Raw genomic sequence first — 56,287 nt, 5'->3', positions numbered from 1 at the left:
ACGAGGCGGCCCGGGCCCGGCTGGCGCGGCGCGCGGACCTGGTCGACATGGAGGGGTACGCCATCGCCTGGGCCGCCGCCCAGGCCGGGGTGCCGTGCCGGCTGGTGAAGCGGGTCAGCGACGAGGCGGGCGAGGGCGCGGACCGGGCCTGGCGCGACACGGTCGACGACTGCGCGCGGGACCTCGCCGACTGGGTGCGGGCCGAACTCGGGTGAGCGCCGGGCGACTGCTCGCGGTCAGCGACCTGCACGTCGGGTACGCGGAGAACCGGGCGGTCGTGGACGGGCTGCGCCCCGGCTCCGAGGAGGACTGGCTGATCGTCGCCGGGGACGTGGCCGAGCGCTTCGCCGACATCCGGTCCACCCTGGCCCTGCTGCGTGCCCGGTTCGCCACGGTGGTCTGGGCGCCCGGCAACCACGAGTTGTGGACGATGCGCGACGATCCGGTCCAGCTGCGCGGTGACGCGCGCTACCGGGAGCTGGTCGCGATGTGCCGGGAGTTGGGGGTGCTCACCCCCGAGGACGACTATCCCGTCTGGTCCGGCCCGGGCGGTCCGGTGACCGTGGCCCCGCTCTTCCTGCTCTACGACTACTCGTTCCACGCTCCCGGCACCAGCAGCAAGGAGGAGTCGCTGCGTCGGGCGTACGACGTGGGGGTGGTCTGCACCGACGAGGCGCTGCTGCACCCCGACCCGTACCCGAGCCGGGACGCCTGGTGCGCGGCCCGGGTGACGGCGACCGAGCGCCGGCTGGCCGCCACCGATCCGACCCGGCCGACCGTGCTGGTCAACCACTTCCCGCTGGTCCGTGAGCCGACCCTGGTGCTGCGTCATCCCGAGTTCGCGCAGTGGTGCGGCACGGTGCGGACGGCCGACTGGCACCGGCGGTTCCGGGCCGCGGCGGTGGTCTACGGGCACCTGCACATCCCGCGCACCACCTCCTACGACGGGGTCCGGTTCGAGGAGGTGTCGCTGGGCTACCCGCGGGAGTGGCGGCGACGCGGCGCCCCGGCCGTGCCCCGGGTGATCCTGCCGGGGTCTTGAATGCGCGGTGGGACCGGCGGATGCTGAGGGAGTACATCGACATCTGCCGATCAATCGGAGGTCCGGATGCGCCGTCTCCCGCTCGTCGTCCTCGTCCTCGCCGCGCTGGTGCTCGGCACCCCGGCCGCCGCCCAGGCCCGACCCGACCCGGCAGGCGCGGCAGCGGTGCTCGCCGAGGTGCGCACCACCGGCACCGCCTGGGGGCTCGACCCGGCCACCGGCCGGATGACCGTCACCGTCGACGACACCGTCACCGGGCGGGAACTGGCCGCGCTGCGGGAGACCGCCGCCCGGGCCGGCGCGCAGCTGCGCCGGGAACCCGGACGGCTGAGCACCCTCATCGCCGGCGGTCAGGCGATCTACGGCGGTGGCGGGCGCTGCTCGCTCGGCGCGAACGTCCGCAGCGGCAGCACCTACTACTTCGTCACGGCCGGGCACTGCACCACCCTCGGCGCCACCTGGTACGCCAACAGCGCCCAGACCACCGTGCTCGGCTCCCGTACCGGCAGCAGCTTCCCCGGCAACGACTACGGTCTGGTCCGCTACACCGGCACGGTCGCCCACCCCAGCGCCGTCTACACCTACCCGGGGCTGCTCACCATCAACGGCGTCACCGGCGCCTACGTCGGTCTGGCGGTCTGCCGCAGCGGCTCGACCACCGGCGTACGCTGCGGCACGATCACCGGCCTGAACCAGACCGTCAACTACTCGCAGGGCTCGGTCGCCGGGCTGATCCGCACCAACATCTGCGCCGAGCCGGGCGACAGCGGCGGCCCGCTCTACGTCGCGTCGACCGGGCGGATCGTCGGCATCCTCTCCGGCGGCAGCGGCAACTGCACCTCCGGCGGCACCACCTACTACCAGCCGATCCAGGAGGTTCTGGCGGCGTACGGGCTGACCATCCCCTGACCCGCGGCGGTGGTCCGCACGAGCGTGATACCTCTGCGGCATATTGATGCCGCAGAGGTATCACCCTCACCGGAGGCACGGCGGCGGCTCGCCGCCCCCGCGCGGTGCGGCGGTCAGTCCTCCGCTCGCGCCTCGATGAGCTGGTCCCAGTCGGTGGTCACGGGCAGCAGCTCGCCGGCCAGCCAGGCCGGCGTCTGGTCGTGGTGGTGCGGGTCGCCGGGCACCCCGGACGCGCCGTGCGGCACCACCCAGCGGCTGCGCGCCCGGTCGGCGAGGTCCCAGACGTAGCGGGCCGCCGGGCCACGCACGCTGTGGTGGGTGAGCCCGGGGACGCTGGAGGTCGAGAGCACGCAGTCGTGGTCGCCGGCCAGCCGCGGGCCCGGGCCGGCGTCCGGGTCCGGCAGCGCCTGCCACGGGGTGAGCCGGTGCAGCTCACCCCAGGCCGGCAGCCCGACCCCGGCCGCCGCCACCTCCTCGACGGCCGCGCGGAGCAGCGCGTCCGCATCGACATCGGGCAGCAGTGGCGTCTCCAAGAGCGTCGCCAGCGCGAGCGCGACCCGCGGGGTCAGCGCCAGCCAGGGCTGGAACACCTCCGGGTACGGCGGCGGGTCGGCCAGCGTGGCGAGCGCCGGGTGTGCGGCGAGTCGGCGTACCAGGGCCGCCCGCACCAGGGCGAACCCGGCGGCATCGGTGCTCTCGGCGGCCATCCGGCCGTCCCAGCGCAGCAGTCGGTCGCGCAGCGCCGCGGCGGCCGGGCCGAGCCCGGTGAGGCCGGCCAGCCGGGCGAGCAGCGGGCCGGCGGCGGCGAGATGCGTGTCGGTGTGCACCGCCGCCATCTCCTCGGCCGTCCAGTCCCGGCCGCCGTCGAGCAGCTCGCGGATCCGGTCGGCCCGGTACGGCGGGGCGAACTCGACGCCGAGCGAGGTGGCCAGCCCGCGGGCGTTGGCCATCACCGCGCAGCCGTCGACGTCGGCCCGCGGCATCGGCGCGTACCAGCCCTGCCAGGCGTGCTCCACCGCCCAGGCCGGCACCACCCGCAGCCGGTTGGCCGGGTGCCGCACCGGCACCGCGCCGGCCACCCGGTGCAGCAGACCACCCCGGGTGTCGGCCGCCTGGAGCACGTTGACCGGCTCGACCCAGTGGTCGACCGCCGCGTCCACGTCGGCGACGGTACGCGCGCGCAGCAGCGCCGGCAGCGCGGCGAAGCCGAGCTGCGCCAGCACCCGGGGCGGGTAGCGGAGGCTGATCGCCGACTCCTCGTCCGGCCCGCCGGCGATCACCGGTCCGCGCGGAGTCTCGACCACCTCGACGTCGACCGGGTCCCCTCCGGCGACCTCCACGGTCTCCGTGTGCGCCGCGGCCGTCTCCCAGCCGTCCGGGCCGTACGCCTGCACCACCCCGTCCCGGCGGCGCAGCCGCTCGGCGTAGAGGTCCTGGTAGTCGGCCATCGCGTTGGTGATCGACCAGGCCACCTCGCCGGCGTGTCCGAAGTGGGCGATGCCCGGCACGCCCGGCACGGCCAGGCCGATCACGTCGTACTCCGGGCAGGCGAGCCGGATCTGCTGGTACACCCCGGGGGCCTCGATGATCCGGTGCGGGTCGCCGGCGAGCAGCGCCGCGCCGGTCGCCGTCCGGTCGCCAGCCAGCAGCCAACCGTTGCTGCCGGCGGTCGCCGGGTGGTCGGCGGCGAAGAGGGTCGTCGCCGCCTCACCCAACTGGCGGGCGACCTGCTCGCGCCAGAACTTGTTCGGGAAGCCGGCGAAGAGGATGTGGTGGGTCAGCCACACCGCCAGCGGTGTCCACGGCTCCCACCGGCCGGGGCTGAGCCCGACGGCGGCGAACTCGGGCGCCCGGGCCGCACCGGCGGCCAGGCCGGCGTTGACCCCGTCCACGTAGTCGCGTACCCACTCGGCGGTCGCCGGGTCCAGGGCGGCGTGGCACCGCCGGGCGGTGTCGTCCAGCCGGGCCTGCCGGGCGAACCGGTCCCAGCCGACCGCGTCGACGCCGAGGAAGGACGCGGTGCTGCCCAGGGACCGGTGCCGCTCCACCTCCAACTGCCAGGCCCGGTCGTACGCGGTGACCCGGCCCTGGGCGACGGCGAGCGCCCGCGGGTCGGCCGCGCGCAGATGCGGCACACCCCAGGAGTCCCGGAACACCCGCGCGTCGCTGTGCCCGATGCTCATGCCGGCTCCGGGGCGAGCACGGCGGCCCGGCGGCGGCCCGCCGGGACGACCAGCGGCGTGCCGGTCTCCGGATCCTCGATCACCCGGCAGGGCAGCCCGAAGACCTCCGCCACCAGCTCGGCGGTGACCACCTCGCCGGGCTCGCCCGCGGCGACGACCCGCCCGTCGCGCATCGCGATCAGGTGGGTGGCGTAGCGGGCGGCGTGGTTCAGGTCGTGCAGCACCGCGACCAGGGTCCGGCCCTGCTCCTCGTGCAGCCGGGCACAGAGGTCGAGGATCTCGATCTGATGGGCGATGTCCAGGTACGTGGTCGGCTCGTCCAACAGCAGCAGCGGAGTCTGCTGGGCCAGCGCCATCGCGATCCACACCCGCTGCCGCTGCCCGCCGGAGAGCTCGTCCACCGCCCGGTCGGCCAGGTCGGCCACCCCGGTCGCGGTCATCGACTCGTCGACCACCCGCTCGTCCTCGCGCGACCACTGCCGCAACAGGCCCTGGTGCGGGTAGCGTCCGCGGGCCACCAGTTCGGCGACGGTGATGCCGTCCGGGGCGATCGAGGACTGCGGTAGCAGGCCGAGGGTGCGGGCCACCTGGCGGGCGGGCCGGCGGTGGATGTCCTCCCCGTCGAGCAGCACCGCACCGGCGGTCGGCTTGAGCATGCGGGACAGCGCCCGCAGCACCGTGGACTTGCCGCACGCGTTGGGCCCGATGACCACCGTGAACGACCGGTCGGGCACGGCGACACTCAGCCCCTCGGCGACGACGCGCCGGTCGTAGGCGAGGGTCATCCCGGTGCCGCTCAGCCGTGTCGTGCCGGTCTCCATCGAAGCTCCGTTCTCGTCGCGGGCCCTCACGGCGCCGCCTTTGTTCGCGGCTGCGGGGCTCGCAAGCTCACTCCTCGCGCTCACAGTCGCCCCGCCCTTCGTTCCATCGCCAGCAGCCAGACCAGGTAGGCCCCGCCGAGCGCGCCGGTGACCGCCCCGACCGGGAGCTGGTGATCGGTGAACGCCCGCTGGGCCAGCAGGTCGGCTCCGACCAGCAGTGTCGCGCCCACGCACATCGAGGGCAGCAGGTTCGGCCCCGGCGCGCGGGTGAGTCGCCGGGCCAGGTGCGGCGCGGTCAGCGCCACGAACGACACCGGCCCGGCGGCGGCCGCGGCGAAGGAGACCAACAGCACCGCCGCGGCGAGCAGCACCAGGCGCAGCCGCCGCACCGGAACGCCGAGGGCGCTGGCGGTGTCGTCGCCCAATTCCATCATCCGCAACGCCGGGCCGCAGCCGAGCAGCACCACCGGCGTCAGCACCGACAGCACGGTGAGCAGCGGCAGCGCGTCGGACCAGCCGCGCCCGTCCAGGCTGCCGGTGAGCCAGAGCATCGCCCGCGCCGCGTCCATCAGCGGCGCGCGGGTGAGCAGATAGCCGTTGATCCCGGTGAGGATGGCCGACATCCCGATGCCGACCAGCACCAGCCGGTAGCCGTGCACACCGTTGCGCCACGCGATCGCGTAGATCAGCAGGCCGGTGGCGAGGCCGCTGGCCACCGCCGCGCCGGAAAGCGCCAGGCTGCTGCCGCCGAGCACGACCACCACCAGCGCGCCGGTCGCCGCGCCCTGGGTGAAGCCGAGCACGTCCGGGCTGCCCAGTGGGTTGCGGACCAGGGCCTGGAACACCGCGCCGGCCAGTGCCAGCGCCGCGCCGACCAACAGGGCGGTGACCAGCCGGGGCAGCCGCAGCTCGGTGACGATGAACTCCTCCGCCGGGGTGCCCCCGCCGGTGAGGGTGCGCAGCACGTCGGCGGGGGTCATCGGGTAGTCACCGCCGGCGATGGCCAGTACGCCCAGCCCGGCGGCGAGCACCGCGAAGCCGGCGCCGACGGCGAGCGCGCGGGGGCGGAAGCGCAGCGAGAAGCCGCCCGGGGTACGCAGCACGGTCATGGCGTGCCCACCCTGCGCCGGGTGACCAGCCAGAGGAAGAGCGGCCCGCCGAACACCGCGGTGACCATCCCGACCTGGAGCTCGCCGGGTCGGCCGAGCACCCGGCCCAGCACGTCGGCGCCGAGCAGCAGCACCGGCGCGAGCAGCGCGCAGTAGGGGAGCAGCCAGCGCAGATCCGGTCCGGTCAGGGCGCGGACCAGGTGCGGCACGAGCAGCCCGACGAAGACGATCGGCCCGCAGGCGGCGGTGGCCGCGCCGCAGAGCAGGGTGACAGCCACGATGACGGCCGCCCGGATCAGCGCGGGCCGCGCGCCGAGCGCCCGGGCCGCGTCGTCGCCCAGCGCGAGGGCGTTGAGCGGCCGCGCGGTGGCCAGCGCGACCAGCAGGCCGACGAGCAGGAACGGCAGCACCCGGTTGACCGTCGCCGAGTCGGCGGTGGCCAGCGAACCGACCGTCCAGAACCGGAGCCGGTCCAGCGAGGCGGAGTCGAGCAGCATCACCGCGCTGACGTACGAGAAGAGGGTGGCGTTGAGCGCCGCGCCGGCCAGCGCGAGCCGGGCCGGGGTGGCCCCGCGCCCGCCGCCGACCGCGTAGACCAGCGCGGTGACCACCGCCGCGCCGAGCAGCGCGAACCACACGTATCCGTTGAGGGCGGTCACGCCGAGCAACGCGGAGGTGGCGACGGCGGCGGAGGCGCCGGCGTTGATGCCGAGCAGCCCGGGATCGGCCAGCGGGTTGCGGGTCAGCGCCTGCATCACCGCGCCCGCCACCCCGAGCGCCGCGCCGGCGAGCAGGCCGAGCAGGGTACGGGGCAGCCGCATCCGGTGCACCACCGCGTACTCGGCGGAGTCGGAGTGCAGCAGGCCCGACCAGACGTCGGCGAGCGGGAGCTGTTTCGCGCCCACCGCGATGCTGAGTACGGCGACGGCGACGAGCAGCAGCACGGCGGCGACCAGGCCCGCGCTGCGGGTGGCGACGCGCCCCCGCCGAGATGGGGTCGGTGGCGGCGACAGCGCGGGACGGCCACCCTCGGGTGGTGACTCGATGACGGACAGTGTGAACTCCGGGGTGGGGAAACGCCGAACAGGACTTGACAGCGAATTAGGTTAGGTTAACCTAACCCCGCTGTCCATGGTCACCCCCCGACCCTGATCGAAAGTCGACCCCATGCCTGATTCCGTATCTTCCCGTCGCCTGACCCGCCGTGGCCTGCTGGCCGGCGGTGCCGCCACCTTCGCCGTCCTGATGACCGGCTGCGGAGGCGGGGAGAAATCGCCCGAAGCGGCGGCGGGCAACAGTGCGGGCCCCTGGTCGTTCACGGACGACCGGAGCGAGAAGGTGACCGCCAACAGCCGGCCGGCCAGGGTGGTGGCCTTCACCGGCACCGCCGCCGCGCTGGTCGATTTCGGACTCGACAAGCAGATCGTTGGCGTGTTCGGCGAGACCAAGCGGGCCGACGGCACCGTCGACCCGCAGGCCGGCGAGCTGAACGTGGAGAACGTGGAGATCCTCGGCAATGTGTGGGGGGAGTTCAGCGTCGAGAAGTACGCCGCCCTGCGCCCGGAACTGCTGGTCACCCACATGTACGACCCGGGCGCCTTCTGGTACGTGCCGGACGAGAGCAAGAGCAAGATCCTCCCGCTGGCGCCGAGCGTGACGATCACCACCGCCCGGGTGCCGATGACCAAGCCGATCGAGCGCTACGCCCAGCTCGCCGAGTCGCTCGGCGCCGACCTGTCGGCGAAGAAGGTCACCGACGCCAAGGCCCGCTTCGAGGCGGCGGCCGAGTCGGTCCGCCAGGCGGTCAAGGCCAACCCCGGCATCAAGGTGATGGCGGCCTCCGGCAGCCCCGACCTGTTCTACGTCTCCAACCCGAAGGTCAGCACGGACCTGATGTACTTCGCCGAGCTGGGCGTCGACATCGTGGTGCCCACCAAGCTCGAGAGCGGCGACTACTTCGAGGCCCTCAGCTGGGAGAACGCCGGCAAGTTCCCGGCCGATCTGATCCTGCTCGACAACCGCAACACCGCGTTGCAGCCCAAGGACCTCGGCGCCAAGCCCACCTGGGCGCAACTGCCGGCGGTCAAGGCCAACCAGGTCACCCCCTGGGACGCAGTGCCCCGCTTCTCGTACGCCGGCGCGGCGCCGCTGCTGGAGAACCTCGCGAACGCCATCCGCGCCGCGAAGAAGGTGAGCTGATGGCCCTCGGCGGTGCGCTCGCCGTGCAGTACCGCCTCTACGCCGCGCAGGTCGCCGGCGTGCGCCGGATCGGCGCCAGCACCATCCGGGTCACTTTCGGCGGCCCGGAGCTGGCCGGTTTCGACGGCGGCGGGCGCGACCAGAGCGTCTCGCTCTTCCTGCCGCACCCCGGGCAGGACGCTCCGGTGCTCCCGGCCGAGGAGGGCGACGACTGGTTCGGCGCCTACCGGGCGCTCGACCCGCAGACCCGGGCGGTGATGCGGTCGTACACCATCCGGGCGCAACGCCCGGAACGCGCCGAGGTGGACATCGACTTCGTCAGCCACGGCGATGTCGGTCCCGCCTCACGCTGGGCCGGGCGGGCCCGGCCCGGCGACCGGGTGGTGCTGCTCGGCCCGGCGGTCGCCGACAACCGCAGCGTCTGCTTCCGGCCGCCCGCGGAGACCGACCTGATCGTGCTCGTCGCCGACGAGACCGCGCTGCCCGCCGTCGGCGGGATCCTCGACTGGCTGCCCGCCGACACCCCGGTGCGGGCCTGGATCGAGGTGCCCGACGCGGCCGACATCCAGCAGCTGCCCGTGGGGGCGCGGGCCGAGGTGCGCTGGATCGTGCGGGGCAGCACCCCGCCCGGCAGCGGCCTGCTGGTCGACGCGGTCCGCGCCGCCCGCCTGCCGGCCGGCACCCCGTACGCCTGGGTGGCCGGCGAGTCCTCGATGGTCCGTGCCGTGCGCCGGCACCTGGTCGGCGAGCGGGGCCTGGACCGCCGCCGGGTCACCTTCTCCGGCTACTGGCGACAGGGCGTCAGCGAGGACGCCCTGCGGGCGGAGGCACTGGCCGACGCCGCCGCCTGAGCCAGCCGATCCACCGCAGCCCCGATCCACCGCAGCCCCGTGCCTCCGGCGCCCCACCGGAGGCGGGTTCCGGCTGCCCTCATCCACTCCGTCCGCAACCGAGCGTGGAGGACCTGCCCATGACTCTGCCGGCACACACCGTGGAGGCCGTCCCGGCCTCGCCGGGATCAACCGCCCGCGCCCACCTGCTCAACGGCGACTCGGTCGCCCGCTACCGCGCGGCGCTCGCCGACGGCGTCGACCGGGTCGCCCGCCGGGTGGCCGGCGCGGAGCGTCCGTTCACCGGGGTCACCCCCGACGCGTTGGCCCCGCAGATCGCCGGGATCGACCTGGACCGGCCGCTCGGCGACGCCGGCGCCGCCCTCGACGAGCTGGACGACGTCTACCTGCGCGACGCCGTCTGGTTCCACCACCCCCGCTACCTGGCGCACCTGAACTGTCCCGTGGTGATCCCGGCCCTGCTCGGCGAGGCGGTGCTGAGCGCGGTGAACTCCTCCCTGGACACCTGGGACCAGAGCGCCGGGGCGACCCTGATCGAGCGCCGGCTGATCGACTGGACCGCGACCCGGATCGGGTTCGGCCCGACCGCCGACGGGATCTTCACCAGCGGCGGGAGCCAATCGAACCTGCAGGCGCTGCTGCTGGCCCGGGAGGAGGCCTGCCGGTCCGCGTCCACCTGGGACGCCCGGCGCGAGCTGCTGCCCCGGCTGCGCGTCATCACCTCCGCGGCCGGGCACTTCAGCGTGCAGAAATCCGCCAAGCTGCTCGGGCTCGCCCCGGACGCGGTGATCACCGTCGAGACCGACCCACAGCGGCGGATGGTGCCCGCCGCCGTGCAGCGGGAGATCGCCCGCTGCCGGCGCGACGACCTGGTGGTGATGGCGGTGGTGGCCACCGCCGGCACCACCGACTTCGGCTCCATCGACCCGCTCGCCGACATCGCCGCGATCTGCGCCACCGCCGGGGCCTGGCTGCACGTCGACGCCGCGTACGGCTGTGGGCTGCTGGTCTCGCCGACCCGCCGGCACCTGCTCGACGGCATCGAACGGGCCGACTCGGTGACCGTCGACTACCACAAGTCCTTCTTCCAGCCGGTCAGCTCCAGCGCCCTGCTGGTCCGCGACGGCGCGGTGCTGCGCCACGCCACCTACCACGCCGACTACCTCAACCCGGCGCGGATGGTCGAGCAGCGCATCCCCAACCAGGTGGACAAGAGCCTGCAGACCACCCGCCGCTTCGACGCGCTCAAGCTCTGGCTCACCCTGCGGGTGATGGGTCCGGACGCGCTCGGCGCCCTCTTCGACGAGGTGGTCGACCGGGCGGCCGGCGCCTGGGAGCTGGTCAGCGAGGACCCGCGGTTCGAGGTGGTGACCCGCTCGTCGCTGAGCACCGTGGTGTTCCGCTACCTGCCCACCGGGCCGGGCCGTGAGCTGGCCGACGCGGCGAACCTTCACGCGCGGGAGGCGCTGGCCGCCTCCGGGGCCGCACTGGTCGCCGGCACCACCGTGGACGGCCGGCACTTCCTCAAGTTCACCCTGCTCAACCCCGAGACCACCCTCGACGACGTCGGGCACGTACTGGAACTCATCGCGCAGCACGCGAGCCGGTACGTGCACGAGCGGACCACCGCCGCCGACCTCACCTGCCAGGTCGGCTGACCGCGTCAGCCCCGAACCCGCGCCTGGAGGGCCGGATGTCCACACACGACTTCATCGCCATCGGGCTCGGCCCGTACAACCTGGGCCTGGCCTGCCTCACCGCGCCGATCTCCGAACTGGACGGGGTGTTCCTGGAATCCCGGCCGGGCGTCGACTGGCATCCCGGCATGCTGCTGGAGTCGGCCCGGTTGCAGACCCCGTTCATGGCCGACCTGGTCAGCCTCGCCGACCCGACCTCGCCGTTCTCGTTCCTCAACTACCTCAAGGAGATCGGCCGGCTCTACCCGTTCTACATCCGGGAGAGCTTCTACCCGCTGCGCAGCGAGTACGACGGCTACTGCCGCTGGGCCGCGGCGAAGCTGCCCAACCTGCGCTTCGGGCACCGCGTCACCACGGTGGAGTACGACGAGGCCGACGGCTGCTACACCGTGCGCGCCGAGACCTCGGACGGGACGAGCACCTACCGGGCCCGGCACCTGGTGCTCGGCACCGGCACCCCGCCGTACGTCCCGGAGGCCTGCGCGGGCCTCGGCGGCGGCCTGATCCACAACTCCCGGTACCTCGAGCACCGCGACGCGCTGCGGCTCAAGCGGAGCATCACCGTGCTCGGCAGCGGGCAGAGCGCGGCGGAGATCTACCACGACCTGCTCGGCGACATCGACACCTACGGCTACCGGCTGAACTGGGTCACCCGCTCGCCGCGGTTCTTCCCGCTGGAATACACCAAGCTCACCCTGGAGATGACCTCGCCGGACTACGTGGACTACTTCCACGCGCTGCCGGAACCGACCCGCTACCGGCTGGAGGCCGAGCAGAAGGGCTTGTTCAAGGGGATCAGCGCCGACCTGGTCGACGCCATCTTCGACCTGCTCTACGAGCGCAGCGTGCCCGGCCCGGTGAACACCCGGCTGCTCACCAACACCGAGCTGACCACCGCCGAGTACGACGAGGCCGGCGACGTGTACACGCTGGGGCTGCGCCAGGTGGAGCAGGAGCGCGACTTCACCCTGCGTACCGAGGGGCTGGTGCTGGCCACCGGCTACCGCTACCGCATCCCGGCGTTCCTGGAACCCGTCCGGGATCGGATCCGCTGGGACGCGCACGGCCGCTTCGACGTGGCCCGCAACTACAGCATCGACCACACCGGCCGGGGCATCTTCCTGCAGAACGCCGGCACCCACACGCACAGCATCACCTCGCCGGACCTCGGCATGGGTCCCTACCGCAACTCCTGGATCATCCGGGAGCTGCTCGGCCGGGAGCACTACCCGATCGAGAAGAGCATCACCTTCCAGGAGTTCGGCGCTCCGGCGGGGGTGTCATGACCGACGTCTTCACCCGGGTCGACCCGGGGCTGGGCGAGTTCACGCTGCGGCCCGTCGACCCGGACACCGACGCCCCGCTGCTGCACCGCTGGGTCACCCACCCCAAGGCCGTGTTCTGGCTGATGCAGGACGCCGACGAGGCCGGGGTCGCCGCCGAGTACCGGCGGATCGCCGAGCACCCGCACCACGAGGCGTACCTCGGATCCTGGCGTGGCCGCCCGGCCTTCCTCGCCGAACGGTACGACCCCGCGCACGTCGAACTCGTCGGACTGCACGAAGCGCGCCCCGGCGACGTCGGCATGCACTTCCTCTGCGCACCCACCGACGACCCGACGCACGGCTTCACCCGCGCGGTGATCACCACGGTGCTGGCCTGGATCTTCGCCGATCCGGCCACGCACCGGGTGGTGGTCGAACCGGACGTGCGCAACACCGCGGTGCACGCGTTGAACGCCGCCGTCGGCTTCGAGGTCGTCGGCACCGTCGCCAAGCCCGAGAAGGACGCCCTTTTGAGCATCTGCACCCGTACCCGATTCCTGGCCGCCACCGGCGCGCCCATCCCGTCGGGGACCCCGGCGTGAGCGCCGCCGACCCGGTCGCCCACCTCACCCCGGCGCACTGGGCGCGGGCCAACCGGCTGCTGGTCCGCAAGGCGCTCGCCGAGTTCGCCCACGAACGGCTGCTCACCCCCGAGCCGACCGAGCCGCCCGCCGGCGCGCCGGCCGGCGAGGGCCGCCGGTGGTACGCGGTGCGCAGCGACGACGGCGCGGTCACCTACCGGTTCGCCGCCCGGGTGCTCACCCTGGAGCACTGGCAGATCGACGCCGACAGCATCACCCGGTGGCGCGGCGACGAGGAGCTGCCGCCGGACGCCGTCGAGCTGGTCATCGAGCTGCGCACGGCGCTCGGCCTCTCCGCCCGGGTCCTGCCGGTCTACCTGGAGGAGATCACCTCCACGCTCGCCGGCATCGCGTACAAGCTGGACCGGCCGCCGGTGCCCGCCGCGCAGCTCGCCGGGGCCGACTTCCAGACCATCGAGACCTCGATGACCGAGGGTCACCCGTGCTTCGTGGCCAACAACGGCCGGCTCGGCTTCGGGATCGACGAATACCACCGGTACGCCCCGGAAGCGGCCCAGCCGGTCCGGCTGATCTGGCTGGCCGCGCACCGCGACCACGCCGCGTTCAGCTGCGCCGAGGACCTCGACTACGACACTCTGATCCGCGGCGAGCTCGGCGCGGAGACGCTGGCCGCATTCGCGCAGAGCATGGCCGGGCTCGGCCTCGACCTCGCCGACTACCTGCTGATCCCGGTGCACCCCTGGCAGTGGTGGAACAAGCTGGCGGTCACCTTCGCCGGCGAGGTGGCCCAGCGCCGGTTGGTCCACCTCGGTCCCGGCCCGGACGAACACCTCGCCCAGCAGTCCATCCGCACCTTCTTCAACCGCTCCGAGCCGGGCCGGCACTACGTCAAGACCGCGCTCTCGGTGCTGAACATGGGCTTCATGCGGGGCCTGTCGGCCGCGTACATGGCGGCAACCCCGGCGATCAACGACTGGCTCGCCGAGCTGATCGCGGCGGACGAGGTCTTCAAGGCCACCGGGCTCACGATCATCCGGGAGCGGGCCGCCGTCGGCTACCGGCACCGGCAGTACGAGGCTGCCACCGACCGGTACTCGCCGTACCGCAAGATGCTCGCCGCCCTGTGGCGGGAGAGCCCGGTGCCCGGCCTGGAACCGGGCCGCCGGTTGGCCACCATGGCCTCGCTGCTGCACGTCGACAGGGACGGCAACTCGCTCGCCGCCGCGCTCGTCGAGCGGTCCGGGCTCGCCCCCGAGACGTGGCTGCGACGCTACCTGGACGCCTACCTGACCCCGCTGCTGCACGCCTTCTACGCGCACGACCTGGCGTTCATGCCGCACGGGGAGAACGTCATCCTGGTCCTCGACGAGCGGGACACGGTCGAGCGGGTGATCTTCAAGGACATCGCCGAGGAGATCGTGGTCATGAGCGCCGACCGGCCGCTGCCGCCGGCGGTCGAGCGGATCCGGGCCGACGTGCCGGAGGAGATGAAGCTGCTCTCCATCTTCACCGACGTGGTGGACTGCTTCCTGCGGTACCTGAACGCCGTCCTGGTCGAGGCCGGGGTGCTCACCGAGGAGACGTTCTGGCGCACGGTCGCCGCCTGCGGGGCCGACTACCTGGGGAGCGTGCCGCAGCTGGCCGAGCGGGCCCGCCGCTACGACCTCTTCGCCGACGAGTTCGCGCTCTCCTGCCTCAACCGGCTCCAACTGCGCGACAACCAGCAGATGGTCGACCTCGCCGACCCGTCGGCCGCGCTGCAGCTCGTCGGCACGCTGGCCAACCCACTGGCGCCCCACGCCCCGGGGCGCTGAGCCGGGGCAAGCGCTCGCGGCGTCGACGACCGGACGCCGGCCCCGACCACGCGGCGAACCGGGCGGTCCACCTGGACCGTCGGTTCCCCGGGTGCCTCGGGGCCGGCGCGCCCGCTCAGAACTCCTGATACATCACGTGCAGGCCGACCCGGCCGAGGCTCGGGTGGCGGAACGCCCCTGGCACCGTGCCGATCACCGTGAAGCCCTCTCGCCGGTACAGCTCGACGGCCGACCGGTTCGTCTCGACCACCGCGTTGAACTGCATGCCCGCGTAGCCGTTGCGGCGGGCCCAGTCCACCGCGTCCCGGCACAACGCGGTGCCGACGCCCCGCCCGCGCCCGTCCGCGGCGACCATGAAGCTCGCCGTGGCGACGTGCGATCCGGGGCCGGGTCGGTTGGCGCCCATCTTCGCCGTGCCCAGCACCCGTGCGCCGTCGGCCGCGACCACGGTGCGGCCCGGCGCGGCCTCCACCCAGATGCGGTACGCCTCGTCGGCGCTCAGCGCGGGGTCGTAGGGGAAGGTGTCCCCGGCGCGGACGACCTCCTCGACGATCGGCCACACCTGGTCCCAGTCCTGCGTCGCGAACTCCCGGATCTGCACGGTGGGCATGCTAGGAGCGCCACCGCTGCCCGGCAACGGGTTTGCCGACGCCGCCGGCCGCTCACCGGGCCCGGCTCAGTCGCCGCCGAGCGCGTCGAGTTCGGCGTCGAGCAGGTCGGCGAGACCGGCGTGCCGCTCCGGGTGGGTCTGCGGGGTCATGCCCCGGCTGGGCATCTCCACCGTCATCAGCAGGTAGAGGTGCAGCCGGTAGAGGCTGAGCCGGCGGCGGGCGCCGGCGTCGAGGTCGAACGGCTCGGCGCTGGCGCTGCGGTAGCCGCGCAGCACCGGATGGTCGGGCTCGTCCTCGGCCCGGCGCAGCAGCAGCGGAGAGACCAGGTCCAACAGCGGGTCGCCGTAGAGGAAGCGCTCCCCGTCGACCAGGCCGGTCATCCGCAGCCGGCCGTCCGGGCCGGGCGCGGCGAGGACGTTGCCGTCCCAGCAGTCGAAGTGCAGCAGCGCCGGCCGGCGTACCGCGTCCAGCGCCGCGGCGTGCCGCCGGAGCAGCGCGCGGACCCGATCGGGCCCACCCGGCAGCCGGACGTCCCAGTCGGCGGCGTCGGCGAGCAGCGCGTCGACCATGGACACGAAGGCCGCCCGCCACGTCGACCCGGACGGCCGCGCGTCGTCGTAGCCGAATCGGGCGCCGCTGACCCGGTGCAGCGCGGCCAGCGCCACCCCGAGATCGTGCCGGGCCGGCGCGTCGTCGGCTCCGCCGTCGGCCGCCAGCTCGGCCAGTGACCGGCCGGGCAGCAGGCCGGTGACCAGCCACTCGCCGTACGCCGGGTCGATGCCGTGGTGCAGCACGGGCGGCACCGCCACCCGCGGGACGCGTTCGGCCACCAGCCGGAAGTAGCGGGCCTCCGCGGCGCAGAGGCCGCGCTCGTAGCGCAGCAGCCGCACCCCGCCCGGCGGCGCGACCTTCAGCACCACCCGGCGGCCGTCGTCGAGGCGTACCGCCCAGACCGCGGCGAACCCGCCGCCGGCGAGCGGGCCGCACTGCGCGACCGTCGAGCTCGGGCCGAACGAGGCGCGGATCAGCCGGGACACGTCGTCCGGGGTGAGGGGACGCTGGGTGGGGCTCGGCGCGCTCATCCGGCACCGTCCGGCCGCACCGTGACCAGCCGGTGCGCCGTCGAAACCCGCGGCATGGGGGCCAGGGTAGTAGGGCTGCCGCCTTCCGCGCCGCCCCGCGACCCCGGGCCGCGCCGCCCCGCGACCCCGGGCCGCAGCGACCGCGCCCGCTCGGCCGGAGCGCCGTTCAGACCAGCGGCACCTGGGCCGGGGGCTCGGTCACGGTCCGCCCGTCGCCCGGCACGGCGGCGCCGGCGCGGATGGTCCGGCTCGGTACGACCGGCGCGTCCCGGCCGGTGCCGTGCCGCCCGGGACGGTTCGTGGCCTGCTCGTGGTAGTCCTGCTCCACGTTGACCGACCAGACGTCGTGCGCCGCGCCGTCCGCGATGTTCTCGACGGTCAGCATCGCGGTCAACATCGAGTGGTCCTGGTTGTTGTACCGGTGCATGCCGTTGCGCCCGACCGGGTGCACGTTGGGCACCTCGCGGGCCAGCCAGGTCCGGATCACGTCGATGTTGTGCTGGTAACGCTCGTCGTACACCGGGTAGGCCTTGGGCATTCGCACCACGTAGCCGGCCTCGACGGCGCCCGACCGGGCCAGGCCGAGCCGTTTCAGCTCGGCGGTCGCCATGGCCACCAGGTCGGCGTCCGGGGTACGCCACATCTCGTCGTCCTCGAACACGAAGTACTCCAACCCGAGGCAGGTACGCCCGTCCTTCACCAGGTGCGGTGACCATGAGCCGAAGTTCTGGATCCGGCCGACCCGGACGGCCGGGTCGTGCACGTAGATCCAGTTGTCCGGGAACGAGAACTTCGCCGGCACCACCAGCGCCACCGTCAGGAAGTCGCGGTAGCGCAGGTCGGCGGCGCAGGCGAGCACCTCTGCCGGCGCCGCCGGGCGCAGCGCGGCCACCAGCTCGGAGATCGGCATCGAGGAGATCACGTGCTCGGCCGGCTCGGACCGCTGGCCGCCCCCGCCGTTGACGGTGACCGCGACGGCCCGCCGCCGGGCGGGATCCCGGTGCACCGCGGTCACCCAGGTCCCGGTGTCGATCCGCCCGCCACGGCCGCGCACCTGTTCGGCGCAGCGCTCCCACATCATGCCCGGGCCGTACTTCGGGTACTGGAACTCCTCGATCAGACTTGTCACGTCCTCGCGGCCGCGCCCCAGCGGCAGCGCGTTGCGGACGGCCTTGGCCAGCGACAGGTTCTTGATCCGCTGCGCGGCCCAGTCCGCCTGGAGCTGGTCCGCGGGCATGCCCCAGACCTTCTCGGTGTACGTCTTGAAGAACATCGAGTACAGCCGCCAGCCGAAGCGCGCCGACACCCAGCCTTCGAAGTGCGACTGGTCCCGTGGTGGGCGCAGCCGGGCCCGGGCGTACGAGCCCATGCAGAGCGCCGCCTCCCACAGGCCCAGGTTGCGCAGGGCGTTGAGGGCGCTCAGCGGGTAGTTGAACAGCGCCCCCCGGTAGAAGATCCGGCTCATCCGGGGCCGGAGCAGGAAGTCCTCGTCGGGCAGGATCTCGTGCCAGAACGCTTCCACCCGTGGCACCTTCGTGAAGAACCGATGCCCGCCGATGTCGAAGCGCCAGCCGTCGCGCTCCACCGTCCGGCTGATGCCGCCCACCACCTCGTCGGCCTCGAACACGCGTACCGGCTCGCCCCGCCGGAGCAGCTCGTACGCCGCCGTGAGGCCTGCCGGCCCCGCGCCGATGACCACCGTGCCGTGCTGCTCGCCCATTCGCCGCGCTCCCTGTAGCCGGGCCGCTGTCCAGGCGCGCCGCCTACCCGCTATCAGGGCGATGTCACCCGCCGGAGCGGATGAACCCCACCCGGCGCCGGTGTTCACCGGGGTGCCGGGGGTGTCAACGGCGCGGCAAAGGGGATTCGGCGGGGCGTTCGCGGCCTCACGGATCGGCCGCGGGCCGCGGGGGACACCATGGCCGAGCGGTGGCGGAACACCACGTGCGCGCGGCGTCGCGTGGCGGGCCAGCGCGCCCGGCTGGCGGAGCTCTCCGCCCGGGCGGTCCGGGTCGGCCGCCGGGTGCCGGCGCCGTGGCCCTTCGTCCTGGGGCTCTTCGTCGGGTCCAAGGTCGTGCTCACCCTGGTCGGGCTGGTCGTCCTGCATGCCTGGGACGGCATCCCCGGCGCCCCGCCGGCCGACGAGACGCTGATGTGGGCCCAGCAGCGGGACATCTCCGGACACCGCTGGATCTCGCTCTGGTTCGCCTGGGACTCGTTTCTCTACCTGCGGCTCACCGAACTTCCGCTGACCGAACCCTGGCGCGACTTCGGCTTCCCGCTGCTCTACCCGTTCCTGGCCCGGCCGGTCGGGGCCGTGCTGGGCGGAGACAACGCCCTGGCGCTGCTGTTGATCAGCAACGTCGCGTTCCTGTTCCTGCTGTACTTCGGCTACCGACTGGGGGAGCGGCTGCTCGGCGACGATGCCGCGGCCCGGCGATTTCTCCGCTATCTGCTGCTCATGCCGGCGGCCTTCCTCTTCCACGCGGCGCTGACCGAGTCGCTCTTCCTCTGCCTCGCCCTGGCCGCGTTCCACTACGCGGAACGACGGCGATGGCTGGTTGTCGGCGTGGTGGGCTTCTTCCTCGCGCTCAGCCGTTCGGTCGGGTTCTTCGTGCTGCTGCCACTGGCCCTGTTGCTGCTGCGACAGCACGGCTGGCGGTTCGACCCGCGGGCCCTGCGGGAATACGTCCGGACCGGCTGGCCGCTACTGCTGCTCCCCGCCGGCTGGCTCACCTTCATGGCGTTCTGCCGGTGGCAGAGCGGCGACTGGTTCGCCTACCAGCACGCCCAGCAGACCGGCTGGGGAATCAGGGTGCAGAACCCGTTCGGGGTACTGGCCGGCGGGCTCGTCGCGGGGCCGCTCGACGCCGTCCGGGTGTGCTTCGCGATCGCCGTGCTGGCGGTCCTGGTCGTCGGGCTGCGCCGGCGCGAGCTGCCCTACCTCGTCTACGGGCTGCTCATGGTGCTGGTGCCGCTCTCGATGGGCCCACCCGTGTACAAAAGCCTGCTGCGATACCTGCTCGCCGCGTTCCCGGTGTGCCTGGTGCTGGCCCGGTGGGCCCGCAACGCCACGCTCGACGTGTGGCTGACCGCCGTCCTGGCGCTCGTCCAGGGCGCCCTGTTCGTGCTGTGGCTGACCTACTGGACGCACGTCATCATCTGAGTGGCCAGCGGTGACGCCCTCCTGTCGGTGCCCGTCCCTAGACTCCGCGGCCATGGTGATGGTGAGGTTCGTCGACGAGACCACCGCCGGCTCCCGGGCCGACGCGTGGCATCTGGAGATCTTCGAGGAGCGGCTCGCGCTGCGGGAGCTGATCCGCCGCCGGGTCTTCCAGGAGGTGGCCGAGTACAACGCCCGGCAGCCCGAGCTCTTCCGCGGACTGGTGCAGCCCGGCGGCGCCGAGCAGACCCTCAACGGCTACCGGCTGCGCCAGCCCCGTCGGGTCGACGCCGAGGAGCAGTTCACCCGCGCCGTCGAGGCGTTCGGTCGCAACGGCTTCGTGGTGCTCGTCGACGACCGGCAGGTCGACCAGCTCGACGCCGAGGTGCAGCTCAGCGCCGGCACCGAGGTCTGCTTCCTCAAGCTCGTCCCGCTGGTCGGTGGCTGATGACCACCACCTCCTTCTACCCGGAGCGCGTCGAGGCCGTGCGCCGGCACGCCGCCGACGACGACACCGCCGCGCTGGTCGCGGAGCTGGCCGAGATCGCCCGCCTCAACGGCGGCCACTGGGGCTACGACGGCCGGGCGGTCACCGACGTGCTCGACGGGCTCCCCGGCGACCGGCGGATCCGGCTCGCGACCGCGCTGGTCGACCGGCTCGAGGCCGGCGACCCCGACGACGGCACGTCGCTGGACACGCTGCTGACCATCCTGGTCCGACACCTTCGCGCGGTGGTCCCGGTCGCCGACGCGCGGCGACTGCTCGGGTACGCCGCGCGGCAGTGGGCGTGGTGGCCGGCCGACGAACTCGGCGGGCTCGCCCGGGTGGTCTACGACGCCGACGGGACACTGCCCGGGGAGCTCGTCGCGGTCCTGCGCCGCACCCTGCTGAACGTCTACCGCAGCGGTGCCGTCCTCCAGGACCTGGTCCGGGAGGTCCGCGAACCGCTGCTCAACCCGGGCGAGGCGTGGGCCGACCGGGTGCTCGCCGAGCTGCCCGGCCTCGACGCCGGCTGGCCGGAGCTGGTGGCCCACACGCTCACCGCCACCGCGGCCCGGCCCACCGCCAAGTGGGAGCGGCAGGCCGGCACGCTGCTCGACCGGGTCGGCCGGGACGTGTTCCGCGACGTCGCGCTCGGCTGGCTGTCCCTGGTCGGCCGGCCGCGTACCGCGCCACTGCGGCCCGCCGCCTTCGGCTACGACATCTCCCAGGCGTACGACCCCTACAACGCGACCGCGCTGCGCGGCCTGCTGTGGCTGCTCGCCCTGGCCGGTGCCGACGACGCCGGCGCCACCCGCGAGCTGGGCCGGCTGGTGGAGACCTCGCTGCGCAAGGTGCCCGGCCTGGGGCCGCGCAACCCGAAGGTGGCCAACGCGGCGGTGCACGCGCTCTCCCGCCTCGACGGCGAGCACGCGCTGGCCCAGCTCGCCCGGCTGACCGCCCGGATCACCTACAAGGGCACGCTCAAGGAGGTCAACGCGGCGCTCGACCGGCGGGCCACCGCCCTCGGGCTGTCCCGGGCCGAGGTGGAGGAGCTGGCGGTGCCCGCGTACGGCCTGACCGAGGTGGGGCGCCGCGTGGAGACGCTCGGCGACGCCACCGCGGAGCTGGTGGTGGAGGCCGGCGCGGTCGCCCTGCGCTGGCGCAAGGCCGCCGGCCGTCCGGTCCGGACGGTGCCCGCCGCGGTGCGCCGTGACCACGCCGACGAGCTGCGCGAGCTCAAGGCGGCGGTCAAGGACGTCGACAAGATGCTGGCCGCGCAGGCCGAGCGGCTGGACCGCCAGTTCCTCGCCCAGCGGCACTGGCGCTTCGCCGCCTGGCGGGCCCGCTACCTCGACCATCCCCTCGTCGGCACGCTCGGGCGGCGGCTGATCTGGCTGGTCGACGGCGTGCCGTGCGGCTTCGCCGACGGCGCGCTGCGCACCGTCGACGGTGCCGCGGTGGCACCGGGCGACGATGCCGAGGTGCGGCTCTGGCACCCGATCGGCCGTGCGGTCGCCGAGGTGCTGGCCTGGCGTGAGTGGCTGGAGCGGCACGCCGTGGTGCAGCCGTTCAAACAGGCCCACCGGGAGGTCTACCTGCTCACCGCCGCCGAGGAGCGCACGGCCGTCTACTCCAACCGGTTCGCCGCGCACGTGCTGCGCCAGCACCAGTTCCACGCGCTGGCGGCGGTGCGCGGGTGGCGCAACCGGCTGCGCCTGATGGTCGACGACAGCTACCCGCCCGCCAGCCGGGAGCTGCCCGAGTGGGGCCTGCGTGCCGAGTACTGGGTGGAGGGCGCCGGCGACGAGTACGGCACGGACACCACCGAGGCGGGCGCCTACCTGCGGGTGGTGACCGACCAGGTGCGCTTCTACCCGTTGGCCGCGCCGGAGAACAACGCGCACGCCGGCGGCGGTGGCTACGAGCAGTGGGTCCGTCCGGGCGCGGATCCGGTCGCGCCGCGGCCGCTGGAGCAGATCCCGCCGCTGGTGTTCAGCGAGGTGATGCGCGACGTCGACCTCTTCGTCGGGGTGGCCAGCGTGGGCAACGACCCGACCTGGCAGGACGGCGGACCGGCCGGGCGATACCGGGAGTACTGGCACTCGTACGGCTTCGGTGAGCTCTCCGGCACCGCGGAGACCCGACGGGACCTGCTCGCCCGGCTGGTGCCCCGGCTGGCGATCGCGGACCGGTGCCGGGTCGAGGGACGGTTCCTGCTGGTCCGGGGAGACCTGCGCAGCTACCAGATCCACCTCGGGTCGGGCAACATCCTGATGAGCCCCAACGACGAATATCTCTGTATCGTGCCGCAGCAGTCGGCGGCGGTCGGGGCCGGCGACGTGTTCCTGCCGTTCGAGGGCGACCGGATGCTCGGCGTCATCCTCAGCAAGGCGCTGATGCTCGCCCGGGACACCGAGATCACCGACCCGACGATCCTCGCCCAGCTGCGCCGCCGCTGAGCGGGCGCGCCGACCGCGTCCCCGCCCGGCCCGGGCCTGCACCGGGTCGGGCGGGGACGGCAGGATGATGTCCCGGGTCGGCCGCCCCCCGTCGACCCTCGACCACCCACCGGAGGTCCGGTTGTTCGCGTTGCCCCTCACCACCGACGTCGAGCTGCGCCCGCTCGAGCCCTGGCGGGCCGAGGAGTTCCTCGCCCACCTGGACCGGGCCCGGGAGCACATCGCCCCCTGGGTGCCGGCCACCTTCGTCGCCACCGACCTGGCCGCGGCGCGGGCCGTGCTCCAGCGCTCGGCCGACGCCTGGGCTCGCGACGCCGGCGGCGTCTGGGGGCTCTGGTGGCGGGGGACGCTGGTCGGCGGCGTCATGCTCGTCTCGTTCGACGTGAGCCGGGGCGTCTGCGAGGTCGGCTGCTGGTCGGAGCCGGCCGCGCAGGGGCGGGGCATGGTCGGCCGCGCGGTGCGTGCGCTCGTCGACTGGGCGGTGCGGGAGCGCGGCATCCAGCGGGTGGAGTGGCGCACCAGGGCGGACAACGTCCGCAGCATCGCCCTGGCCCGCCGGCTGGGCCTGCGCCGCGACGGTACGCTCCGGCAGGTCCTTCCCGGCCCGACCGGCCGGCTCGACCTGGAGATCTGGTCGGTGCTGGCAGACGAGTGGCAGGCCACCTCGCCCGCCGGCGAGCAGCGGGCCGGGTCGCCGGCCGGCGAGCGGGCCGCTGACTCAACCCGGGGCGAGCACGCCGTCGAGTGACCGGGGCGCCCGGTCCAGGTCCAGCGCCTCGACCAGCGCCCGCGCGTACGCGCTCTTGCGTCCGGAGCGTGTCCCGAGGAACCGGCGGAGCTGGGCCGCGGTGTCACGACCCCGCTGGGCGGGCTGCCGTTGGAAGAGCCGGAACGAGCGCAGCTCACCCTCGGCGGCGACCACCTCCTGCACACCGTCGACACCGACCGCCCGGATCAGCTCGTCCTCCAGGTCGGCGACGCAGACGTGGAAACCGAGGGCGGTCAGCGCATCCCGCGACAGGTCGGCCCCGAACCCGGATCGTTCCAGCCCGCGCCGGACGAAGCCCTCCTCGGCGTGGTCGTAGAGGCCGGTGAGCCGCAGCCCCCGGCCGGCCGGGCCGAACCGGTCGAGGAAGTGGCCGATGTTCGTGACGCCGCCCATCGGCAGCACCTGCACGCCCTCCGCGGCCAGGTCCCGGCCACGCCGGGCCGCCAACGTCTCGACGGCGACCCGGTCGCTCACCCCCTCGACCAGCACCACCGTTCGCGCGTCGGGGCCGGCGATGGTGTCGATGAGCACGGGCGCCTCCAGGTTCGGGGCCATCATCCCGCGTCCGGATCGGGGTGCCCAGCGCATTTCCGCCGCCGGCGACGTCGTGCGGTGCCGGTGGCCCGCCCGGCGTCGGGCGGGCCACCGGCGGTCAGGGCAGCGCCTTGAGGAAGGGCCCGTGGTTGAGCCGGAACTCCCAGTTGTAGTAGCGGTCCCAGTTGATCGACCAGGTCATCAGGCCGCGGAAGGCGGGGTTGGTGCCGCTGCGCGGGGTGTAGCTGCCGCAGCTCTGGCCACGGACGAGGCAGGTGACGGCCGCCTGCACGCCGGCCGGGGCGAGATAGCCGTTGCCGGCGCTGACCGAGGAGGGTGCACCGAAGGCGACCTGGTCCTCGCGCAGCGGGGGGAAGACCGCGGCCGTGTTGCCGGCCACCGGGAAGCCGGCGAGGAGCATGTCGGTCATCGCGACGTGGAAGTCGGAGCCGCCCATGGTGTGGTACTGGTTGTCGAGCCCCATGATCGGACCGGAGTTGTAGTTCTGTACGTGCAGCACGGTGAGGTCGTCGCGCAGCGCGTGGATCACCGGCAGGTAGGACCCGGCCCGCGGATCCTGCCCGCCCCACGGCCCCGGCCCGTAGAACTGGTAGCCCAGTTGGACGAAGAAGGTCTCCGGCGCCATGGTCAGCACGAAGCCCGCGCCGTAGCGCTGCTTCAGCGTCCGGATCGCCGAGATCAGGTTGACGATCACGGGGGTGCTCGGGTTGCGGAAGTCGGTGTCCCCGGCGTTCAGATAGAGCGAGTGCCCCTCGAAGTCGATGTCCAGCCCGTTCAGCCCGTACCGGTCGATGATCGCGGCGACGGATCGGACGAAGGTGTCCCGGGCGGCGGTGGTGGTGAGCTGCACCTGGCCGTTCTGTCCGCCGATGGAGAGCAGCACCTTCTTGCCCTGCTGCTGTTTGGCCCGGATCGCCGCGGTGAACTCCGCCTCGGTCTCGACCCCGGGACACTCACTGGCCGGGCAGAGCTGGAACCGGATGTCGCCGGAGGTCACCGAGGTGGGCTCGCCGAAGGCGAGGTTGACGATGTCCCAGTCGGCCGGGACGTCGGCCATCCGCAGGTAGCCCGAGCCGTTGGCGAAGCTGGCGTGCAGGTAGCCGATCAGTGCGTGCCGGGGCAGGCCGGTCGCCGGGGGCGTGGTCGGCGGGGGTGTCGTCGGCGGTGGCGTGGTCGGCGGGGGTGTGGTGGGCGGGGGTGTGGTGGGCGGCGGGGTGGTTCCGCCGCCGCACGGGGCCCCGTTGAGGGTGCAGTCGGTGGGCGAGCCCGACCCGGTGGCGAGGAAGCCGAAGGTGACCGAGGCGCCCGGGGCGATGGTGCCGTTCCAGGACCGGTTGCTGAAGGTGTGCCGCTGGCCGGAGCTGCTCACGGTGGCGTCCCAGTAGGAGCCGAGCGTGGTGCCGACGGGCAGGGTGAAGGCGACCTGCCAGCTGGTGAGCGTGCCGGCCCCGCCGTTGGTGACGGTGTATCGGCCCTCCCAACCGGTGCCCCAGTCGGCGGTCTTCGTGAAGGTGGCGGTCGGCCCGGCGGCGCGCGCCGGCCCGGCCAGGGTGAGCGTGGTGGCGGCAGTGGCGAGCGCCGCCACCGCGGCTAGCAGCAGGGTTCGGGCATGGCGGCGCATCCGGACCTCCCGGGGCGAGGGCCGTCTGATCGACGGATGCACAATTATTAGGATTGTTAACTGTCTATGTCCAGCCCCCTCGCGCGCTTCGTTCTGTCGTACCCCGACGGCAGCATGCATTCATGGCTGTCCCCGCGTTGACCCCTCCGTCCGACCAGCCGCGCACCGTGCCGCTGCGTGAGGCGCGCACCCGGTTCACCCAGCTCGTCGCGCTCGCCGAGCTGACCGACGCCGTCACGGTGCTCACCCGCGACGGCGATCCCCGTCCGATCGCCGCGATCGTGCCGGCGGCCGCCGCCCGCAGCGCCGCCCAGGCGCGGGCCGACGCCGACCGGCTCGCCGCGGTCACCGCCGGCTGGGCCCGTCGCCTCGACGAGCAACACAAGCAGAGCGCCCGCCGGCACTCCGCCGAGCTGCGCGCGGTGCGTGCCGCGCTGGCCGAGGCGTGGGCCGAGCTCGACCGCCGGGTCGCACCGGGCGGCGATCCGGCGCTGGCCCGGCTCCGGGCCGCCCACGGCGACCTGCTCGCCGGCTGAGGTCCTCCTCGGCGCGGTGACGGCCGCGCCGCGTCCCGCCGGCGGGCCTGGGCCGCCCGGCTTCGGCGCAATGCCGGCCGGGCCACCTCCGGCGGCGGGCTCAGCCGGTGGCCGGATAGGCGTGCGTCTCGGCCGCCTTCACCGCGGCCCAGACCGGCTGGCCCGGGGCGAGCCGCAACTGGGCGGCGGCGGCCGGGGTGATGTCCGCGGCCACCACGATCGGGCCGTCCAGCCGCACCCGCAGGTAGTCGCCGTGCCGCTGGATGCCGCCGACGGTGGCCGGCCACGCGTTGCGCGGGCTGCCGTCCGGGCGGGTCGGGTGCACGGCCACCGCGGCCGGCCGGAACGCCACGAACGCCTCGCCGTCGACCCGGTCGGCCACGGTGAGGGTCAGCTGCTCGGCGACCCGCACTTGGCCGGCGCTGGCCCGGCCGCGGTGCAGGTTCAGCCCGACGAGCCGGGCGACGTAGTCGGTGCGCGGCTGGGCGGTGACGCTCGCCCCGTCGCCCTCCTGCACCACCCGGCCACCCTCCACGATGACCAGCCGGTCGGCCAGGGCCAGCGCGTCGAGCGGATCGTGGGTGACCAGCAGGGTCGCGCCGGGGTGCGCGGTGAGGTGGCGGTGCAGCTCGGCGCGGGTCTCCAGCCGGGTCCGGGCATCCAGCGCGGCGAGTGGCTCGTCCAGCAGCAGCAGCGACGGGGCCACGGCGAGCGCGCGGGCCAGCGCGACCCGCTGTGCCTGCCCGCCGGAGAGCTGCCGTGGCCGGCGGTGCGCCTGGTCGGCCAGCCCGACCCGGTCCAGCCACTCTCGCGCGGCGCCCCGGGCGGCGCTGCGTCCGGCGCCGTGCCGGCGCGGGCCGAAGGCCACGTTCTCCAGCGCTGACAGGTGCGGGAAGAGCAGGTAGTCCTGGAAGACCACACCGATCGGGCGGCGTTCCGTGGGCACCCAGGCGGCCCGCGCCGGCCGGTCGAGATCCGCGCCGCCGAGGGTGACGTGCCCGTCGGTGAGGGGTTGCAGGCCGGCGAGGGCCCGCAGCGCCGTGGTCTTGCCGGCGCCGTTCGGCCCCAGCAGGGCGACCACCTCGCCGGCGGCCACCCGCAGCGGCACGTCGAGGCGGAACGTACCCCGGTCGACCACGAGCCGGGCGTCGAGCAGCGGACCGGTCACGGGGCGGTGATCCAACGGTCGCGCAGCGCGGCGAGGATGGTGACCGAGACGGTCAGCAGCACGAGGCTGAGCACGATCGCGGACTCGAGGTCGGTCTCCAGCGCCAGGTAGACCGCCAACGGCATGGTCTGGGTCCGGCCCGGGTAGTTGCCGGCGAAGGTGATGGTGGCGCCGAACTCGCCGAGCGCCCGCGCCCAACAGAGCACCGCGCCGGCCGCAAGCCCCGGCCCGACCAGCGGAAGCGTCACGTGGGTGAAGGTGGTCCACCGGCCGGCGCCGAGGGTGGCCGCCGCCTCTTCGTAGCGCGGGTCGGCGCCGCGCAGCGCCCCCTCCACCGCGATCACCAGGAAGGGCATCGCCACGAACGCCTCGGCGAGCACCACGCCGGTGGTGGTGAACGGCAGGGTGACCCCGAACGTCGCGTCGAGCCAGCCGCCGACCAGCCCCCGGCGGCCGAAGACCAGCAGCAGGGCCACCCCACCGACGACCGGCGGCAGCACCAGCGGCACGGTGACCAGGGCGCGTACCAGGCGGCGGCCGCGGAACTCGACGCGGGCGAGCAACCAGGCCAGCGGGACGCCGAGCAGCAGGCAGAGCAGCGTGGCCAGGGTCGCCGTCTGCAACGACAGGCGCAGCGCGGTCAGCACCCCCGGCTCGGTGAGCCGCTGCGGCAGCGTCGACCACGGCGCGCGGACCACCAGCCCGGCCAGTGGCAGCACCAGGAAGAGCAGCCCCAGCGCGGCCGGGAGCAGCAGGGGCAGCGGGACCCGGCCGCGCCGCGCGCCCGTACGTCGGTCGGCAGGGACGGCGGGCGGAGCGTCGGTCGTCGTGGTCACGAGGCCTGGAAGCCCGCCTCGGTGAGTACGGCGCGGCCCGCCTCCGAGCGGACGTATCCGACGAACGCCTGGCCGCCGACCCGGTTGGGGGCGCCCTTGAGCAGGACGATCGGGTAGTCGTTGATCGCCCGGGCGGACTCGGGGAACTCGACGCCGGTCACGTCCCCGGCCGCGGCCTTCGCGTCGGTGCGGTAGACCAGGGCGGCGTCGACCTCGCCGAGTCGCACCTTCGCGAGCGCGCCCTTGACGTCCTGTTCGAGGGTGACCGGGGTCAGCTTCACCGCGGCCGCGTCGAGCGCGGTGCGGGCGGCCGCGCCGCACGGCACCTGTTCGGCGCAGAGCGCCACCTTGGTGCCCGGCCGGGTGAGGTCGGCCAGGTTGGTGATCCCCTTCGGGTTGTCCCGGGCGACGGCGATGACCAGCTGGTTGCGCACGAACGTGCTCGGCTCGCCGTCGGCGTTGCCCGCCTCGGTGACGGTCGCCATGTTGCGGGGCGCGGCCGAGGCGAAGACGTCGGCCGGCGCGCCCTGGTTGATCTGGGTGGCCAGGGCGGAGCTGCCGCCGAAGTTGAACACCACAGTCGTGCCCGGGTGGGCGGCCTCGAAGTCCTTGCCGATCTGGATGAACGACTCGGTCAGCGACGCGGCGGCGAGCACGGTGACGGTGCCGGTGACGCCGGAGCCGCCGGCCGCGCCGGCGGTGTCGTCGCCGTCGCCACACCCGGCCAGGGTCAGAGCCAGGGCGAGCGCCCCGGCCAACGCCGCCCGCATCGGTCGGTTGCTCATGCGCCAGCCCTCCCTCTCGTCCCGGCGGTCGGGGCGGCCCGTTCCACCACGACCGTGGTCGACTTGATCACCGCCACGGCCACCGAACCGACCCGCAGGTCCAGCTCTTCGACGGCCTCCCGGCTCATCAGGGAGACGATCCGGAACGGCCCGGCCTGGATGTCGACCTGGGCCATCACGGTGTCCTTGAGCACGTTGACCACGATGCCGCGCAGCCGGTTGCGGGCCGAGGAGGAGTCGGCCCCCTCGTCGGGGTCGGCGCTCTGGCTGCGGGCGAACGCGGCCAGGTCGACCCCGTCGACCACCCGGTGCCCCTGCGCGTCCCGGTCGGCCGGCAGCCGGCCGGCGTCGATCCAGCGGCGCACGGTGTCGGTGCTGACGCCGAGCAACTCGGCGGCCTCGCCGATCCGGAACCGTCCCATCGGGCCACCCTAGCGTCCGCAGGTGCGAGTACGAAAGGCCGCTCGGGCTGGCTTCTGCGGCATCGTAGGTCGAGAAGCAACCGCAGCTGCGAAGGTGCTGCCGGCCGACCGGGCCGGACAGCGGCCTCGACCTGCGGCGGCGCCGCCCGACCCGGTCGGTTCGGGCGGCGCCGGCTGTTTCAGCAGTTGCGCAGCTCGGGTGACTGGTTGAGCAGTTGGCTGCGGGGCGACACGAACTCGCGGTAGGTGCTCGTGTCGACCGCGGCCGGGCGGAACGCGGCGACTCGGTGACAGTTCTGGAAGGCCAGCCGGACCCCGAAGTGCCGCTCCAGGCCGGCTCGGATCGCGTCGCTGGCCAGGGCGCGCAGCAGTTGACCCCGCTCGGCGTCGGACGGCGGCGGAATCGTGTTGTCGGCGTGGTCGGCGCCGGTGGCCTCGAGTTCGGCGACCACGCGGCTCACCGTCGACCAGGCGTACGGCAGGGAGTCGCGGACACAGGCGGCGAAGTCGGCGTCGTCGATCGGGCCGCGGTCGGCGGCCTCGAGCAGTGCGGGCGGGACGGTGAGGGACATGGTCATCCTCCATTCAGAAATGACAACCGTTGTCATCAACGGCGTGAAGGGAGCACACCACGCGGCCACGGCGGGGTCAACAGTGGACCGGCGTGCCGGTCTCGAACACGCCGGGACCCGGCGCGGGTGATTGGCGGAGCTGGCGGCGGCTGCCGGGATCAGACCCGGCGGGTCCGGCCCTTCAGGTGCCGGCCCAGCTCCCGGGCGATCTCCCGGTTCGCGTCCCGCTCCGCCAGCGCCTGCCGCTTGTCGTACGACCGGCGGCCCTGGGCCAGGGCGAGTTCGACCTTGGCCCAGCCGTTGTCGAAGTACATCGACAGCGGCACGAGGGTGAAACCGCCCTCCCGGGTCTTCTCCACGATCCGGGCGATCTCCACCCGGTGCAGCAACAGCTTGCGGGTCCGCCGCGGTTGGTGGTTGGTCCAGCTGCCGAAGCCGTACTCGGCGATGTGCAGCCCGTAGAGCATGATCTCGCCGTCGCGCTCCTGGGCGAACGCGTCCACCAGCGAGGCGCGCCCCTCGCGCAGCGACTTGACCTCCGTGCCGACCAGCACGATCCCGGCCTCGTACGTCTTGAGCACGGTGTAGTCGTGCCGGGCCTTCTTGTTCGAGGCGATCAGCCGGCACTCAGGCTGCCTGGAGGCGTTCACCCGGCCGAGGATAACCGCCGCCCCGCCCGCCGGCCCCACTCGCGGGCCCCGCCACCTGCCGCTCAGCCGCCGGTGGCGCGGAGGCGGCGAACCAGCTCCCGCACCATGGCGAGGAACCGGTCCTCCGACTCGCACGGCCAGTGGCCCAGGATCGGCGGCGGCACGCTCTCACCCGGCGGCACCATCACGTCGCTCGGGTCGATCTGCCGCCGGTCGACCTGAGCCGCCGGGTCGTCGGCCGGGGCCGGCTCGCCGTTCCGGTGCGGGGAGAAGATCCAGCCGCCGATCTGGTCGGTGTCGCGCCAGATGTTGATCCATCGCCAGTCGACCCGCCGCCCGACCTCCCGCAGCACCTCGTCGTTGATGTACGCGGGGAAGAGGTGAGCGTAGAGCCGGCGCAGCGGCGAGCCGTAGGTCAGCAGGGCGACGCGGTCGCCGACCTCGTCCGGCAGTTGCAGCACGGTCGCGGCGAGCAGCACCGACCCGTGGCTGTGCCCGGAGAGCAGCACCCGGTTTCCCTGCCCGACCAGATGGGTGATCCGCCGGGCCAGCTCCGGCACGGCGCGTTCGGCGTAGCAGGGCGGCGCGAACGGATGGGCCGCACGGGGCCAGAATGTGCCCAGGTCCCAGATGACGCCGACGTAGCGACGGAACTCGGCGGTCCGGTAGGCGAAGATGCCGCCGACCACCAGGCCGAGCAGGACCCCCGCGATCACGTAGCTGCCCAACCCGATGAAGAAGTTCACCATTTCGCCGGGGATCCTCACGAAGCGGTGCGCGAGTTCCGCCGGATAGCGCCCCATCACCCCGAAGACGCTGGTCACCAGACCCAGCGCGATGAGGCAGGCATAGACCACGGTGAGCGGCTCCAGCCGCTCGGTGAACCGGGCCTTGGCGATCGTCCGCTGGACCTGCCGCAGCCGGGGCTCCGCCTCCGGTGGCGCGTTCGGGAAGTCGAGGGCGACGATGTCGGCGGCGACCCGCATCCGGGCCCGGTGGGACAGGACGGTGGTTACGCAGCCGACCGCCACGGTGCCGACCACCGCCACCAGGAACCCGAAGATCGCCCACTTGAACGCCAGCGGTGGGCTGGTCACGAGGTGGTCGGCGGTGGGCTTGTCGCGGTCGAGCAGGTCCGACACCCGGTAGACCAGCTCGGCGGAGAACGCCACCGCCAGCCCGGTGGCCACGGCGGCGACCGCCGGTGCGCCCGGCCCCCGCACCGACGGGCCGCGTCGACCGGGTTGGCGCAGCGCGACGAGGCCGATGGCGCCCAGCAGCGCCGTCTGAGCCACGAAGACCCAGGCCATCGTCGCGCCGTAGCGCGGCAGGCCGACGGCCGGCGGCCACGGCGTCGGGTCGAGCAGGATGTACAACACGACCAGCAGGGTCAACACGCCGGCGACCGTCCGAAGACCCCGGGTCAGCCGATCCACGCCCGCGACGCTGCCCGGCCGGTCGATCACCGGGTGCGCGGTGACCAGCGCCACGCAGGCCACCAGGATCACCCCGACGAGGGCGCTCAGCACGACCCAGGCGACGGTGACCCCCGAGCCGGCCCGGGCGGCCAGCAGGCTCGCGTCCAACGTCGCGAACGCGGCCGCGACGTGGATCGAGCGCAGCCGGCCGACGAACGGACCCGCGTCCCACTGGCCGATCGCGCCGAGCTGGTGCACGTTGTACCCGGCCGCGGTGGACGGGCGGAAGGCGGCGAACGGCCGGCTGGGGCGAGCCCCGAGCCACCAGACCACGCCGATGGCTGCCGCCGGCACCAGCGCGAGCACCGCCAGGCGCAGGCCCATCCGCTGTCCACCGAGCCAGGACAGCCAGTCGCGGCCGGAGAGACAGTTCGGGCTGGACATGCAGCGCCAGGCCACCATGTCCAGCGCCACTCCGACGACGGTGAGCACGTAGAGCGCGGTCAGGGTGAGCCCGAGCACCCGGCAGAGCACCTTCATCGCGAGGTGCGAGCCGCCCCGCTTCGGACCCATCCAGACCGCGACGTTGCAGAGCATGAACGGCAGCAGGAACACCAGCGACAGCGTGCGCACCGCGGTCCCCGACGGCAGGTCGCTCCAGCGGTACGCCTCCGGGATCAGCCCGTCCGGACCGGTGCTGTCCGGGTAGCCGGGGCGCGGCCGGAAGAATCCGCCGTTGCGGTCCCCGGCCACCTGGTGCGCGTGCGGCCGGTCCAGCACTTGGGCGGCATCCGCACCGGAGACGCCGTGCACGCGCAGCTCCACGACCTCGCCGGAGGTCGCCGGCCCGGTCGACGACGCTGGCGTCTCCGACATCGGCCCCCCGAGGTGTCTACGGCAACCGGCACCGCTCGCCCGGCCCGGCCGGTGCCCGGCCCCGGTTACCCGCCCCGGCGCGGCCCAACCGTCGCGGCTGCCCCGGCCCGACGCCGCAGGTGGGGGGACAGGTGCGTTCCCGGTGGCGGGAGTGGTTTCATGGGCGCCATGGCGAACCCGGTGATCCTGACCATCGACGACGACCCGGTGGTCTCCCGGGCGGTGGCCCGTGACCTCCGTCGTCGCTACGGCGAGCGCTACCGGATCGTCCGGGCCGGGTCGGGCCCGGAGGCGCTGGAGGCGCTGCGCGAGATCAAGCTGCGCGGTGAGCGGGTGGCGCTGTTGCTGGCCGACTACCGGATGCCCGAGATGACCGGTATCGAGTTCCTCGAGGCGGCGATGGACCTCTTCCCGGCCGCCCGCCGGGTGCTGCTCACCGCGTACGCCGACACGGACGCCGCGATCGAGGCGATCAACGTGGTGGACCTCGACCACTACCTGCTCAAGCCCTGGCACCCGCCGGAGGAGAAGCTCTATCCGGTGGTGGACGGCCTGCTGGAGACGTGGGCGGCCACCCCGGACGCGGCGCTGAGCGAGATCCGGGTGGTCGGGCACCGCTGGTCCGCGCCGTCGTTCAAGGTCCGCGACTTCCTGGCCCGCAACCTGATCCCGTACCGCTGGCTGCTCACCGACGACCCGGAGGGGGCGCGGCTGCTGGCCGCGGCCGGCGCCACCGAGGACGAGGTGCCCCTGGTGGTGACCGCCGACGGCAAGACCCTGGTCGGCCCCACCCCGGCCGAGTTGGCCGGCGTGGTCGGCCTCACCGTCGAACCGACCACCGACTTCTACGACCTGGTGGTGGTCGGCGCCGGTCCGGCCGGCCTCGGCTCGGCGGTGTACGGCGCGTCCGAGGGTCTGCGCACGGTGCTGGTGGAGCGCCGGGCCACCGGCGGTCAGGCCGGGCAGAGCAGCCGGATCGAGAACTACCTGGGCTTCCCCGACGGTGTCTCCGGCGCACAGCTCACCGACCGGGCCCGCCGGCAGGCGTTGAAGTTCGGCGCGGAGATGCTGACGACCCGGGAGGTGGTCGGCCTGACCGAGGGCGGCGGGGCCCGACTGCTGCGCTTCGGCGACGGCACCGAGATCGCCGCGCACACCGTGGTCCTGGCCACCGGGGTCTCCTACCGCGTGCTCGACGCGCCCGGGCTGGCCGAGCTCACCGGTCGCGGAGTCTTCTACGGCTCCGCCGCCACCGAGGCGCCGAGCTGCGTCGACCAGGACGTCTACATCGTGGGCGGGGCCAACTCGGCCGGCCAGGCCGCGGTGCACTTCTCCCGGTACGCCGCCCGCGTACACCTGCTGATCCGGGGTGCGGACCTCACCGCCTCGATGTCGCGCTACCTGATCGACCAGCTGGACCGGATCGACCGGATCACCGTGCACCCGCACACGCGGGTGGCCGCCGGCGCGGGCGGGGACCACCTGGAACGACTCACCCTCTGTGACACCCGCACCGGCGAGCAGCGCACCGTCGACACCTCCTGGCTGTTCATCTTCATCGGGGCGGAGCCGCGCACCGACTGGCTGGACGGCGTGCTGGTACGCGACTCGCGCGGCTTCATCGTCACCGGCCCCGACCTGGTCACCGGCGGGCAGCGGCCGCCGGGCTGGTCGCTGACACGCGACCCGTACCACCTCGAGACGAGCCTGCCGGGGGTCTTCGCCGCCGGAGACGTGCGGGCCGAGTCGGTCAAGCGGGTCGCGTCCGCCGTCGGCGAGGGCGCGATGGCCGTCTCGCTCGTGCACCGTTACCTGGAGGCGCAGTGACCACCCCGACCGACCGGCTGGGCCCGGAGCAGCTGCGCAGCCTCTTCCTGTTCGAATCCCTCGACGACGACCAGTTGGCCTGGCTGGCCGAGCACGGTCGGGTGGAGCAGCGCGCCGGCGGCACCGTCGTCTACGCCGAGGGCGAGGCGGCGACCTGCTTCTTCGTGCTGCTGCACGGCGTGGTGACGATGACCCGCCTGGTCGGTGGCGACGAGGTGGAGGTGACCCGCACCGAGCAGCGCGGGGTGTACGGCGGGGCCACCCAGGCCTACCTGGACGACGAGAGCGAACAGCTCTACCGCAACACGCTGCGGGCGGTCGTCGACTCGGAGTTCTTCGTGCTGCCGGCGGAGAGCTTCGCCGAGGCCGTCCGCTCCTGGTTCCCGATGGCGATGCACCTGCTGGAGGGGCTCTTCGTCGGCATGCGGGCCAGCCAGACCATCGTCGGCGAACGGGAGCGGCTGCTCGCCCTCGGTTCGCTCTCCGCGGGGCTGACCCACGAGCTGAACAATCCCGCCGCGGCGGCGGTGCGGGCCACCTCGGTGCTGCGCGACCGGGTGGCCGGCATGCGGCACAAACTCGCCATGATCGCCGATGGCCGGCTGGACGGGCGGGGCCTGCAGGCCCTGGTCGAGTTGCAGGAGGAGGCGGTGGCCCGGGTGGCCGCCGCGCCGAAGCTGAGCCCGATGGCCGCCGCCGACGCCGAGGACGCGCTCAGCGACTGGCTGGACGAGCACGGCGTGGGCGGCCCCTGGGACCTGGCGCCGACCCTGGTCGGCGGCGGTGCCGACATCGACTGGCTGGCCCGGGTGAAGGCCCATGTCGGCCCGGCCGACCTGGAGGCGGCCGTGCGCTGGCTCACCTACACGGTGGAGACCGAACTGCTGATGCGGGAGATCGGCGACGCGGTCACCCGGATCTCCGGCCTGGTCGGCGCGGCCAAGCAGTACTCGCAGCTGGACCGGGCGCCGTTCCAGGTGGTCGACGTGCACGACCTGCTCGACGCGACGCTGGTGATGTTCAAGGCCAAGATCCCCGCCGGGGTCAAGCTGGTCCGGGAGTACGACCGCGACCTTCCGCCGGTGCCGGCGTACGCGGCGGAGCTGAACCAGGTCTGGACCAATCTGATCGACAACGCGCTCGGCGCGATGGGGGAGAAGGGCACTCTGACCGTCCGGACCGGACGCTCCGGCGACCAGCTCACGGTCGAGGTCGTCGACACCGGGTCCGGCATCCCGCCGGAGGTCCGCCCGCGCATCTTCGAGCCGTTCTTCACCACCAAGCCGGTCGGCTCCGGCACCGGGCTCGGGCTGGACATCTCGTACCGGATCGTGGTCCGCAAGCACCACGGCGACATCCGGGTGGAGAGCGTGCCCGGCAACACCACCTTCCGGGTGCTGCTGCCGCTCACCGCGGAGCACCCGCCCACGCCCTGACCGGACACGCGGTTGGCACAGTCGTTCGACACGCCGATGACAGGCAGACACGACGCGGTCGCGGACCGTAGGCTCCCGGCGATACCGCCGCCAGAGGAGGCGCCGTGGAGTCGATGGCCCGTCAGCGTCCCCCGTCCGGCGATCCCCCGCCCCAGCGGTCGGCCGACGACGCCGCAGGTGTCCTCCCGGAGCTGGAGGACTACGCCTGGATGCACCACGCCAGCGAGTTCGCGCACACCAGCTTCTGGGCGGTGGCCCGCCGGCTGCCCCGGCTGGTACGCGAGGCGGTGGCGCTGGCCTGGGCGGCCAGTCGACGGGACACGGTCGCCTCGATCGGGCTGAACGTGGCCGCCGGGGTGCTCACCACGTTCGGCCTGCTCGCCACCACCAATGTGCTGCGTGAGCTGTTCGCCGTCGGCCCGACCCCGGACCGGGTCCGGGCCGCGCTGCCGGCCCTGCTGGTGGCCGCGGTCGCCGTCTTCGCCCGTGGCGGCCTGCTGATCGCGGCGGGCTGGGCCCAGGCCCGGCTCACCCCGCAGATCAACTACGCGGTGGAGCTGCGTCTCTTCGAGACCACCACCGCCGTCGACCTGGCCGCCTTCGACGACGCCGGGTTCGCCGAGGAGATGGACCGGGCCCGCGAACGTGGGATGACCGAAGCGGCGTACATCGTGGACCACACCGTCAACCTGGTGACGGGCGTGGTCGGTCTGCTCGCCACCGCCGCGGCGGTGGCGGTGATCCAGCCGGTGCTGCTGCCCTGCCTGCTGCTCGCCGCGGTGCCGCAGGCGGTCACCGCGGTCCGGATGGCCCGCCGGCAGTACCTCGCCATGCTGGCCCGCATCAACCGACACCGGCGGATGGCGATGCTCGCGCACCTGATGGCCAACCGGCACACCGCCGCCGAGGTGCGCGTCTACCAGATGCGCGACTTCCTGCTCTCCGAGTACCGGGCGATGATGGCCGTCGAGACCCGGGCCCACCTGCGGCTGGTCCGGTCGCAGACCGGCACCCGGGTGATCGGGGCGAGCATCGCCGGGCTGGCCACCTTCGGTCTCTACGCCGTCCTCGGCGCGCTGCTGCTCGGTGGGCTGGTGGCGCTCGCCGCGGCGGCCACCGCGCTGCTCGCCCTCCAGTCGGCGCGCACCAGTCTCGGCGTCGCGGTCCTCGCCACCAACTCGCTCTACGAGGACGCCCTCTACTACCAGGACTACCGTGACTTCCTGGAGCGGGCCCGGAGCCGCGTCGCGACCGTCGGCGACGGCCGGGTCGACGGGTTCGACGCGATCACGCTCGACCGGGTGAGCCTGCACTATCCGGACACCGACCGGCCGGCCGTCGACGAGGTCAGCCTGAGCGTGCGCCGGGGCGAGGTGGTCGCGCTGGTCGGCGAGAACGGCTCGGGCAAGACCACGCTGGCCAAGCTCATCGCCGGCCTCTACCGCCCGACCGCCGGGGCGGTGCGCTGGGACGGAGTGGACGCCGCCGAGTTGGATCCCCGGCTGCTCGGCGCGCACGTCGCGGTGATGACCCAGGAGTGGTGGAAGTTCCCGTTCACGGCGGGGCAGAACATCCGCATCGGACGGCACGACCGGGAGCCGGGGCGGCCGGGACCGACCGTGCAGGACGCCGCCCGCTCCGCCGCCGCGCACGAGATGATCGCCGGGCTGCCGTACGGCTACGACACCCTGCTCGACCGGGAGTTCAAGAACGGCCAGGACCTCTCCGGCGGGCAGTGGCAGCGGCTGGTGGCCGCGCGCGGGCTCTACCGCGACGCCGCCCTGCTGATCTGCGACGAGCCCTCGGCGGCGCTGGACGCGCGGGCCGAGCACGCGCTCTTCCAGCATCTGCGCCGCCGGCCGGACCGGGCGGTCGTCCTGATCACACACCGGCTCGCCAACGTCCGGCACGCCGACCGGATCTTCGTTATGGACCAGGGCCGCCTTCTCCAGCAGGGCAGCCACGACGAGCTGATGGCGGCCGGTGGCCTCTACCGCGAGCTCTTCGAACTGCAGGCCAGCGGCTACCTCGCCGGTTCGCCCGAGGGCGAGCCGGGTGTACCGCGCTGACCCGTCCGACCCGGCGGCATCGGTCCGGCGTTGACTTCCAGTGCACGCGAACTCCTAGCGTGGGCGCACCGCGGCGGGTTCGCCGCGGTGCGATCGACGGCAGGGAGCACAGGCATGCGTTACCGCGTTCTCGGCGGCACCGGCATCGAGGTGAGCGTCCACGCACTCGGCACGATGATGTTCGGCTCGGTGGGAAACCCCGACCACGACGAGTGTGTCCGGATCATCCACGCCGCCCTCGACCGCGGGATCAACCTCGTGGACACCGCGGACATGTACTCCGCCGGCGAGTCCGAAGTGATCGTCGGTAAGGCGCTGCGCGGGCGCCGGGATGACGTGGTGCTCGCGACCAAGGTGCACTTCCCGATGGGGGAGGGGCGCAACCGCGGCGGCAACTCCCGACGCTGGATCATGCGCGCCGTCCAGGACAGCCTGCGCCGGCTGGGCACCGACTGGATCGACCTCTACCAGGTCCACCGCCCGGATCACACCACCGACGTCGAGGAGACCCTCGGCGCCCTCACCGACCTGGTCCGCGCCGGCACCATCCGCGCCTTCGGCTGCTCGACCTTTCCGGCGGAGGAGATCGTCGAGGCGCAGCACGTCTCCGAGCGGCGCGCGCTCGGCCGCTTCCGCACCGAGCAACCGCCGTACTCGTTGCTGGCCCGGGGCGTCGAGGCGGACGTGCTCCCGGTCAGCCGGCGCTACGGCATGGGCGTACTGACCTGGAGCCCGCTCGCCTCGGGCTTCCTCTCCGGACGGTTCCGCGACGGCCGGCCGGTCGACCTGACCAGTGGGCGGGCCGCCCTCACGCCGGCCCGCTTCGACCCGGCCATCCCGGGCAACGCCGCCAAGTACCGTGCGGTCGAGGAACTGTCCGGTCTGGCCGAGCGACTGGGCTGCACGCTGCCCGAGCTGGCGGTGGCCTTTCCCGCCGCGCATCCGGCGGTCACCTCGGTGATCATCGGACCGCGCACCATGGCCCAGCTCGACGGGCTGCTCGCGGGTGCCACGCTCACCCTCGATGACGCGGCGCTCGACCGGATCGACGAGATCGTGCCGCCCGGGGAGAACCTCTACGCCCCGGACGGCGTCTGGCGTCCACCGGCGTTGACCGATCCGGCCCGGCGTCGGCGTCCGGTCGCCGAGCGCGCCGCGGCCTGACGGTTCGGCCGCGACGAGCGGGGCGGGTGGCGTACGCCACCCGCCCCGCGTTTGCTTTCCGGGTTGTCCGGATGCTGGGCGAGCCTTGTATTCCTATCGGCTAAATAGGAATATGGGTGCGTGCCGATCGGTCTGCTGCTCATCTCCCGCCGGGTCGTCGACCTGATGCGGGTCGCCTCCGGGCTCTGTACCGGCTCCGGCGCCCGGCCGGCCTGACACGCCCGGCCGGCCCGGCCCGGCGGCGCTGCTGCCCGAGGGCCCCGGTCGCCGGGCGGTGTCCCGAGAAGATCCCGCTTCGTCCCGGCTCGACGCCGCGCCGCCGCTCGCTGACGCCGCTTCGCTCGCTCGACGCCGCGCCGCCGCTCGCTGACGCCGCTTCGCTCGCTCGACGCCGCGCCGCCGCTCGGCTCGCCGCCGGGTTGCCGCTCGGCCTACACCGGCTCGACCCGGCCCGCTCGGGCCCGAGCCGGCCACCGCCACGGCTCGCCCCTGCCCCGCCTTCCCCTCCCTGCCGCCTGCGTTGCCGCAATCGCGAAGGAAGACCTCATGAGCATCGACGAAACACCGTCCACGCCACCCACCGCGCCCGAGAGCCGCTTCGCCCTCAACGAGGACTGGGCAGCCACCCTCCTCGGCCTGCTCCTGCTCGGGCTGGTCCTGCTCGGCGTGATCCCCACCGGGCTGGTGCCCTGATGACCACCGACGCCACCCGCGCCACGGACCCGAGCGCCCCGACCGACGCGGCCGCCACTCCCACGGCCGACCCCGCCACTCCCAGGGCGGATGCCGCCACTCCCGCGGTCGACGCCGCCACTCCCGCGGCGGATGCCGCTGTCGAAACCCGGCCCGATCAGGCCGTCGAGAGTCGGCCCGGTCCGACGGACCGGGCTGGCGAGGCCCGATCCGACCAGGCTGTCGAGACCCGGCCCGACCCGACCGGGCCGCCGCTCGTTCCGGCCGGCCCCCGCGCCGGCGCGTTCTGGGCGTGGACGGGGCTCGGCCTGCTGATCGTCCTCGGCCTGGCGGCGCTGACCCGCTACCTGGAACAGAACGTGCCCGTCTTCGCCGAGGGCACCGCGCTGGAGGACATCGCCGCCGCGATCGAGTACCCGGTCTACGCCATCGTGCTCGGTCTGCTCGGCAACGCGGCGGTCACCCTGTCCGGGCTACGCGACCGGATCGCCGCCGCGTTCCGCACCGAGTTCTTCATCAAGACCGGCCTCGTCCTGCTCGGCGCCTCGATCAACCTCGCGGTCATAGCCAGCGCCGCCGGCCCCGCGATCGCCCAGGCGGTTCTGCTGATCAGCGGGGTGTTCCTGTTCACCTGGTGGCTCGCCGGCCGGCTCGGGCTGGACGACAAGCTGCGCGCGCTGCTCGCCTCCGCCGTGTCGATCTGCGGGGTCAGCGCCGCGATCGCCGCCGCCGGGGCGGTGCGCGCCCGGCGGGAGCAGCTGGCCTACGCCGCCAGCCTGGTCATCGTCTTCGCGTTGCCGTCCATCTTCATCCTGCCCTGGCTGGCCGACGTGCTCGGGCTGGAGCCGGCGGTGGCCGGTGCCTGGATCGGCGGCAACATCGACACCACGGCGGCGGTGACCGCGGCCGGGGCGCTCGCCGGCGAGGAGGCGCTGCAGATCGCCAGCATCGTCAAGGTCACCCAGAACGCGCTGATGGGCGTGGTGGCGGTGGCCCTCACCGCGTACTTCACCCTGCGGGTCGAGCGTCAAGCGGGTGCGGCCCGGCCGAAGCTGGTCGAGCTGTGGCACCGGTTCCCGAAGTTCGTGCTCGGGTTCATCGCCGCGTCGGTGATCGCCACCTGGTACCTCGACGCGGCCGGCTCGGACGGCAAAGCCACCATCGCGGTCGTCAACGACCTGCGGGTGTGGTTCCTGATCCTGGCCTTCGTGAGCATCGGCCTCGAGGTGCGGGTGACCGCGCTGCGGGAGGCCGGCTGGCGGCCGGTGGCCGTCTTCGCCAGCGCCACCGTGTTCAACCTGCTGCTCGCCCTCGGCCTGGCTTCGCTGCTGTTCCGCGACTTCGCCGCCTGATCACGCCGGGTGCCCAGGGCCGCACGCCGTGCCCGGGCACCCGGCGGCTCCGGGCCCGCCCGCACGGCCCGTCGGGCTCGACGGTCAGCCGGCGACCTGGGCGGCGAGGAAATCAGCCAGCACCCGGGTGTGCGTGGAGAAGGCGAGCTCGGTCGGCTCGGTGAGCACCAGCCACTCGGTCGCCTCCTCGGTGGGCGCCGACGGCGGCAACTGCTCGGCGCGCTGCTCGGGCAGCACGCCGAAGACCATCATCGTGCCGCCGGCGGGCGCGCCGTGCACCGCGAAGAGCGTCGCGTCCTCCGCCGCGGCGAGCAGGCCGGTCTCCTCGCGCAACTCCCGGACCAGCGCCTCGTTCCACTCCTCGCCGTACTCGATGAAGCCGCCCGGAAGGGCGAGCTGGCCCCGGGCCGGCTCGATGTCCCGGCGTACGACGACCACGCCGAGGCCGGCGGCGGTGCGCACCGGCAGCACCGCCACCGAGACCGGCAGCGGATTGCGCCAGACCGTCTGCCCGCAGACCGGGCAGACCCGCGGCCAGCCGGCCGCCGCCGGGTACGCGGACCCGCAGAACGAGCAGTGGGAGTACGGCGCACCGGTCATGCCGCAGCACGTTACCCGCGCCCCGTCCCGCGCCGCCGCTCCCGGTCATCTGGCCGGCCGACGTGAGCGCGACCGCCGTGCGCTCCGGGTCGGACAGTCGGCGGGCGCCCAAGGTCCACTCGGCTTACCTGACGTCGGGCTGTCACGTGACCCGGACGGCCCGACTTCCCTGAACCCGAGTCGATCAACGAGACCGTGGCCGGGGCACGGGCATTCTTCGTCGCGGCCACGGTGTACCGACCGGGAACGAAAGGGTTGGACCACCCGAGCGCGCCGTCGACAGCCTCCCCGGGACGGGGGAGGGCGAGATGTCGGAGACGATCACGCTGTGGCGACCCACGGGGCCGGAGGAGCTGGCGCTGGTGGCGGCGTCAGGCTGGCGCGCGTGGCCCGCCTCGGCTGCCCGACCAACCGGCACATCGTCGGCCCGATCGAGGTGGTGCGCGAGTTCCGCGCAGCGGCGAAGGCGGACCCGCCGGGATGAGATCAACTCCAGGTCGCCGATGTGGCGGTATCCGGGAGCCCGGGATACCGCCACGTCGGCGAGATGGAGTCGATCACTGCGCGCCGCACCGAGCGGGTCCGGCGCGGGGCGCGCCGGGTCAGGCGGCCGGGACGCCGGTGTAGAAGGCGGTGGTGCGGTCGGTGGCGCCGCGGGCGGCCTCGGGATCGGTGCCGGCGGCGACGCTCGCCTCGCCCCAGAGTTCACTGCTGGCCGTGATGAACCGCCGCCCCTCGTCGGAGACCGACCAGGCCTCGGCCTCCTCCGGCGAGACCCCGGAGCCGTCCCCGGCCAGGTACGAGGCGAGGCCGAGCAGGGCCAGGTCCCAGCCGACGCCGACCGCGCCGGGGCCGAACTGGGCCCACCGGTCGTCGTCGACGTGCGCGATGTGGTCGAGTTCGAAGCGGGTCCGGTCGCCGTCGAGCGCGGTGAACCGGACCTCGATCCAGCTCACCTCGCCGCCGAACTCCCAGGTGGCGGCGAAGCTGTTGGGCGGGTCGCACCGTTCGACGGTGCCGCTGGCGTTGCCCTGCAACTCGTAGCGGCCGTTCAGCCGCAGGTCACCGGAGATCGGCATGAACCAGCGGGGGATGCGTTCGACGTTGGTGCAGGCGTCCCAGACGTCCTCGAGTGGCGCGTCGTACGTCTGGCTGAGCGTGCTCACGCGGGCCTCGCCGGCTTCCAGCGTGCGGCTGCCGACCTGGCGGCGGACGGCGTTGATCTGCTCGGTCACGTCCATCATCGTTCTCCCTGCTCTTCGGTGGAGTCGGTGGATTGCTCGCGCAGCCGCCGTTCGCGCTTGCCGCGGGCGAGTTCGGTGGCCAGTGCGGCCAACGGCGGGGCCCAGAACCGGCGGAAGTGGTCGAGCCACTGGTCGACGTCGCGTAGCGGCCGCGGGTCGACCGCGTAGAGCCGCCGCGTCCCCTCCGGCCGGACGGTGGCGAAACCGTTGTCCCGCAGCACCTTGAGGTGCTGCGAGACGGCCGGCTGGGAGATGCCGAACTCGCGCTGGACCACCGCGCTGAGGGCGCCGGCGGTCGTCTCGCCCTCGGCGAGCAGTTCGAGGATCCGGCGCCGGACGGGGTCGCCCAGCACATCGAAGGCGTGCACCCGAAGAGTTATATCAGCCGAAGCTTAATTAAGCCAAGTCTGAAGCACCGAGCAACTTGTCGAGGCGGATCGGCAGGTCACGTACCCGGACGCCGGTCGCGTGCCGCACCGCGTTGGCGATCGCCGCCGCCGTGCCGACGATTCCGATCTCGCCGATGCCCTTCACCCCGGACGGGTTCAGCTCCGAGTCCTCCTCCGGCACCCAGTACGCCTCGATCCGCTCGACGTCCGCGCAGCCGGTGATGTGGTACGTGGCCAGGTCGTGGTTGACCCAGTCGCCGTACCGCTCGTCGAGCACACCCTCCTCGTGCAGCGCCATGGACAGGCCCATGGTCATGCCGCCGATGAGCTGGCTGCGCGCGGTCGTGGGGTTGACCACCTGGCCGGCGGCGAAGACCCCCAACAGCCGGCTGACCCGGACCTCGCCGGTGTCGGCGTCCACTCGGACCTCGGCGAACTGTGCGCCGTAGGCGTAGCGGGCCAGGGGCCGCTGGGCCCTCACCTCGTCCGCGGTGCTCGCCTCGACGGTCAGCCCGTCGGCCGGCAGCTCGCCGGAGTGGTGCGCGAGCTGGTCGCGCAACCCCTGGCAGGCACGTACCACCGCCCAGCTCCACGACGAGGTCCCCATCGAGCCGCCCGCGACGCCGGCGGGCGGCAGATCGCTGTCGCCGACGAGGATCCGGACCCGCTCCGGCGGGACGCCGAGCGCGTCCGTGGCCACCTGCCACAGGGCCGTCCGGGCGCCGGTGCCGATGTCGGCGGCGTTGATCCGGACCAGGTAGCTCCCGTCGGGCAGGGCGGTCGCGGTGGCGGCGGCGGCCCGCGCCCGGGCCGGGTAGCTGGAGCCGGCCACGCCGGTGCCGATCATCCACCTGCCCTCGCGCCGGGCGCACGGTCGTGGGTTGCGCTCGGCCCAGCCGAACCGCAGGGCGCCCTCGGTGAGGCAGGCGACGAGGTTACGGCTGCTGAACGGGTGGCCCTGGTCCGGGTCGACCGCCGGATCGTTGCGGATCCGCAGCTCGACCGGGTCCACCCCGCACGCCGTGGCCAGCTCGTCCATCGCCGACTCCAGGGCGTACGCCCCCGGGCACTCGCCCGGTGCCCGCATCCAGAACGGCGTCGGCACGTCCAGCCGCGCCAGGCGGTGGGTGGTGCGCCGGTGCGGGCCGGCGTACATGCTGCGGGTGTAGACCGCGGTCTGCTCGGCGAACTCGGTGATCATCGAGGTCTGGCTGATCGCGTCGTGGCAGATCGCGGCGATCCGGCCGTCGGCGTCCGCGCCGAGCCGGACCCGCTGGATGGTCGGGGTGCGGTAGCCGACCGGTCCGAAGATCTGCTGGCGGGTCAGGGCGAGCCGTACCGGCCGGCCGACGTGCTGGGCCGCCATCGCGGCGAGCACCACGGCGGCCTTCGGAGATCCCTTGCTGCCGAACCCGCCGCCGACGTGTTCGTTGATTACCCGGACCGACTCCCTGGGGATCCGGAAGAGCTCGGACAGCGAGACCTGCACCGGCGTCGAGCCCTGGTTGGAGTCGTGCACCAGCAGGTGCCCGTCGCGCCACTGCGCCGTCGTGGCGTGCGGCTCCATCGGGTTGTTGTGGTACGCCGGCGTCCGGTAGGTCGCGTCCACCTGCACCTCGGCGGCGGCGAACCGGGCGTCGAAGTCCCCCTCGGCGGTGTCCGTCGGATAGTTCGGGTTGACCTTGTCCGGGCGGTAGAGGCCGGGGTGGTCGGCGGTGAGGACCGTGCTGTGCGGCTCGGTGTCGTACTCGATCCGGACCAGCCGGGCCCCTTCCCGGGCCGCCTCGATGCTCTCCGCCATGACCACCGCGATCAGCTGGCCACGGTAGTGCACAACCGGATCCTGGAGCAGGTACAGCTCCGAGTCGACGTCCGGCGCGAGCCGGGGCGCGTTGCCGTGGTGCAGCACCGCGAGCACGCCGGGCACGGCGAGGGCCGGGTCCGGGTCTATCCGGGTGATCCGGCCGCGCACCGCGGCCGCCGGCACCGCCCACCCGTACGTCACGTCGTCCACCGGGTACTCGACGGCGTACCGCGCGGTGCCGGTGACCTTCTCCGGGCCCTCCAGGCGGGGATGCGCCCGGCCCACCGCGCCGGTGCTCATGCGCCCGACTCTGCCAGCTCGGTCAGCGCGCGGACGGTGATGGCGCGCACCAGCGGCACCTTGAACCCGTTGTGCCGCAACGGACGGGCCGCGTTCAGCTCGGCGTCGGCGGCCAGCGCGGCAAGCTCCGGCGTGAACGGGCGGCCGCGCAGTTCCGCCTCGGCCCGGTAGGCCCGCCAGGGCCGGTGCGCCACCGCGCCGTAGGCCAGTCGTACGTCGCGCACCACGCCGGCGTCCAGGTCGAGCACCGCGGCCACCGAGCCGACCGCGAAGGCGAACGAGGCGCGGTCGCGCACCTTGAGGTACGCCGAGCGGCGGGCGGCCGGCAGCGGCGGGATCCGGACGCCGGTGATCAGCGCGCCGCGGGGGAGGGTCGTCTCCCGCTCGGGATGCTCACCCGGTGACCGGTGCAGCTCGGTGACCGGCACCTCACGTGCTCCGCCGACCTCGACGACCTCCACGACCGCGTCCAACGCGGCGAGCGCGACCGCCAGGTCCGACGGATGGGTGGCCACACACTGCTCGGACCAGTCCAGGATGGCCAGGTCGCGGTTCTGCCCCTGCCGGGCCGCGCAACCGGTGCCGGGCTCGCGCTTGTTGCACGCCTTGGCGGTGTCCTGGAAGTAGACGCACCGGGTGCGCTGCAACAGGTTGCCGCCGGTGGTCGCCATGTTGCGCAGCTGGCCGGAGGCGGCGGCGAGCAGCGCGCGGGCGAGCACCGGGTAGTCCCGGCGGACCACCGGGTGCGCGGCCAGGTCGCTGTTGCGGGCGGTCGCGCCTACGCGCAGCCCGCCGTCGGGCAGTTCCTCGATTCCGTCGAGCGGCAGCCGGCCCACGTCGACCAGCAGGTCGGGTCGCTGCACGCCGAGCTTCATGAGGTCCACCAGGTTCGTCCCGCCGGCCAGGTACGCCGCCTCCGGGTCCGCGCCGAGCAGCGCCACGGCCTCGGCCACGTCGGCCGGCCGGCGGTAGCGGAACGCCCTCACCGGGACGCCGCCGACTCGATCACCGCGGCGACGATGTGCGGGTACGCCGCGCACCGGCACAGATTGCCGCTCATCCGTTCGCGGACCTCCGCCTCGGTCAGCCGTACCGGGCCGGTGAGGTCGTCGCTGACCGCGCTCGGCCAGTTCTCGGCGACCTCGTCGAGCATTCCCCGGGCCGAGCAGAGCTGCCCGGGCGTGCAGTAGCCGCACTGGAACGCATCCTGCGCGATGAATGCCTCCTGCAACGGGGAGAGGCCGTCCGGACCGGCCAGCCCCTCCACGGTGAGCACCGAGCAGCCGTCCAGGGTGACCGCGAAGATCAGGCAGCTCTTCACCCGCCGGCCGTCGAGCAGCACCGTGCAGGAGCCGCACTGGCCGTGGTCGCAGCCCTTCTTCGCACCGATCAGGCCCAGCTTCTCGCGCAGCGCGTCGAGCAAGGTGGTGCGGTTGTCCAGGGTCAGCTCGCGCCGGGTGCCGTTGATGGTGAGGGCGACCCGGGACGAGCGCCCGTCGTCAGCCGTCGCGGCGTTCCCGGTCCCCTCCTGCACCGGTTCATAGTAGCTTTACCGGGTCTAAGCGGGAGAAATCCGGCAGGACGCTCCCGGAAGGGGGGAGGCCGGGTGCGGGACGAGAGTGTGGCGGGTCTGCTGCTCGCCGCCGGGGCCGGCCGCCGGTTCGGTCGCCCGAAGGCGCTGGTCGAGTACCGCGGCGAGCCGCTGGTACGACGGGCGGTGCGGCTGCTGCGGGCGGGTGGCTGCGCGCCGGTACACGTGGTGGTGGGCGCCGGCGCCGACGAACTGCCCGCGCTGCCCGATGTCGAGCTGGTTCACAACCTCGACTGGCAGCGGGGGATGGGCCTCTCCCTGCGCAGCGGCCTGGCCTCGATGCCCGAGTGGGTGGCCGCCGCCGTGGTGGTGCTGGTCGACCAGCCGCTGCTCACCCCGGCCGCGGTACGCCGGGTCCGGGCCGCGCACGCCGCCGGCGCCACCGTCGCGACGGCCACCTACGCCGGCCGGCCCGGACACCCCGTGCTGCTGGGCCGCGCCAGCTGGCCGCTGCTGGACCGCTACGCCACCGGCGACCGGGGCGCCCGCGACCTGCTACGGGCCCGCCCCGACCTGGTCGCCCGGGTGCCCTGCGACGACGCCGGCCACCCCCTCGACCTGGACACCCCGCACGACCTGGCCCGCGCCGCCGCCCTTCCCGCCGCCCTTCCCGGCGATCATGCAGTTGTGGTGCCGAACGAAAGCCGCGAATGAGGCTGGGCCAGGCACCACAACTGCATGATCAACGCGGTGGGGGAGGGGTCAGCGGCGCCACTTTTGGTTGGCGCTGCCGGTGCAGTCCCAGATCTGGAGGCGGGTGCCGTCGGCGGAGCTCATGCCGGTGGCGTCGAGGCACTTGTTGGCCTGGGGATTGACGATGTCACCGGCGGCGGAGAAGACCCAGCGCTGTGCCCCGCTGCCGTTGCAGTCCCAGAGCTGGACCCTGGTCCCGTTGGCCGTGCCGCCGCTGGCCACGTCGAGGCACTTGCCCAGCGCCCGCACCGAACCGTCGCCGGCCCAGGTCCAGCGCTGCGCGGTGGTGCCGTTGCAGGTCCAGAGCTGCACCGCTGTGCCGTTGGCGCTGTTGGCCCCGGCCACGTCGACACACTTGTTGCCGATGCCGACGATAGGCGCGCCGATGCCGCCTCCGCCGCCGGTGTCCCAGGCCTGCACCCGGACGTAGTCGACCGTCATCGTCTGCGGGAAGACCGTGCTCCCGTCGGGCGAGCCGGGCCAGTTCCCGCCGACCGCGACGTTCATGATCATGAAGAACGGGTGGTCGAAGACCCACCGGTTGCCGCGCAGGTCGGCCGGGGTCTTGCGGGAGTACTGCACGCCGTCGAGGTACCAGGTGATCGAGTCCGGCGCCCAGTCGATGGTGTAGGTGTGGAACGCGTCGGCGAGCGCCTGGCCGCCGGGCAGCGAGGTCTGGGCGCCGACCGCGTTGCCGCCCGAGTAACCCGGCCCGTGCAGCGTGCCGTGCACGGTGGACGGCTCGTAGCCGACGTTCTCCATGATGTCGATCTCGCCCCGGTCGGGCCAGTTGTTGCTGCTGGTGCCGAGCATCCAGAAGGCCGGCCAGATCCCCTGTCCTCGGGGGATCTTGATGCGCGCCTCGAACCGCCCGTACGCCTGAGCGAACGTGCCCGCGGTGAGCAACCGGGCCGAGGTGTACTGGCAGCTGCCGTACCAGCAGGAGAAGTTGCTCGGGTTTTCCCGCCGGGCAGTGATCACCAGGTTGCCGTTACCGTCCAGCGCCGCGTTGCGGGTGCTGTTGGTGTAGTACTGCAGCTCGTTGTTGCCCCAGCCGCCGCCACCGATGTCGTAGCGCCACTTGCTGGCGTCCGGCGCTGAGCCGGCCGCCCCGTTGAAGTCGTCGGACCAGGTCACCGCGCCGGGCGTGGCCGCGGCGGGAGCCTCGGTGGTCGCGGTGAGCGCGACGCTGAGCCCCACGCCGGCGATGGCGAGCGCGGCGATGGCGCGAATTCTGCGCACGGGAAGCCTCCCTGCGGTCTCGGATTGTCCCCGGACCTCGGCCCCGCCTCGGCGTACCAACCGGATGAGAAACTGTGAAGACACCGGGGAGATTGACAATTAACAATCTATTCACCGGTTGGAACAGTGTCAAGAGAGCGCTCTCCGGCCCTCCGGGCCGCCGGGTCTAGCGGCGACGCCCACCGACGAGTCGCCCGAGCGGGCCGGCGCGCAGGCCCTCGCTGGTGAGCGCGTGATAAGCGATCATGACGATGATGCCGACCAGCCCGAGCACGGGATCGACGAACCAGCCGAGCAGGCCGGCCAGCCCGTACAGGAGCAGCCCGGTGATCGGGCGGGCGCGCTGCGCGCGGGCGTGCGCGACGTCGACGCCGGACGCCAGCAGCGCCGGGCGGCGGTGCAGATAGCCGAAGAAGAGCAGCCAGGGCGCGGACATCAGGGCCGCGGACGCGGCGTACAACGCCACGGCCGCCCGCTGGTCGGCGGTGTCGCCTTCGGCGAACGCGGAGGCCAGCACCGCGGTGGGGAACGGGATGATCACCGCGCCGAAAAGGATGCCGAGGTTGATCCAGTTGAGCGCCAGGGTGGTCCCGCGGATCAGTCGCAGCAGCGCGTGGTGGTTGAGCCAGATCACTCCGATGTAGGCGAAGGAGACCACGAACGCCAGGTAGGACGGGCCCTCGTGGCCGAGGGCGGCCAGCAGGTCGCCGTGGTGGTATTCCGGTACCCGCAGCTCCAGCACCAGCAACGTGATGACGATGGCGAACACCCCGTCGCTGAACGCCTTCACCCGGTCGGTCTCCGACATCCTGAGCCCCTCGTCAGTCGGCCCGGACTGCTCTGCTGCTGCGCTCACTGCCGCAGGTTATCGGCAGCCGGGCCGGGCCGGGCGGCGGTTCGTCCGATCGCGACCGGCGAGGCCGGTATCGGGTCGGGCCCTGGGTGCCGCCCGGCGCGGCACCCAGGGATCCCGGGCCCCGTCGGCCCGCTCTCAGCTCACCGGCGCGGCGGCTCCGGTCGCACCGGAGAGCCGCTGGTGGGCACGGATCAGCTCGGCGTAGCGGTAACCGCTGGCCTTGACCGTCCGCCGCTGGGTGGCGTAGTCCACGTGCACCAGGCCGAAGCGCTTGTCGTACCCGTACGCCCACTCGAAGTTGTCCAGCAGCGACCAGACGAAGTAGCCGGCGAGCGGTACTCCCCGGGCGACCGCGGCGGCGCAGGCGGCCAGGTGCTGCTCCAGGTGGTCGGTGCGCTCCTTGTCCTCCACGGCGCCCTCCGCGGTGACCTCGTCATGCCACGCGGAGCCGCTCTCGGTGACAATGATCTTCCCGGGCCGGTACTCCTCGCTGACCGCCACCAGCAGTTGCTCCAGCCCGGCCGGGTACATCTCCCAGCCCATCGCCGTCTCCACCGAGCCGGGCACCGGCACCTGCCGGGCGTGCGGCGGCGGACCGGCCGGATCGTCGGTCACCACCTGGCGGAAGTAGTAGTTCACCCCGAGGAAGTCGGTGGGCGTGGCGATCACGGCCAGGTCGTCGCCGCGCACCGGCGGCTCGACGCCGTACGTCTCGACCATGTCGGCGGGATAGCCGCGCCCGTGTACCGGGTCCAGCCACCAGCGGTTGACGTGACCGTCCATCCGCCGGGCCGCCGCCACGTCCTCCGGCCGGTCCGACGCCGGCTCGATCGGGCTGAGGTTGAGCACCAGCCCGACCGAGGCGGGCCGGGCCGCGTTCGCCCGCACCGCCTGGGTGGCCAACCCGTGCCCGAGCAGCGTGTGGTGCGAGGTGTGCACCGCCCGGGTGAGGTCCCGGTCGCCGGGGGCCATCCGGCCCTCCAGGTGCCCGATCCAGGAGACGCAGAGCGGCTCGTTGACCGTGTTCCAGTCGGTGACCCGGTCGCCGAGGCGGGCGGCGACGACCGCGGCGTAGTCGGCGAACGCCTCCGCGGTGGAGCGCTGCGGCCAGCCGCCGGCGTCCTGCAGGGCCTGTGGCAGGTCCCAGTGGTAGAGCGTGACGAACGGCCGGATGCCGTCGGCCAGCAGGCGGTCGACCAGCCGGTCGTAGAAGTCGAGCCCGGCGGCGTTCACCTGGCCGACGCCCTGGGGCAGCACCCGCGGCCAGGCCACCGAGAACCGGTACGCGTCCACCCCCAACCGGCGCAGCAGCGTCATGTCCTCCGGCCAGCGGTGGTAGTGGTCGCAGGCGACCGCGCCGGTGTCGCCGTTGTCGACGTTGCCGGGGATCGCCGAGAAGGTGTCCCAGATGGACGGCGACCGCCCGTCGACGTCGACGGCACCCTCGATCTGGTACGCCGCGGTGGCGACACCCCAGAGGAAGTCGGGCGGCAGCTTGGACAGGTCCGGCACGGGTTGGTTCTCCTTAGCGGTGGAATTGCTCACTTGACCGCGCCAGCGGTCAGGCCGGCGACGAAGTAGCGCTGCAGGGCCAGGAACCCGGCGACGACCGGGATGCTGACCACCAGCGACGCGGCCATGATCTGGTTCCAGTAGACGTTGAACTGGGTCGAGTAGCCCTGGAGGCCGACCGCCAGGGTGCGGCTGCCCTCGTCGGTCATCACCGAGGCGAACAGCACCTCACCCCAGGCGGTCATGAACGCGTACACGGTCACCGCGACCACGCCGGGCACGGCGGCCGGCAGGATCACCCGGAACAGGGTCCGGAACGGGCCGGCGCCGTCGACCTGGGCCGCCTCGTCCAGTCCACGGGGAATGGAGTCGAAGTAGCCGACCAGCATCCAGATCGAGAACGGCAGCGAGAAGGTCAGGTACGTGATGACCAGTCCGGTACGGCTGGCGTACAGCTCGATCCCGGTGGCGTTGCCGAGGTTGACGTAGATGAGGAAGAGCGGCAGCAGGAAGAGGATGCCGGGAAACATCTGGGTGGAGAGCACGGTCACCGAGAAGATCCCGCGGCCGCGGAACCGGTAGCGGCTCACCGCGAACGCGGCGAAGATCGCCACCGCCACCGAGCAGACCGCGGCGATGCTCGACACGATCAGGCTGTTCACCAGATAGCGGGCCAGCGGAACGGTGCTCCACATGTCGATGAACGGCTGCAACGTCGGCCGGCTCGGCCACCAGGTGAAGCCGTTCTGCACGTCCTGCAACGGCTTGGCCGCCGAGGTGACCATCACGTAGAGCGGGATGACGACGAAGAGGGTGAGCAGGGTCAGCACGATCCGCCGGCCCCAGCGCTCACCGGCGGTCTCACGCATGGTCCCTCCGGCGGTTCGTGATCAGCAGGTAGCCGGCCGAGACGACCAGCAGGAACAGCAGCAGCGCCACCGACATCGCCGAGCCGGACCCGAAGTCCCAGGTCTTGAAGGAGCTGCGGTAGATGTGGATGGAGATCAGGTCGGCCTGCTCCGGGGCGGAGCCACCGAAGAGCACGTACGGGGTGTTGAAGTCGTTGAACGTCCAGAGGAAGAGCACCAGCAGCAGGACCAGGTTGACCGGCCGCAGCATCGGCAGGGTGACCGAGCGCAGCCGCCGCCAGAACCCGGCGCCGTCGATCGCCGCCGCCTCGTACATCTCGCCCGGGACGTTCTGCAGCCCGGCCATCAGGCAGAGGAACGCGAACGGCCAGTTCCGCCAGACCGACACCACCAGCAACGACCAGAAGCTGTTGTCGCCGATCAGCCAAAACGGGCGCTCGTTCAGCAGCCCGAGCTGGTCGACCAGGACGTGGTTGACCAGGCCGGTGTCGCGCTGGAGCAGGAAGCTCCAGGTGATCACGGCGGTGTAGACCGGCAGCGCGTACGGGGTGAGGAAGAGCGCCCGCAGGATCGCCCGGCCCCGGAACGGCCGTTGCAGGACGACCGCGCCGGCCATCCCGAGCAGCCAGGCCAGCCCCACCGAGAGCAGGGTGTAGACCAGCGTGATCCAGAACGAGTGCAGCAGTTCGCGGCCGGCGGCGCTGTTGAAGTCGAGCGTCGCCCGGTAGTTCTCCAGCCCGACGAACGGGGCGGTTGACCAGTTGCGGATCTGGAACTGGGTCAGCTCCAGCATGCTCATCCAGACCCCGACGACCATCGGGATCACGTGGATGGCGAGTTCCAGCACGATGGCCGGGGCGAGCAGCAGGTACGGCAGGAGCGAGCGCCGCGGGCGGCGGGGCCGCCGGGGGCGGTCGGGCGGTGTTGCGGCCCCGGGTTCGCGCCGGCGAGCCGCGCCCGGCGCGGTGGTGCTGGTTGCCATCAGGGTCCTTTCGCAGGTGGTGGCCGCGACCGGGCCGGTCGAGCGCCCGGCCACGGCCACCGATGACGCCAGGTCAGCGCATCTTCTGCTGCGCGTCGGTCAGCTTCTTCTTCACGGACTCCTCGGTGACCGGCTTGCCGCCGGCCGCGTCGGCGAAGAGCTCCTTGATGGCGGTGCCGACGAGGGTCTCGAACGTGCTCTCGTCCGGCACCTGGGGCAACGGGGCGGCGGTGGTGCCCAGGGTCTCCTGGATGACCTTCTGCTCCGGGGCGGTGAACGCCGGGTCGGAGCCGGCGGTCTTCACCGCGGGCAGCGAGCCGTACGTCTTGTTGAGGATGGTCTGCTCCTCGTCGCTGGTCATGAACTTCACGAAGCTCAGCGACGCGTCCTTGTTCTTGGTGTGCTTGAAGATCGCCATGTTGATGCCGGCGACCATGCTGTTGACCTTCTTGCCGCCGGCCGGCGGGCTGGCCATGAACGGCACCGGCGCGATGCCGTACGCGTCGGCGGCCATGTTCTGCGTCTTCAGGTTGGAACCGGCGGACTGCCAGAGCAGCATGGCGGCCTTGCCGTTGGCGAAGTCGGAGACCGACTGGTTCTGCGCGTACTCGGCGTTGCTCGGGTTGGTGATCTTGTCGGCGGCCATGAAGTCGACGTACCGCTTGATCGCCGCGACGTTCTGCGGGGTGTCGAAGGTCGGCTTGCCGGCCGAGTCGAACCACTCACCGCCGTACTGCTGGCTGAAGGTGAACGCGTGGTGGGCGTTCTCCGACGGGTTGGCCCCCTCGATCGCCAGGCCCCACTTGCCGCCGGTGGTCAGCTTCTTGCCGTACTCGGCGAGCTGCTCCCAGGTGGTCGGCGGCGCCGTGATGCCGGCGTCGGCGAACGCCTTCTTGTTGTAGTACAGGCTGTACGCCATGCTGTAGAGCGGCACGGCGGCCGGCGGCTTGCCGGGGGCGCCGGCGGCGGCGAGCGCGGCGGGCACGATCCGGTCCTTGCCGCCGACGGCCTGCAGGGTGGCGTCGTCGAACTCGACCAGCGCGCCGGTGGCCTGCAGCGATGCCGACCAGGTGTTGCCGATGTTCACCACGTCCGGGCCCTGGCCCGAGGTGGCGGCGGCGAGCAGCCGGTTGAGCAGGTCCGACCAGGGGACCACCTCAAGGTTGACCTTGATGCCGGTCTGCTTCTCGAACTTGTCCAGCTCCGGCTGGAGGGTGGCCTTGTCGGCCTCCAGGCTGGCGCCCTGGTTGCTGGCCCAGTAGGTAAGCGTCTTGGCGGAGCCGGCGTCGTCGCCGGAGCCGCCGCACGCGCTCAGCGTGGTGGCCGCCAGGACGGCGGCGGCGAATATCCCGAGGTGTCGTCTCGTCGACACGATCAGCCCTTCCGGTGCAGTGGTGGAGGTCCGCCGGCGCTGCCGTCGAAGGGGTGGGGGCGACGGGGTGGCCGGCCGGGGCGGACGGAGTTCCGGGTGGCGTCGGCGGGAGTCCACCGGCGTTTCCCGGGAGTTATATCACGGCTTAATGAATGTCGTCATTAAAGTGGTTGTCCAGTGGGTCGTCAAGCACGGGGCAGTTACAGTGCCTCGGACGACCGACGGGATCGAGGTGACGAGTGGAGCTGGCGCGAGCCACCAACCGGAGCGTCCGGCTGCGCAACCGGTCCGCCCTGCTGACCAAGCTCTTCCTCGATGGTCCGCTGACCCGCCAGGACCTGGTCCGCAGCACGGGCCTGAGCCAGCCGGCCGTGAGCAACGTGGTGGGCGACCTGATCGAGGAGGGGCTGGTCGTCGAGGCCGGCGCCGCCGAGTCCGACGGCGGTCGGCCCAGCATGATGCTGCGGGTCGCGCCCCGGTTCGCGTTCGTGATCGGGGTGGACGTGGGGGAGACCCGGGTCCGGGTCGAGCTCTTCGACTTCGTGATGACCCTGTTGGCCAGCGTGGAGTACCCGCTCGACCCGGCCCGCACCGAGCCGGCCGTGGTCGCCGGGCACGTGCTGGCCGGGATCGACGCGGTGACCGGCGAGGCCGACGTCGCCCCGGCCGACGTGCTCGGCGTCGGGATCGGGGTCTCCGGAGTGGTCGAGCAGGGCGCGCAGGCGGTGGTGCACGCCCAGGCCCTAGGCTGGGACCGGGTGCCGCTGGAGCGGCTGATCAGCGCCGGGACCGACCTGCCACTGCACATCGACAACGGCGCCAAGACGCTCGGCCAGGCCGAGATGTGGTTCGGTGCCGGCCGGGGCGCCCGGCACGCGGTCTTCGCCCTGGTCGGCTCAGGGGTCGGGGCGGCCGTGGTGGCCGGCGGCGTCACCTACCGGGGCGCGTCCAGCAGCGCGGGGGAGTGGGGGCACACCACCCTGGTCTACGGCGGCCGGCCGTGCCGGTGCGGCGCCCGTGGCTGCCTGGAGGCGTACGTCGGCGCGGAGGCGATCATCGATCGTTACCGGGAGGCGCGCCGGGGCCGCCCGGTGCCCGGCGAGGACGAGGAGTCCCAGGTGGCCGCCCTGCTCGACGCCGCGGCGACATCGGCCACCGCCCGTCGGGTGCTCGACGAGACGGCCGCCTACCTGGGCGCCGGGGTGGCCAACCTGATCAACCTGTTCAACCCGGAACGGGTGGTGCTGGGCGGTTGGACGGCGATGGCTCTCGGTGAGCTGCTGCCCGCGGTCCGCGAGGCCGCCGGTCGGCAGGCGCTGCGCCAGCCGTACGAGCAGGCCTCGATCGAACTGTGCCGGCTCGGCGTGGACGCGGTCGCGCTCGGCGCGGCCACGCTGCCCATCGCCCGGTTCCTCGGCGACGGCGGCGTGCGCCGCTGACCGCCGGCACCACCACCACCACCACCACTGCCTCCGCTGCCGCTGCCGCTGCCGCTGTCGCCACGGCCACCGTCACCGCTGCCGCGTGCCTTCGCCGAGACGAACCAGCGCTGTCATCGCCCACGGTCGGAGCAGGCAAGGGCGTCGTCGCCGCTGTCGAACTGCTCCAAATATGAACATCCCCCTACCTGTCCGCCCACCGCGCCGGTGATGTCGGCGTCCTCGGCGTGGTGATATTCGGCGCCCCGCGTCAGGGAGGGGAGCGGAGCGGGAAGGGGCGGAAGGGAAGCGGGGGGGCGGGGGAAGCGGGAGGGAAGGCAGGCAGCGGGGTGGGGAGGGCAACGGGGGTGGGCC

50 protein-coding genes and 1 pseudogene (1 of these 51 cut by a window edge) are annotated in these 56,287 nt (G+C 73.3%); 23 read left to right on the top strand and 28 right to left on the bottom strand.

What is annotated here, in order from left to right; all coding sequences use genetic code 11:
* The 3 genes from ACIP9D_RS02345 to ACIP9D_RS02335 all read left to right on the top strand — a co-directional run.
* Window positions 1-215: the end of a nucleosidase gene (locus ACIP9D_RS02345; protein ID WP_350870134.1), read on the top strand. Its footprint begins 358 nt before the window's first position; only the last 215 of its 573 coding nucleotides appear in the window; its start codon lies beyond the left edge, outside the window; the stop codon is at window positions 213-215.
* On the top strand, window positions 212-1,042 hold the full coding sequence (locus ACIP9D_RS02340; protein WP_350870132.1) for a metallophosphoesterase: 831 nt from the start codon (window positions 212-214) through the stop codon (window positions 1,040-1,042). The genes ACIP9D_RS02345 and ACIP9D_RS02340 overlap by 4 nt, the downstream gene beginning before the upstream one ends.
* A 66-nt stretch (window positions 1,043-1,108) precedes the next feature.
* Window positions 1,109-1,951, top strand: a complete 843-nt coding sequence (locus tag ACIP9D_RS02335; protein ID WP_350870130.1) for a S1 family peptidase — start codon at window positions 1,109-1,111, stop codon at window positions 1,949-1,951.
* Window positions 1,952-2,064: 113 nt separating this feature from the next.
* Here ACIP9D_RS02335 and ACIP9D_RS02330 read toward each other — a convergent pair whose 3' ends face one another.
* The 4 genes from ACIP9D_RS02330 to ACIP9D_RS02315 all read right to left on the bottom strand — a co-directional run bounded on the left by ACIP9D_RS02330 (window position 2,065) and on the right by ACIP9D_RS02315 (window position 7,161).
* Window positions 2,065-4,134 carry a penicillin acylase family protein gene (locus tag ACIP9D_RS02330; RefSeq protein WP_350870128.1) on the bottom strand — a complete coding sequence of 690 codons (2,070 nt, stop codon included), beginning with the start codon at window positions 4,132-4,134 and terminating at the stop codon, window positions 2,065-2,067.
* Window positions 4,131-4,919 (bottom strand): ABC transporter ATP-binding protein, encoded by a 789-nt coding sequence (locus ACIP9D_RS02325; protein ID WP_350871111.1) that lies wholly within the window; start codon window positions 4,917-4,919, stop codon window positions 4,131-4,133. The genes ACIP9D_RS02330 and ACIP9D_RS02325 overlap by 4 nt, the downstream gene beginning before the upstream one ends.
* Before the next feature lie 116 nt (window positions 4,920-5,035).
* Complete coding sequence (locus tag ACIP9D_RS02320; protein WP_350870126.1) at window positions 5,036-6,064, bottom strand: iron chelate uptake ABC transporter family permease subunit; 1,029 nt, start codon at window positions 6,062-6,064, stop codon at window positions 5,036-5,038.
* On the bottom strand, window positions 6,061-7,161 hold the full coding sequence (locus ACIP9D_RS02315; protein ID WP_400449326.1) for a FecCD family ABC transporter permease: 1,101 nt from the start codon (window positions 7,159-7,161) through the stop codon (window positions 6,061-6,063). Before ACIP9D_RS02315 ends, ACIP9D_RS02320 begins: the two co-directional genes overlap by 4 nt.
* Before the next feature lie 70 nt (window positions 7,162-7,231).
* Between ACIP9D_RS02315 and ACIP9D_RS02310 the strand changes: the two genes are divergently transcribed.
* The 6 genes from ACIP9D_RS02310 to ACIP9D_RS02285 all read left to right on the top strand — a co-directional run bounded on the left by ACIP9D_RS02310 (window position 7,232) and on the right by ACIP9D_RS02285 (window position 14,492).
* Window positions 7,232-8,263, top strand: coding sequence for an ABC transporter substrate-binding protein (locus ACIP9D_RS02310; RefSeq protein ID WP_350870122.1), 1,032 nt, complete (start codon window positions 7,232-7,234; stop codon window positions 8,261-8,263).
* A complete protein-coding gene (locus ACIP9D_RS02305) occupies window positions 8,263-9,114 on the top strand; it encodes a siderophore-interacting protein (RefSeq protein WP_350870120.1) in 852 nt (283 codons plus the stop codon). The genes ACIP9D_RS02310 and ACIP9D_RS02305 overlap by 1 nt, the downstream gene beginning before the upstream one ends.
* 119 nt (window positions 9,115-9,233) lie before the next feature.
* Window positions 9,234-10,772 carry an aspartate aminotransferase family protein gene (locus ACIP9D_RS02300; RefSeq protein ID WP_350870118.1) on the top strand — a complete coding sequence of 513 codons (1,539 nt, stop codon included), beginning with the start codon at window positions 9,234-9,236 and terminating at the stop codon, window positions 10,770-10,772.
* A 35-nt stretch (window positions 10,773-10,807) separates the two neighbouring features.
* Window positions 10,808-12,097: a lysine N(6)-hydroxylase/L-ornithine N(5)-oxygenase family protein gene (locus ACIP9D_RS02295; RefSeq protein WP_350870115.1), complete on the top strand. Its 1,290-nt coding sequence runs from the start codon at window positions 10,808-10,810 to the stop codon at window positions 12,095-12,097.
* Entirely contained in the window at window positions 12,094-12,678 is a 585-nt protein-coding gene (locus tag ACIP9D_RS02290) for a GNAT family N-acetyltransferase (protein WP_350870112.1), read from the top strand. The genes ACIP9D_RS02295 and ACIP9D_RS02290 overlap by 4 nt, the downstream gene beginning before the upstream one ends.
* Window positions 12,675-14,492 carry an IucA/IucC family siderophore biosynthesis protein gene (locus ACIP9D_RS02285; protein ID WP_350870109.1) on the top strand — a complete coding sequence of 606 codons (1,818 nt, stop codon included), beginning with the start codon at window positions 12,675-12,677 and terminating at the stop codon, window positions 14,490-14,492. The genes ACIP9D_RS02290 and ACIP9D_RS02285 overlap by 4 nt, the downstream gene beginning before the upstream one ends.
* A gap of 115 nt (window positions 14,493-14,607) precedes the next feature.
* Here ACIP9D_RS02285 and ACIP9D_RS02280 read toward each other — a convergent pair whose 3' ends face one another.
* The 3 genes from ACIP9D_RS02280 to ACIP9D_RS02270 form a co-directional block, all read right to left on the bottom strand.
* The gene (locus ACIP9D_RS02280; protein WP_350870107.1) at window positions 14,608-15,093 is read right to left on the bottom strand and encodes a GNAT family N-acetyltransferase; all 486 of its coding nucleotides are present in this window, start codon (window positions 15,091-15,093) and stop codon (window positions 14,608-14,610) included.
* 75 nt (window positions 15,094-15,168) lie between these two features.
* Complete coding sequence (locus ACIP9D_RS02275; protein WP_350870105.1) at window positions 15,169-16,185, bottom strand: phosphotransferase; 1,017 nt, start codon at window positions 16,183-16,185, stop codon at window positions 15,169-15,171.
* A 166-nt stretch (window positions 16,186-16,351) separates the two neighbouring features.
* Window positions 16,352-17,905: an NAD(P)/FAD-dependent oxidoreductase gene (locus ACIP9D_RS02270; protein WP_350870102.1), complete on the bottom strand. Its 1,554-nt coding sequence runs from the start codon at window positions 17,903-17,905 to the stop codon at window positions 16,352-16,354.
* A 240-nt stretch (window positions 17,906-18,145) separates the two neighbouring features.
* Between ACIP9D_RS02270 and ACIP9D_RS02265 the strand changes: the two genes are divergently transcribed.
* From ACIP9D_RS02265 to ACIP9D_RS02250, 4 genes are all read left to right on the top strand, one after another.
* A complete protein-coding gene (locus ACIP9D_RS02265; protein WP_350870100.1) occupies window positions 18,146-19,351 on the top strand; it encodes a hypothetical protein in 1,206 nt (401 codons plus the stop codon).
* Between the two features lie 52 nt (window positions 19,352-19,403).
* On the top strand, window positions 19,404-19,796 hold the full coding sequence (locus tag ACIP9D_RS02260) for a hypothetical protein (RefSeq protein WP_350870097.1): 393 nt from the start codon (window positions 19,404-19,406) through the stop codon (window positions 19,794-19,796).
* On the top strand, window positions 19,796-22,291 hold the full coding sequence (locus ACIP9D_RS02255; RefSeq protein WP_350870095.1) for a DUF4132 domain-containing protein: 2,496 nt from the start codon (window positions 19,796-19,798) through the stop codon (window positions 22,289-22,291). Before ACIP9D_RS02260 ends, ACIP9D_RS02255 begins: the two co-directional genes overlap by 1 nt.
* A gap of 121 nt (window positions 22,292-22,412) precedes the next feature.
* The gene (locus ACIP9D_RS02250) at window positions 22,413-23,039 is read left to right on the top strand and encodes a GNAT family protein (protein ID WP_350871108.1); all 627 of its coding nucleotides are present in this window, start codon (window positions 22,413-22,415) and stop codon (window positions 23,037-23,039) included.
* On the opposite strand, the gene ACIP9D_RS02245 is transcribed toward ACIP9D_RS02250, so the two are convergent.
* Together ACIP9D_RS02245 and ACIP9D_RS02240 are read right to left on the bottom strand one after the other, a co-directional pair.
* Window positions 23,010-23,618, bottom strand: coding sequence for a TOPRIM nucleotidyl transferase/hydrolase domain-containing protein (locus tag ACIP9D_RS02245; protein WP_350870093.1), 609 nt, complete (start codon window positions 23,616-23,618; stop codon window positions 23,010-23,012). The genes ACIP9D_RS02250 and ACIP9D_RS02245 overlap by 30 nt on opposite strands.
* A gap of 94 nt (window positions 23,619-23,712) precedes the next feature.
* A complete protein-coding gene (locus ACIP9D_RS02240; protein ID WP_350871106.1) occupies window positions 23,713-25,215 on the bottom strand; it encodes a cellulose binding domain-containing protein in 1,503 nt (500 codons plus the stop codon).
* Window positions 25,216-25,358: 143 nt separating this feature from the next.
* Here ACIP9D_RS02240 and ACIP9D_RS02235 point away from each other — a divergent pair, with 143 nt between their 5' ends.
* Complete coding sequence (locus ACIP9D_RS02235) at window positions 25,359-25,772, top strand: type II toxin-antitoxin system Phd/YefM family antitoxin (protein ID WP_350870090.1); 414 nt, start codon at window positions 25,359-25,361, stop codon at window positions 25,770-25,772.
* A 100-nt stretch (window positions 25,773-25,872) separates the two neighbouring features.
* Here ACIP9D_RS02235 and ACIP9D_RS02230 read toward each other — a convergent pair whose 3' ends face one another.
* The 7 genes from ACIP9D_RS02230 to ACIP9D_RS02200 all read right to left on the bottom strand — a co-directional run bounded on the left by ACIP9D_RS02230 (window position 25,873) and on the right by ACIP9D_RS02200 (window position 32,499).
* The gene (locus tag ACIP9D_RS02230; RefSeq protein WP_350870088.1) at window positions 25,873-26,940 is read right to left on the bottom strand and encodes an ABC transporter ATP-binding protein; all 1,068 of its coding nucleotides are present in this window, start codon (window positions 26,938-26,940) and stop codon (window positions 25,873-25,875) included.
* Window positions 26,937-27,776, bottom strand: a complete 840-nt coding sequence (locus ACIP9D_RS02225) for an ABC transporter permease (RefSeq protein WP_350870086.1) — start codon at window positions 27,774-27,776, stop codon at window positions 26,937-26,939. The genes ACIP9D_RS02230 and ACIP9D_RS02225 overlap by 4 nt, the downstream gene beginning before the upstream one ends.
* Window positions 27,773-28,561, bottom strand: coding sequence for a molybdate ABC transporter substrate-binding protein (gene modA / locus ACIP9D_RS02220; protein WP_400449175.1), 789 nt, complete (start codon window positions 28,559-28,561; stop codon window positions 27,773-27,775). The genes ACIP9D_RS02225 and modA overlap by 4 nt, the downstream gene beginning before the upstream one ends.
* Window positions 28,558-28,983 carry a MerR family DNA-binding transcriptional regulator gene (locus ACIP9D_RS02215; protein ID WP_350870084.1) on the bottom strand — a complete coding sequence of 142 codons (426 nt, stop codon included), beginning with the start codon at window positions 28,981-28,983 and terminating at the stop codon, window positions 28,558-28,560. The genes modA and ACIP9D_RS02215 overlap by 4 nt, the downstream gene beginning before the upstream one ends.
* 179 nt (window positions 28,984-29,162) lie before the next feature.
* On the bottom strand, window positions 29,163-29,555 hold the full coding sequence (locus ACIP9D_RS02210; protein WP_350870082.1) for an SCO5389 family protein: 393 nt from the start codon (window positions 29,553-29,555) through the stop codon (window positions 29,163-29,165).
* 158 nt (window positions 29,556-29,713) lie between these two features.
* The gene (smpB, locus tag ACIP9D_RS02205) at window positions 29,714-30,205 is read right to left on the bottom strand and encodes an SsrA-binding protein SmpB (RefSeq protein WP_350870080.1); all 492 of its coding nucleotides are present in this window, start codon (window positions 30,203-30,205) and stop codon (window positions 29,714-29,716) included.
* 62 nt (window positions 30,206-30,267) lie between these two features.
* Window positions 30,268-32,499 (bottom strand): hypothetical protein, encoded by a 2,232-nt coding sequence (locus tag ACIP9D_RS02200; RefSeq protein WP_350870079.1) that lies wholly within the window; start codon window positions 32,497-32,499, stop codon window positions 30,268-30,270.
* A gap of 168 nt (window positions 32,500-32,667) precedes the next feature.
* Between ACIP9D_RS02200 and ACIP9D_RS02195 the strand changes: the two genes are divergently transcribed.
* The 6 genes from ACIP9D_RS02195 to ACIP9D_RS02170 all read left to right on the top strand — a co-directional run bounded on the left by ACIP9D_RS02195 (window position 32,668) and on the right by ACIP9D_RS02170 (window position 41,040).
* Complete coding sequence (locus tag ACIP9D_RS02195) at window positions 32,668-34,326, top strand: FAD-dependent oxidoreductase (protein ID WP_350870076.1); 1,659 nt, start codon at window positions 32,668-32,670, stop codon at window positions 34,324-34,326.
* Complete coding sequence (locus tag ACIP9D_RS02190) at window positions 34,323-35,762, top strand: ATP-binding protein (RefSeq protein ID WP_350870074.1); 1,440 nt, start codon at window positions 34,323-34,325, stop codon at window positions 35,760-35,762. Before ACIP9D_RS02195 ends, ACIP9D_RS02190 begins: the two co-directional genes overlap by 4 nt.
* Window positions 35,763-35,875: 113 nt before the next feature.
* Window positions 35,876-37,831 carry an ABC transporter ATP-binding protein gene (locus tag ACIP9D_RS02185; protein WP_350871103.1) on the top strand — a complete coding sequence of 652 codons (1,956 nt, stop codon included), beginning with the start codon at window positions 35,876-35,878 and terminating at the stop codon, window positions 37,829-37,831.
* A 114-nt stretch (window positions 37,832-37,945) separates the two neighbouring features.
* Window positions 37,946-38,995 carry an aldo/keto reductase gene (locus ACIP9D_RS02180; RefSeq protein ID WP_350870072.1) on the top strand — a complete coding sequence of 350 codons (1,050 nt, stop codon included), beginning with the start codon at window positions 37,946-37,948 and terminating at the stop codon, window positions 38,993-38,995.
* 546 nt (window positions 38,996-39,541) lie between these two features.
* Window positions 39,542-39,688, top strand: a complete 147-nt coding sequence (locus ACIP9D_RS02175; RefSeq protein ID WP_350870070.1) for a hypothetical protein — start codon at window positions 39,542-39,544, stop codon at window positions 39,686-39,688.
* On the top strand, window positions 39,688-41,040 hold the full coding sequence (locus ACIP9D_RS02170; RefSeq protein WP_350870069.1) for a putative sulfate exporter family transporter: 1,353 nt from the start codon (window positions 39,688-39,690) through the stop codon (window positions 41,038-41,040). Before ACIP9D_RS02175 ends, ACIP9D_RS02170 begins: the two co-directional genes overlap by 1 nt.
* Before the next feature lie 84 nt (window positions 41,041-41,124).
* Here ACIP9D_RS02170 and ACIP9D_RS02165 read toward each other — a convergent pair whose 3' ends face one another.
* A complete protein-coding gene (locus tag ACIP9D_RS02165) occupies window positions 41,125-41,640 on the bottom strand; it encodes an NUDIX domain-containing protein (protein ID WP_350870067.1) in 516 nt (171 codons plus the stop codon).
* Between the two features lie 308 nt (window positions 41,641-41,948).
* Here ACIP9D_RS02165 and ACIP9D_RS02160 point away from each other — a divergent pair.
* Window positions 41,949-42,054, top strand: a pseudogene (locus ACIP9D_RS02160) (ADP-ribosylation/crystallin J1); the annotation flags it as partial.
* Between the two features lie 188 nt (window positions 42,055-42,242).
* Here the strand turns inward: ACIP9D_RS02160 and ACIP9D_RS02155 are convergent.
* The 5 genes from ACIP9D_RS02155 to ACIP9D_RS02135 are packed head-to-tail and all read right to left on the bottom strand — an operon-like array spanning window position 42,243 to window position 46,911.
* The gene (locus ACIP9D_RS02155) at window positions 42,243-42,884 is read right to left on the bottom strand and encodes an SRPBCC family protein (protein ID WP_350870065.1); all 642 of its coding nucleotides are present in this window, start codon (window positions 42,882-42,884) and stop codon (window positions 42,243-42,245) included.
* Complete coding sequence (locus ACIP9D_RS02150) at window positions 42,881-43,252, bottom strand: metalloregulator ArsR/SmtB family transcription factor (RefSeq protein ID WP_350870064.1); 372 nt, start codon at window positions 43,250-43,252, stop codon at window positions 42,881-42,883. Before ACIP9D_RS02150 ends, ACIP9D_RS02155 begins: the two co-directional genes overlap by 4 nt.
* Window positions 43,253-43,280: 28 nt before the next feature.
* Window positions 43,281-45,377, bottom strand: coding sequence for a xanthine dehydrogenase family protein molybdopterin-binding subunit (locus ACIP9D_RS02145; protein WP_350870063.1), 2,097 nt, complete (start codon window positions 45,375-45,377; stop codon window positions 43,281-43,283).
* Window positions 45,374-46,363 (bottom strand): xanthine dehydrogenase family protein subunit M, encoded by a 990-nt coding sequence (locus ACIP9D_RS02140; RefSeq protein WP_350870061.1) that lies wholly within the window; start codon window positions 46,361-46,363, stop codon window positions 45,374-45,376. Before ACIP9D_RS02140 ends, ACIP9D_RS02145 begins: the two co-directional genes overlap by 4 nt.
* Window positions 46,360-46,911, bottom strand: coding sequence for a 2Fe-2S iron-sulfur cluster-binding protein (locus ACIP9D_RS02135; protein ID WP_350870059.1), 552 nt, complete (start codon window positions 46,909-46,911; stop codon window positions 46,360-46,362). Before ACIP9D_RS02135 ends, ACIP9D_RS02140 begins: the two co-directional genes overlap by 4 nt.
* Before the next feature lie 72 nt (window positions 46,912-46,983).
* On the opposite strand from ACIP9D_RS02135, the gene ACIP9D_RS02130 reads away from it, so the two are divergent.
* Window positions 46,984-47,622: a nucleotidyltransferase family protein gene (locus tag ACIP9D_RS02130; RefSeq protein ID WP_350870056.1), complete on the top strand. Its 639-nt coding sequence runs from the start codon at window positions 46,984-46,986 to the stop codon at window positions 47,620-47,622.
* A gap of 48 nt (window positions 47,623-47,670) precedes the next feature.
* Here the strand turns inward: ACIP9D_RS02130 and ACIP9D_RS02125 are convergent, their stop codons facing one another.
* From ACIP9D_RS02125 to ACIP9D_RS02100, 6 genes are all read right to left on the bottom strand, one after another.
* A complete protein-coding gene (locus tag ACIP9D_RS02125; protein WP_350870053.1) occupies window positions 47,671-48,903 on the bottom strand; it encodes a family 16 glycosylhydrolase in 1,233 nt (410 codons plus the stop codon).
* Between the two features lie 166 nt (window positions 48,904-49,069).
* Complete coding sequence (locus ACIP9D_RS02120; protein ID WP_350870050.1) at window positions 49,070-49,759, bottom strand: TMEM175 family protein; 690 nt, start codon at window positions 49,757-49,759, stop codon at window positions 49,070-49,072.
* Between the two features lie 135 nt (window positions 49,760-49,894).
* Window positions 49,895-51,271, bottom strand: coding sequence for a GH1 family beta-glucosidase (locus ACIP9D_RS02115; RefSeq protein WP_350870048.1), 1,377 nt, complete (start codon window positions 51,269-51,271; stop codon window positions 49,895-49,897).
* 29 nt (window positions 51,272-51,300) lie between these two features.
* Window positions 51,301-52,140 carry a carbohydrate ABC transporter permease gene (locus ACIP9D_RS02110; RefSeq protein WP_350870045.1) on the bottom strand — a complete coding sequence of 280 codons (840 nt, stop codon included), beginning with the start codon at window positions 52,138-52,140 and terminating at the stop codon, window positions 51,301-51,303.
* Window positions 52,133-53,122 carry a sugar ABC transporter permease gene (locus ACIP9D_RS02105; protein WP_350870042.1) on the bottom strand — a complete coding sequence of 330 codons (990 nt, stop codon included), beginning with the start codon at window positions 53,120-53,122 and terminating at the stop codon, window positions 52,133-52,135. Before ACIP9D_RS02105 ends, ACIP9D_RS02110 begins: the two co-directional genes overlap by 8 nt.
* Before the next feature lie 73 nt (window positions 53,123-53,195).
* On the bottom strand, window positions 53,196-54,494 hold the full coding sequence (locus ACIP9D_RS02100; protein WP_350870039.1) for a sugar ABC transporter substrate-binding protein: 1,299 nt from the start codon (window positions 54,492-54,494) through the stop codon (window positions 53,196-53,198).
* A gap of 239 nt (window positions 54,495-54,733) precedes the next feature.
* Between ACIP9D_RS02100 and ACIP9D_RS02095 the strand changes: the two genes are divergently transcribed.
* Window positions 54,734-55,933, top strand: a complete 1,200-nt coding sequence (locus ACIP9D_RS02095) for an ROK family transcriptional regulator (protein ID WP_350870037.1) — start codon at window positions 54,734-54,736, stop codon at window positions 55,931-55,933.
* Window positions 55,934-56,287: the final 354 nt, after the last annotated feature.

Source organism: Micromonospora sp. NPDC093243 (assembly GCF_044753725.1).
GTDB lineage: Bacteria > Actinomycetota > Actinomycetes > Mycobacteriales > Micromonosporaceae > Micromonospora.
The sequence above is the reverse complement of the archived record's forward strand: the minus strand, read 5'-3'. Positions and strand labels throughout refer to the sequence as shown.

Excerpts from the sequence above, each read along its gene's own strand:
- ACIP9D_RS02300 (WP_350870118.1), top strand. The coding sequence starts at position 9,234 with ATGACTCTGCCGGCACACACCGTGGAGGCCGTCCCGGCCTCGCCGGGA.
- ACIP9D_RS02185 (WP_350871103.1), top strand. The coding sequence starts at position 35,876 with ATGGCCCGTCAGCGTCCCCCGTCCGGCGATCCCCCGCCCCAGCGGTCG.
- modA (WP_400449175.1), bottom strand. The coding sequence starts at position 28,561 with ATGAGCAACCGACCGATGCGGGCGGCGTTGGCCGGGGCGCTCGCCCTG.
- ACIP9D_RS02305 (WP_350870120.1), top strand. The coding sequence starts at position 8,263 with ATGGCCCTCGGCGGTGCGCTCGCCGTGCAGTACCGCCTCTACGCCGCG.
- ACIP9D_RS02290 (WP_350870112.1), top strand. The coding sequence starts at position 12,094 with ATGACCGACGTCTTCACCCGGGTCGACCCGGGGCTGGGCGAGTTCACG.
- ACIP9D_RS02170 (WP_350870069.1), top strand. The coding sequence starts at position 39,688 with ATGACCACCGACGCCACCCGCGCCACGGACCCGAGCGCCCCGACCGAC.
- ACIP9D_RS02235 (WP_350870090.1), top strand. The coding sequence starts at position 25,359 with ATGGCTGTCCCCGCGTTGACCCCTCCGTCCGACCAGCCGCGCACCGTG.
- ACIP9D_RS02145 (WP_350870063.1), bottom strand. The coding sequence starts at position 45,377 with ATGAGCACCGGCGCGGTGGGCCGGGCGCATCCCCGCCTGGAGGGCCCG.
- ACIP9D_RS02275 (WP_350870105.1), bottom strand. The coding sequence starts at position 16,185 with ATGAGCGCGCCGAGCCCCACCCAGCGTCCCCTCACCCCGGACGACGTG.
- ACIP9D_RS02195 (WP_350870076.1), top strand. The coding sequence starts at position 32,668 with ATGGCGAACCCGGTGATCCTGACCATCGACGACGACCCGGTGGTCTCC.
- ACIP9D_RS02310 (WP_350870122.1), top strand. The coding sequence starts at position 7,232 with ATGCCTGATTCCGTATCTTCCCGTCGCCTGACCCGCCGTGGCCTGCTG.
- ACIP9D_RS02330 (WP_350870128.1), bottom strand. The coding sequence starts at position 4,134 with ATGAGCATCGGGCACAGCGACGCGCGGGTGTTCCGGGACTCCTGGGGT.
- ACIP9D_RS02180 (WP_350870072.1), top strand. The coding sequence starts at position 37,946 with ATGCGTTACCGCGTTCTCGGCGGCACCGGCATCGAGGTGAGCGTCCAC.
- ACIP9D_RS02295 (WP_350870115.1), top strand. The coding sequence starts at position 10,808 with ATGTCCACACACGACTTCATCGCCATCGGGCTCGGCCCGTACAACCTG.
- ACIP9D_RS02270 (WP_350870102.1), bottom strand. The coding sequence starts at position 17,905 with ATGGGCGAGCAGCACGGCACGGTGGTCATCGGCGCGGGGCCGGCAGGC.
- ACIP9D_RS02215 (WP_350870084.1), bottom strand. The coding sequence starts at position 28,983 with ATGGGACGGTTCCGGATCGGCGAGGCCGCCGAGTTGCTCGGCGTCAGC.
- ACIP9D_RS02165 (WP_350870067.1), bottom strand. The coding sequence starts at position 41,640 with ATGACCGGTGCGCCGTACTCCCACTGCTCGTTCTGCGGGTCCGCGTAC.
- ACIP9D_RS02260 (WP_350870097.1), top strand. The coding sequence starts at position 19,404 with ATGGTGATGGTGAGGTTCGTCGACGAGACCACCGCCGGCTCCCGGGCC.
- ACIP9D_RS02200 (WP_350870079.1), bottom strand. The coding sequence starts at position 32,499 with ATGTCGGAGACGCCAGCGTCGTCGACCGGGCCGGCGACCTCCGGCGAG.
- ACIP9D_RS02155 (WP_350870065.1), bottom strand. The coding sequence starts at position 42,884 with ATGATGGACGTGACCGAGCAGATCAACGCCGTCCGCCGCCAGGTCGGC.
- ACIP9D_RS02105 (WP_350870042.1), bottom strand. The coding sequence starts at position 53,122 with ATGGCAACCAGCACCACCGCGCCGGGCGCGGCTCGCCGGCGCGAACCC.
- ACIP9D_RS02325 (WP_350871111.1), bottom strand. The coding sequence starts at position 4,919 with ATGACCCTCGCCTACGACCGGCGCGTCGTCGCCGAGGGGCTGAGTGTC.
- ACIP9D_RS02255 (WP_350870095.1), top strand. The coding sequence starts at position 19,796 with ATGACCACCACCTCCTTCTACCCGGAGCGCGTCGAGGCCGTGCGCCGG.
- ACIP9D_RS02245 (WP_350870093.1), bottom strand. The coding sequence starts at position 23,618 with ATGATGGCCCCGAACCTGGAGGCGCCCGTGCTCATCGACACCATCGCC.
- ACIP9D_RS02210 (WP_350870082.1), bottom strand. The coding sequence starts at position 29,555 with ATGTCCCTCACCGTCCCGCCCGCACTGCTCGAGGCCGCCGACCGCGGC.
- ACIP9D_RS02320 (WP_350870126.1), bottom strand. The coding sequence starts at position 6,064 with ATGACCGTGCTGCGTACCCCGGGCGGCTTCTCGCTGCGCTTCCGCCCC.
- ACIP9D_RS02110 (WP_350870045.1), bottom strand. The coding sequence starts at position 52,140 with ATGCGTGAGACCGCCGGTGAGCGCTGGGGCCGGCGGATCGTGCTGACC.
- ACIP9D_RS02335 (WP_350870130.1), top strand. The coding sequence starts at position 1,109 with ATGCGCCGTCTCCCGCTCGTCGTCCTCGTCCTCGCCGCGCTGGTGCTC.
- ACIP9D_RS02175 (WP_350870070.1), top strand. The coding sequence starts at position 39,542 with ATGAGCATCGACGAAACACCGTCCACGCCACCCACCGCGCCCGAGAGC.